Annotated in this window: 46 protein-coding genes and 1 other RNA gene (2 of these 47 cut by a window edge); 19 read left to right on the top strand and 28 right to left on the bottom strand. The window is 69.3% G+C overall.

All coding sequences use genetic code 11. From position 1 onward, the window contains the following. Nucleotides 1-78 carry the 5' end (the start) of an acetoacetate decarboxylase gene (locus LPC04_RS15640; RefSeq protein WP_275683179.1) on the bottom strand. 687 nt of this gene lie to the left of the window's left edge, so the window shows 78 of its 765 coding nt (coding positions 1-78); its start codon is at nt 76-78; its stop codon lies off the left edge, out of view. A 426-nt stretch (nt 79-504) separates the two neighbouring features. Between LPC04_RS15640 and LPC04_RS15635 the strand changes: the two genes are divergently transcribed. The 7 genes from LPC04_RS15635 to LPC04_RS15605 all read left to right on the top strand — a co-directional run bounded on the left by LPC04_RS15635 (nt 505) and on the right by LPC04_RS15605 (nt 8,222). Continuing rightward, nucleotides 505-1,158 carry a hydrolase gene (locus LPC04_RS15635; protein ID WP_275683178.1) on the top strand — a complete coding sequence of 218 codons (654 nt, stop codon included), beginning with the start codon at nt 505-507 and terminating at the stop codon, nt 1,156-1,158. Between the two features lie 21 nt (nt 1,159-1,179). Next, nucleotides 1,180-1,440 (top strand): DUF1427 family protein, encoded by a 261-nt coding sequence (locus tag LPC04_RS15630; RefSeq protein ID WP_275683177.1) that lies wholly within the window; start codon nt 1,180-1,182, stop codon nt 1,438-1,440. Continuing rightward, complete coding sequence (locus LPC04_RS15625; RefSeq protein ID WP_275683176.1) at nt 1,433-3,325, top strand: amidohydrolase; 1,893 nt, start codon at nt 1,433-1,435, stop codon at nt 3,323-3,325. Before LPC04_RS15630 ends, LPC04_RS15625 begins: the two co-directional genes overlap by 8 nt. Next, the gene (locus LPC04_RS15620; protein ID WP_275683208.1) at nt 3,310-3,705 is read left to right on the top strand and encodes a DoxX family protein; all 396 of its coding nucleotides are present in this window, start codon (nt 3,310-3,312) and stop codon (nt 3,703-3,705) included. Before LPC04_RS15625 ends, LPC04_RS15620 begins: the two co-directional genes overlap by 16 nt. 34 nt (nt 3,706-3,739) lie before the next feature. Then, nucleotides 3,740-4,651: a VOC family protein gene (locus tag LPC04_RS15615; protein ID WP_275683175.1), complete on the top strand. Its 912-nt coding sequence runs from the start codon at nt 3,740-3,742 to the stop codon at nt 4,649-4,651. Nucleotides 4,652-4,688: 37 nt separating this feature from the next. Further along, on the top strand, nt 4,689-6,095 hold the full coding sequence (locus tag LPC04_RS15610) for an alginate export family protein (RefSeq protein ID WP_275683174.1): 1,407 nt from the start codon (nt 4,689-4,691) through the stop codon (nt 6,093-6,095). 96 nt (nt 6,096-6,191) lie between these two features. After that, entirely contained in the window at nt 6,192-8,222 is a 2,031-nt protein-coding gene (locus LPC04_RS15605; protein ID WP_275683173.1) for a PAS domain-containing sensor histidine kinase, read from the top strand. A gap of 24 nt (nt 8,223-8,246) precedes the next feature. On the opposite strand, the gene LPC04_RS15600 is transcribed toward LPC04_RS15605, so the two are convergent. The 3 genes from LPC04_RS15600 to LPC04_RS15590 form a co-directional block, all read right to left on the bottom strand. Next, nucleotides 8,247-8,459, bottom strand: coding sequence for a hypothetical protein (locus LPC04_RS15600; RefSeq protein ID WP_275683172.1), 213 nt, complete (start codon nt 8,457-8,459; stop codon nt 8,247-8,249). 162 nt (nt 8,460-8,621) lie between these two features. Then, the gene (locus tag LPC04_RS15595; RefSeq protein WP_275683171.1) at nt 8,622-10,262 is read right to left on the bottom strand and encodes a LuxR C-terminal-related transcriptional regulator; all 1,641 of its coding nucleotides are present in this window, start codon (nt 10,260-10,262) and stop codon (nt 8,622-8,624) included. A 175-nt stretch (nt 10,263-10,437) separates the two neighbouring features. Beyond that, nucleotides 10,438-11,172 carry a response regulator gene (locus tag LPC04_RS15590; RefSeq protein ID WP_275683170.1) on the bottom strand — a complete coding sequence of 245 codons (735 nt, stop codon included), beginning with the start codon at nt 11,170-11,172 and terminating at the stop codon, nt 10,438-10,440. A gap of 547 nt (nt 11,173-11,719) precedes the next feature. On the opposite strand from LPC04_RS15590, the gene LPC04_RS15585 reads away from it, so the two are divergent. Continuing rightward, complete coding sequence (locus tag LPC04_RS15585) at nt 11,720-12,454, top strand: response regulator transcription factor (RefSeq protein WP_275683169.1); 735 nt, start codon at nt 11,720-11,722, stop codon at nt 12,452-12,454. 13 nt (nt 12,455-12,467) lie between these two features. Here the strand turns inward: LPC04_RS15585 and LPC04_RS15580 are convergent, their stop codons facing one another. Genes LPC04_RS15580 through cyoA form a run of 5 tightly spaced genes read right to left on the bottom strand, consistent with a single transcriptional unit; the run spans nt 12,468 to nt 17,267 of the window. Next, nucleotides 12,468-13,328, bottom strand: a complete 861-nt coding sequence (locus LPC04_RS15580) for a hypothetical protein (RefSeq protein WP_275683168.1) — start codon at nt 13,326-13,328, stop codon at nt 12,468-12,470. A gap of 26 nt (nt 13,329-13,354) precedes the next feature. Continuing rightward, nucleotides 13,355-13,744: a cytochrome o ubiquinol oxidase subunit IV gene (cyoD, locus tag LPC04_RS15575; RefSeq protein WP_275683167.1), complete on the bottom strand. Its 390-nt coding sequence runs from the start codon at nt 13,742-13,744 to the stop codon at nt 13,355-13,357. Next, complete coding sequence (gene cyoC / locus LPC04_RS15570; protein WP_275683166.1) at nt 13,741-14,355, bottom strand: cytochrome o ubiquinol oxidase subunit III; 615 nt, start codon at nt 14,353-14,355, stop codon at nt 13,741-13,743. Before cyoC ends, cyoD begins: the two co-directional genes overlap by 4 nt. A 12-nt stretch (nt 14,356-14,367) precedes the next feature. Next, nucleotides 14,368-16,338, bottom strand: a complete 1,971-nt coding sequence (cyoB, locus tag LPC04_RS15565) for a cytochrome o ubiquinol oxidase subunit I (RefSeq protein WP_275683165.1) — start codon at nt 16,336-16,338, stop codon at nt 14,368-14,370. A gap of 2 nt (nt 16,339-16,340) precedes the next feature. Beyond that, nucleotides 16,341-17,267, bottom strand: coding sequence for a ubiquinol oxidase subunit II (cyoA, locus tag LPC04_RS15560; protein ID WP_275683164.1), 927 nt, complete (start codon nt 17,265-17,267; stop codon nt 16,341-16,343). A 341-nt stretch (nt 17,268-17,608) separates the two neighbouring features. Between cyoA and LPC04_RS15555 the strand changes: the two genes are divergently transcribed. From LPC04_RS15555 to LPC04_RS15540, 4 genes are read left to right on the top strand one after another with little or no spacing between them, the layout of a single operon-like run. After that, nucleotides 17,609-19,321, top strand: a complete 1,713-nt coding sequence (locus tag LPC04_RS15555) for a thiamine pyrophosphate-dependent enzyme (RefSeq protein WP_275683163.1) — start codon at nt 17,609-17,611, stop codon at nt 19,319-19,321. Nucleotides 19,322-19,366: 45 nt separating this feature from the next. Further along, complete coding sequence (locus tag LPC04_RS15550) at nt 19,367-21,013, top strand: MFS transporter (RefSeq protein ID WP_275683162.1); 1,647 nt, start codon at nt 19,367-19,369, stop codon at nt 21,011-21,013. Continuing rightward, the gene (locus tag LPC04_RS15545; RefSeq protein ID WP_275683161.1) at nt 21,010-22,125 is read left to right on the top strand and encodes an HlyD family secretion protein; all 1,116 of its coding nucleotides are present in this window, start codon (nt 21,010-21,012) and stop codon (nt 22,123-22,125) included. The genes LPC04_RS15550 and LPC04_RS15545 overlap by 4 nt, the downstream gene beginning before the upstream one ends. After that, nucleotides 22,106-23,530, top strand: coding sequence for an efflux transporter outer membrane subunit (locus LPC04_RS15540; RefSeq protein WP_275683160.1), 1,425 nt, complete (start codon nt 22,106-22,108; stop codon nt 23,528-23,530). The genes LPC04_RS15545 and LPC04_RS15540 overlap by 20 nt, the downstream gene beginning before the upstream one ends. A 159-nt stretch (nt 23,531-23,689) precedes the next feature. Here the strand turns inward: LPC04_RS15540 and poxB are convergent, their stop codons facing one another. From poxB to LPC04_RS15525, 3 genes are read right to left on the bottom strand one after another with little or no spacing between them, the layout of a single operon-like run. Beyond that, entirely contained in the window at nt 23,690-25,414 is a 1,725-nt protein-coding gene (gene poxB, locus LPC04_RS15535; RefSeq protein WP_275683159.1) for a ubiquinone-dependent pyruvate dehydrogenase, read from the bottom strand. Nucleotides 25,415-25,429: 15 nt separating this feature from the next. Beyond that, the gene (locus tag LPC04_RS15530; RefSeq protein ID WP_275683158.1) at nt 25,430-26,215 is read right to left on the bottom strand and encodes an acetoacetate decarboxylase family protein; all 786 of its coding nucleotides are present in this window, start codon (nt 26,213-26,215) and stop codon (nt 25,430-25,432) included. 29 nt (nt 26,216-26,244) lie between these two features. Continuing rightward, entirely contained in the window at nt 26,245-27,060 is an 816-nt protein-coding gene (locus LPC04_RS15525) for an acetoacetate decarboxylase family protein (protein ID WP_275683157.1), read from the bottom strand. Between the two features lie 415 nt (nt 27,061-27,475). Between LPC04_RS15525 and LPC04_RS15520 the strand changes: the two genes are divergently transcribed. From LPC04_RS15520 to LPC04_RS15510, 3 genes are read left to right on the top strand one after another with little or no spacing between them, the layout of a single operon-like run. Then, the gene (locus LPC04_RS15520) at nt 27,476-27,931 is read left to right on the top strand and encodes a (2Fe-2S)-binding protein (protein ID WP_275683156.1); all 456 of its coding nucleotides are present in this window, start codon (nt 27,476-27,478) and stop codon (nt 27,929-27,931) included. Continuing rightward, nucleotides 27,912-30,092 (top strand): xanthine dehydrogenase family protein molybdopterin-binding subunit, encoded by a 2,181-nt coding sequence (locus LPC04_RS15515; RefSeq protein ID WP_275683155.1) that lies wholly within the window; start codon nt 27,912-27,914, stop codon nt 30,090-30,092. Before LPC04_RS15520 ends, LPC04_RS15515 begins: the two co-directional genes overlap by 20 nt. Then, entirely contained in the window at nt 30,089-31,426 is a 1,338-nt protein-coding gene (locus LPC04_RS15510) for a cytochrome c (RefSeq protein WP_275683154.1), read from the top strand. The genes LPC04_RS15515 and LPC04_RS15510 overlap by 4 nt, the downstream gene beginning before the upstream one ends. 74 nt (nt 31,427-31,500) lie before the next feature. On the opposite strand, the gene cyoE is transcribed toward LPC04_RS15510, so the two are convergent. From cyoE to LPC04_RS15490, 4 genes are all read right to left on the bottom strand, one after another. Beyond that, complete coding sequence (gene cyoE, locus LPC04_RS15505; protein ID WP_275683153.1) at nt 31,501-32,412, bottom strand: heme o synthase; 912 nt, start codon at nt 32,410-32,412, stop codon at nt 31,501-31,503. Nucleotides 32,413-32,431: 19 nt separating this feature from the next. Further along, complete coding sequence (locus tag LPC04_RS15500) at nt 32,432-33,760, bottom strand: c-type cytochrome (protein ID WP_275683152.1); 1,329 nt, start codon at nt 33,758-33,760, stop codon at nt 32,432-32,434. 61 nt (nt 33,761-33,821) lie between these two features. Continuing rightward, entirely contained in the window at nt 33,822-35,600 is a 1,779-nt protein-coding gene (locus LPC04_RS15495) for a GMC family oxidoreductase (protein WP_275683151.1), read from the bottom strand. Beyond that, nucleotides 35,600-36,301 (bottom strand): gluconate 2-dehydrogenase subunit 3 family protein, encoded by a 702-nt coding sequence (locus LPC04_RS15490; RefSeq protein WP_275683150.1) that lies wholly within the window; start codon nt 36,299-36,301, stop codon nt 35,600-35,602. Before LPC04_RS15490 ends, LPC04_RS15495 begins: the two co-directional genes overlap by 1 nt. Nucleotides 36,302-36,532: 231 nt before the next feature. On the opposite strand from LPC04_RS15490, the gene LPC04_RS15485 reads away from it, so the two are divergent. Further along, nucleotides 36,533-37,396, top strand: coding sequence for a fumarylacetoacetate hydrolase family protein (locus tag LPC04_RS15485; RefSeq protein WP_275683149.1), 864 nt, complete (start codon nt 36,533-36,535; stop codon nt 37,394-37,396). Between the two features lie 38 nt (nt 37,397-37,434). After that, a complete protein-coding gene (locus tag LPC04_RS15480) occupies nt 37,435-38,274 on the top strand; it encodes an enoyl-CoA hydratase/isomerase family protein (RefSeq protein ID WP_275683148.1) in 840 nt (279 codons plus the stop codon). A 33-nt stretch (nt 38,275-38,307) separates the two neighbouring features. Here the strand turns inward: LPC04_RS15480 and LPC04_RS15475 are convergent, their stop codons facing one another. The 7 genes from LPC04_RS15475 to LPC04_RS15445 form a co-directional block, all read right to left on the bottom strand. Next, complete coding sequence (locus tag LPC04_RS15475; RefSeq protein WP_275683147.1) at nt 38,308-40,665, bottom strand: PAS domain-containing protein; 2,358 nt, start codon at nt 40,663-40,665, stop codon at nt 38,308-38,310. 11 nt (nt 40,666-40,676) lie between these two features. Next, on the bottom strand, nt 40,677-41,150 hold the full coding sequence (locus LPC04_RS15470) for a response regulator (protein WP_275683146.1): 474 nt from the start codon (nt 41,148-41,150) through the stop codon (nt 40,677-40,679). An 11-nt stretch (nt 41,151-41,161) separates the two neighbouring features. After that, nucleotides 41,162-42,646 (bottom strand): sensor histidine kinase, encoded by a 1,485-nt coding sequence (locus LPC04_RS15465; RefSeq protein WP_275683145.1) that lies wholly within the window; start codon nt 42,644-42,646, stop codon nt 41,162-41,164. 141 nt (nt 42,647-42,787) lie between these two features. Then, nucleotides 42,788-43,342, bottom strand: coding sequence for a BPSL1445 family SYLF domain-containing lipoprotein (locus LPC04_RS15460; protein ID WP_275683144.1), 555 nt, complete (start codon nt 43,340-43,342; stop codon nt 42,788-42,790). A 116-nt stretch (nt 43,343-43,458) separates the two neighbouring features. Then, nucleotides 43,459-43,941 (bottom strand): hypothetical protein, encoded by a 483-nt coding sequence (locus LPC04_RS15455; protein ID WP_275683143.1) that lies wholly within the window; start codon nt 43,939-43,941, stop codon nt 43,459-43,461. 298 nt (nt 43,942-44,239) lie between these two features. Next, on the bottom strand, nt 44,240-45,067 hold the full coding sequence (locus LPC04_RS15450) for an alpha/beta fold hydrolase (protein WP_275683142.1): 828 nt from the start codon (nt 45,065-45,067) through the stop codon (nt 44,240-44,242). A 487-nt stretch (nt 45,068-45,554) separates the two neighbouring features. Further along, nucleotides 45,555-46,034 carry a hypothetical protein gene (locus LPC04_RS15445; RefSeq protein ID WP_275683141.1) on the bottom strand — a complete coding sequence of 160 codons (480 nt, stop codon included), beginning with the start codon at nt 46,032-46,034 and terminating at the stop codon, nt 45,555-45,557. Between the two features lie 199 nt (nt 46,035-46,233). Here LPC04_RS15445 and LPC04_RS15440 point away from each other — a divergent pair, with 199 nt between their 5' ends. Both LPC04_RS15440 and LPC04_RS15435 read left to right on the top strand, forming a co-directional pair. Continuing rightward, nucleotides 46,234-52,569 (top strand): AAA family ATPase, encoded by a 6,336-nt coding sequence (locus tag LPC04_RS15440; protein ID WP_275683140.1) that lies wholly within the window; start codon nt 46,234-46,236, stop codon nt 52,567-52,569. Between the two features lie 224 nt (nt 52,570-52,793). Further along, on the top strand, nt 52,794-53,054 hold the full coding sequence (locus LPC04_RS15435; RefSeq protein ID WP_275683139.1) for a hypothetical protein: 261 nt from the start codon (nt 52,794-52,796) through the stop codon (nt 53,052-53,054). Between the two features lie 394 nt (nt 53,055-53,448). Here LPC04_RS15435 and ssrA read toward each other — a convergent pair. From ssrA to ompA, 5 genes are all read right to left on the bottom strand, one after another. After that, nucleotides 53,449-53,821, bottom strand: a transfer-messenger RNA (tmRNA) gene (ssrA, locus tag LPC04_RS15430). Between the two features lie 168 nt (nt 53,822-53,989). Beyond that, entirely contained in the window at nt 53,990-54,622 is a 633-nt protein-coding gene (locus tag LPC04_RS15425) for a PEP-CTERM sorting domain-containing protein (protein ID WP_275683138.1), read from the bottom strand. A 181-nt stretch (nt 54,623-54,803) separates the two neighbouring features. Next, on the bottom strand, nt 54,804-55,487 hold the full coding sequence (gene gph, locus LPC04_RS15420) for a phosphoglycolate phosphatase (protein ID WP_275683137.1): 684 nt from the start codon (nt 55,485-55,487) through the stop codon (nt 54,804-54,806). Further along, entirely contained in the window at nt 55,487-56,191 is a 705-nt protein-coding gene (ubiG, locus tag LPC04_RS15415; RefSeq protein WP_275683136.1) for a bifunctional 2-polyprenyl-6-hydroxyphenol methylase/3-demethylubiquinol 3-O-methyltransferase UbiG, read from the bottom strand. The genes gph and ubiG overlap by 1 nt, the downstream gene beginning before the upstream one ends. Before the next feature lie 120 nt (nt 56,192-56,311). Continuing rightward, a protein-coding gene (gene ompA, locus LPC04_RS15410; protein ID WP_275683135.1) for an outer membrane protein OmpA crosses the window boundary here: on the bottom strand, nt 56,312-56,772 show its 3' portion. It continues 226 nt past the right edge of the window; 461 of the gene's 687 nt are visible here — the last part of the coding sequence; its start codon lies off the right edge, out of view — the gene reads right to left on this strand; its stop codon occupies nt 56,312-56,314.

The following is a 56,772-nucleotide window of genomic DNA, read 5'->3' as shown; positions in this document are numbered from 1 at the left end:
GCGGTACGGAGGCTTCGGATAGGCGGGCCTCGTCAGAGGCATGGCATACGCTGAGTCGAGGACTTCCTGTTCGGTCATGAAATGTTTCTCGATGGATGGCACGGACGTGCGCCGGCGGCGCGATGCGTTGGCACGACATCCATCGTGCTCGAGCGATCGCTCGTGCGGCATCCCCCTGCCGGGGCACTCGCGAGAGGCGAAGGGACTGGACGCCCCACCCGGCTGCGAGCAAGCGTGCGAGGCTCGTCGCGAGCGCCTTCGCCCGCAGTGGCCTGGCCAGGACGTCGTCGGCCGGGCGGTTGCCGGAACGCGACGTCGCGCCCTCCGCTGGTCTGGCTTGAACATGCAAGGCATCGGCACCGCCCCACAGCGTCGCCGGCCGATCGAAAGGTCGAATCTCGATATGCCCTCTGGACAATTTCCACGTCGTCGACGATTGCCCAGACTGCCTGGCAGCCGCTGATGCGCGGTGCATCCCGGCCTCACCTTCCGAGAGGAACTCCCATGTCCATCGTCGCCAAACCCACGCCAGGCTCGAAGCTGCTCACGCCCACCGACCACGCGCTCGTCCTGATCGACTTCCAGTCCCAGATGGCATTCGCCACCAAGTCCATCGACATGGTCGTGCTTCGCACCAACGCGGGCTTGATCGCGCAGGCGGCGGCGGGATTCAAGGTGCCGACGGTGCTGACCACGGTGGCCGAGAAGAGCTTCTCGGGCCCCATGTTCTCCGAGGTCACCGAACCCTTCCCCGGCCAGAAGCTGATCGATCGGACGTCGATGAACACGTGGGAGGACGCCAACGTCATCAAGGCCCTCAACGCGATCGGCAAGGACAGGCTCGTGTTCGCCGGCCTGTGGACCTCGGTCTGCATCGTCGGCCCGACGCTGTCGGCGCTGGACCAGGGCTACGAGGTCTACGTCGTGACCGATGCGTGCGGCGACGTCTCGACGGAGGCGCACGAACGCGCCGTGACGCGCATGGTGCAGGCCGGCGCGCGCCCGATGACGGCCCTGCAGTACCTGCTGGAGCTGCAGCGCGACTGGGCGCGCGGCGATACCTACGGGCTCACGACCGGCATCGCCAAGACGCATGGCGGCGCCTACGGGCTCGGCGTCACCTACGCCAAGACGATGTTCAGCGCGCACGAAGGATGATCGTCCCGAGGAGGCCGCTCCATGAAGCCCTACATCGTCTCGCTCGCCGTCGGCCTGCTCGTCGGCGTGATCTACGCGCTGTTCAACGTGCGCTCTCCGGCGCCGCCCGTCATCGCGCTCGTCGGCCTGCTCGGCATCCTGCTGGGCGAGCAGATCCCGCCGCTCGTCAAGCAGGCGCTGAGCATCCAGCCGACGGCCTCGTGGATGGACGACCAGGTCAAGCCGCACATGTTCGGGCAGTTACCCTCGTGCAAGTCCGACGGAGAAGACCAGCATGGCTGACACAGTCCCTCCCGATCTCATCCTCCATCACGGCGCCGTCACCACCCTCGACCGCGCGAACCCCGTGGCCACCGCGGTGGCCATCCAGGGCGGGCGCATTCGGCAGGTCGGCAGCGACGCGGAGATCGTGCCCCTGGCCGGCCGGTCGACCCGCATCATCGACCTGCAGGGCCGACGCGTCCTGCCCGGCCTGTGCGACAACCACACGCACGTCATCCGGGGCGGACTGAACTTCAACATGGAGCTCCGCTGGGACGGCGTGCGCAGCCTGGCCGACGCGATGAGCATGCTTCGCCGCCAGGTGCAGGTGACGCCGGCGCCGCAGTGGGTGCGCGTCGTCGGCGGATTCACGGAGCAGCAATTCGTCGAGAAGCGGCTGCCGACGCTGGACGAGCTCAACGCCGTCGCGCCGGACACGCCGGTCTTCATCCTCCACCTGTACGACCGCGCATTGCTGAACGCGGCCGCGTTGCGCGCGGTGGGCTACACCAGGGAGACGCCCGAGCCGCCCGGCGGCCAGATCGTGCGCGACGGCCAAGGCAATCCCACCGGCCTGCTGCTGGCCAAGCCGAATGCCGCCATCCTCTATGCGACCCTCGCCAAGGGCCCGAAGCTGCCGCTCGAATACCAGGTCAACTCCACGCGCCACTTCATGCGCGAACTCAACCGGCTCGGCGTCACGAGCGTGATCGACGCGGGCGGCGGCTTCCAGAACTATCCCGAGGACTACGAAGTCATCCAGAAGCTCTCCGATTCGTCCCAGCTGACGGTTCGCATCGCCTACAACCTCTTCACGCAGAAGCCGAAGCAGGAGAAGGACGACTTCCTGCGCTGGACCGCGGGCTCGAGCTACAAGCAGGGCAACGACTACTTCCGCCACAACGGCGCCGGCGAGATGCTCGTGTTCTCGGCCGCCGACTTCGAGGACTTCCGCCAGCCCCGGCCCGAGATGCCCGCCGGCATGGAGGACGACCTCGAGGGCGTGGTCCGCATCCTCGCGCAGAACCGCTGGCCGTGGCGCATGCACGCCACCTACGACGAGACCATCCGCCGCGCGCTCGACGTCTTCGAGCGCGTGAATCGCGAGGTTCCGTTCGCCGGCCTGCACTGGTTCTTCGACCACGCGGAGACGATCTCCGACGCCTCGATCGATCGCATCGCCGCGCTCGGCGGCGGCGTGGCCGTCCAGCATCGAATGGCCTACCAGGGCGAGTACTTCGTCGAGCGCTACGGTGCCGCGGCGGCCGAGGCGACGCCGCCGGTGGCGCGGATGCTGGACAAGGGCATCCACGTCTCGGCGGGCACGGACGCGACCCGCGTCGCCTCGTACAACCCGTGGGTCTCGCTGGCGTGGCTGGTCACGGGCAAGACGGTCAGCGGACTGACGATCACGCCGCAACGCAACTGCCTCGACCGGGAGACCGCGCTGCGCATGTGGACCGAGAAGGTCGCCTGGTTCTCCGACGAGGAGGGGCTCAAGGGCGTGATCAAGGCGGGGGCGCTCGCGGACCTGGCCGTGCCCGACCGGGACTTCTTCGCGTGCCCCGAATCCGACATCGCCGACACCACGGCCCTGCTCACCGTGGTGGGCGGCAAGGTGGTCTATGGCGCGGGCGAGTTCTCCGGCTGGGACGATGCCGGCCCGCCGCCGGCGATGCCGGACTGGTCGCCGGTGCGACGCTTCGGCGGCTACGGTGCGTGGGGCGACAAGGAGGGTGCGCCGCTGCAGGCCGCGCTGCGGCCCGGCATGGCCGCGGCCTGCGGCTGCGCGAGCGCCTGCCGCGTCCACGGGCATGACCACCTCGCCGCGGCGCGCCGCTCGATTCCCGCCGGCGATCTGCAAGGCTTCTGGGGAGCCCTGGGGTGCGCATGCTGGGCAGCGTGACCATCCGCTGGCTGGCGCTGCTGGCGCTGTGCGCGGCCTACCTGCAGGGCGGCTTCGACAAGGTCACGGACTTCGCGGGCGCCATCGCGGAGAACCGGCACTTCGGGCTGGAACCCGCCGCGCCGCTGGCGGTGGCGACCATCGTCGTCGAACTCGGCGCATCCGCCCTCGTCCTGAGCGGCATCCAGCGCTGGGCCGGCGCGCTGGTGCTCGCCGGATTCACGCTGATGGCCACGTTCGTGGCAAACCGCTTCTGGGAAATGACGCAGCCGGCGCGCTTCATGGCCGAGAACGGGTTCTTCGAGCACATCGGCCTGGTGGGCGGCTTCGTGCTCGTCGCGTGGCACGATCTGGCGCAGCGCCGGGCAGCTCGACACTGAAGTCCCCCAACGCAACCTGATTGGAGACACCGCCATGCATTCGCCGTGCGCCCGTCCGTTCGCCCGCTCTTGCGCGATCCTTGCCCTCGCTCTCGTCGTCGACGCCGCGCAGGCCAGGCCGCCCGAGGCCTTGCCGAAGGTCGCGGTGGGCGCGCAATACGACACCACGCACGTCTACGTGGCGCCGGCCGACGTGGACAGGTTCGTCCAGAGCTTCGTGGCGACCTTCGGAGGCCAGAGCACGAAGCAGGTGGTCGCCACGGTGACGCCCACGCCAAGCAGCACGACCTCGCAGCTCGTCCAGACGCCCGTGGGCACCGTCTCCGTCTTCGGCTTCCAGACGCCCGTGCCCTATCCGTTCGGCGCCGAGAGGACGGGCTACCTCGTCACGGATCTCGATGTCGCCGTGAAGGCGGCGCGCCAGGCCGGCGCCGACGTGCTGGTCGCGCCGTTCCCCGACCCGATCGGGCGCGACGCCGTCATCCAGTGGCCCGGCGGCGTCGACATGCAGCTCTACTGGCATACGGCCAAGCCCGCCTATGCGCCGTTCGCGACCATCCCGGAGAACCGGGTCTACGTCTCCGCCGACCGCGTGAAGGCGTTCGTCGCGTCGTTCGTCGCGTTCTCCCAGGGCAAGGTGGTCTCGGATGCCGCCAATGCGCCCGGCGCGGAGATCGGCCGTCCCGGCGAGTCGTATCGGCGCGTCCGCATCGAGTCGACGTTCGGAAAGATGCTGGTGCTCGTCAGCGACGGCCACCTGCCGTATCCGTTCGGACGCGAGTCGACGGGCTACGAAGTCGCCGATCTCGACGACACCCTGGCCAAGGCCCGGGCGGCCGGCGTCAAGGTGCTGCGCGAGCCCGAGGCCCAGGACGATCGCACCGCTGCGTTCGTCGAGTTCCCGGGCGGCTACGTCGCCGAGATCCACCGCGTCACGGCCCATTGACTGCGCCGCGACACGACGTGGCTGCGAGAGGCGCGCCGTGCAATCGCCGCTGGCCATCGCCCTAGTCGCTGCGGCGCTCGGCCTCGCGGATGCCCGCGCGCAGGAGGAACCGGCGGGCGCCCAGACGATCAGTCGGCCCCCGATCAAGATGAATCGCTGGCAGGAGGACTGGTCGGCCCTGCGCGACCCGTCGCTGCGCACGGAGCCGCTCGACGGCCTGAAGTACATCGCGCTGTCGGACATGAATCCCGCGCGATACCTGTCGCTCGGCCTCACCCTGCGCGAGCGATTCGAGACGAATGACGCGCCGGGACTGGGGACGGGCGGCACGAGCCGCGACTCGTACGTGCTGCAGAGGCTGCAGCTGCACGCCGACCTGCATCTCGATCACGACTGGCGGATCTTCACCCAGCTCGATGACGACCGCGCGTTCGACAAGCAGGTCCGCTCGTCCGCCGACCAGGATCGTGTCGACCTCCGGCTGGCATTCGCCGAATACGTCGGCCGGTTCTCCAGCGGCACCTTGAAGGCGCGCGTCGGACGGCAGGACTTCGCCTTCGACATCCAGCGCTTCGTCTCGTCCCGCGACGGCCCCAACGTGCGCCAGTCCTTCGATGCCGTGTGGGCCGACTGGGAGACCGCGGACTGGCGATTCATCGCGTTCGTCAGCGAGCCGGTGCAGTACAAGGACGGGCACGACTTCGACGACAGCGCCAACGGCACGTTCAGGTTCCACACGCTGCGGGTCGAACGGCACGTGCTCGGGGACAACGAGCTCTCGGCGTACTGGTCCCTCTACGAGCGCGCCAGCGCGCGCTATGGCGACGCCGTCGGATACGAGCGGCGCAATGCCTGGGACGCCAGATTCGCGGGCCGCGCGGGCGACATCGACTGGGACGCCGAGGCCATGGTGCAGGCGGGCCGCGTCGGCGCGAGCACGATCCGCGCCTGGAACGTCGGCGCGAGGACGGGCTACACGCTCTCCGACGTCGCCTGGCAACCCCGCGCCGGATTGCAGTTCGACGCCGCCTCCGGCGACAGGCGCCACGGCGACCGCATCGAGGGGACGTTCAATCCGCTCTTTCCCAACGGCTACTACTTCACGTTGGGCAGCTATACGGGCGACGCCAACCTCCTGCATCTCAAGCCGTCGGTGACGCTGCGGCCCGCCCATGACTTCAGCGTCGCCGGCGCCGTCGGCTTGCTTTGGCGCGAGGCCACGGCCGATGCGGTCTACCTGCAGCCCAACATTCCGGTCGCGGGCACCGCCGGAGGCGGCCATCGCTGGACGGGCAGCTACGCGCAGCTGCGGATGGACTACGCGGTCGATCGCAACATCGGCACGGCGCTCGAGGCCGTGGACTACAAGGTCGGCGACACGCTGCGCCATGCCGGTGGCCACGACAGCACGTACGTGGGCGTGGAGTTCAAGGTCAGCTGGTGAGGCGCGCCGCGAGACGAGGCACCGGACAGGCCGGCAGTGACGAGAGCGGCCGGTTGGACTATCGTCGCCGGAAACGCCACCTTGAGGACACTGGGCATGCCCGAGACCGAACGAAGCGCCAGCCGGCTGCTCACCGCGATCGCCGATGCCGACGCCATCGAGCAGGCCACCGGTGTCCTGCTGGGAAGCGACTCGCTCGTCCACGCGCTGCTCGACACCATCCCGGTGCTGATGTGGTCGGCGAACCCGGACGGCGAGCCCAGCTACCTCAACCAGCGCGTCGTGGACTACACCGGGCGGTCGCTGGCGGATTTCGCGAAGCTCGGGTGGACCCAGCTCATTCATCCGGACGACCTCGACGACACCATCCGGGCCTGGACGCACGCGGTGGAGACTGGCAGTTCATACCACGTGAAACATCGACTTCGTCGCGCGGACGGGGAATTCCGGTGGTTCCTGGTACGCGGCGAGCCGTTGCGAAACGCCGAGGGCCGCGTGGTGCAGTTCTTCGGCCTGGACGTCGACATCACGGAGCAGGAGCAGCTCACGCGGGAGCTGCGCAAGAGCGAGGAAGAACTGCGGCTCTCGGAGGAGCGCTATGCGCTGGCCCTGGTCGGATCGAACGAAGGCGTCTTCGACTGGGATCTCCGGGCGGGCCGCACCTACCTCCACCCCCGCACCCAGGAACTGCTCGGCATCCCCGTGGGAGAACCCTGGCGGAGCAACGAGGAATGGGACGTCCTTCTCACGTACCACGTCGACGAGCGGGAGCGCATGCAGGCGGCGCTGCAGGCGCATTTCGCAAGCGGGACGCCCTACGACCACGAGCTGCGATTCGTGATGCCCGGCGGCCAGGTGCGCTGGTTCCGAGCCCGGGGCACCGCGCTCCGAGGCGTCGACGGGACTCCCTATCGCTTCGTCGGCTCGCTGGGCGACATCACCGAGCGCAAGCGGCAGCTGGAGGAGATGGCGCGGCTCGAAGGCCGCCTGCGGCAGGCCGAACGCTTCGAAGCCATGGGGACGCTGGCCGGGGGCATCGCCCACGACTTCAACAACATCCTCGGCGCGATCCTGGGCTTCGGCGAGCGGGCGCTGCGCGCGGCGCCGCCAGACAGCCGCATGCACCACGACCTGAGCAACGTGGTGCTGGCCGGAGAGCGCGGCCGCACGCTGGTCGACCGCATCCTGTCGTTCAGCCGCGGCACGGCGGGAGAGCGGGTGCCGGTGGACGCGGAACGCGTGGTGCGCGAGGCGCTGGACTTCCTGCAGGCGAAACTGCCGAAGCACCTGAAGCTGCGGACCCGCCTCGTCGCCGGCCGGGCCGCGATCCTCGGCGACGGGGTGCAGATGCACCAGCTGGTCATGAACCTGTGCACGAACGCGGCGCATGCGATGACGCAGCCGGGTTCGCTGAGCGTGTCGCTGGAGACCGTGGAGATCCTGCAACCGCGCCAGCTCAAGGTGGGCACGGTCGAGATCGGCCAGTGGATCGTCCTGCGCGTCGCCGACCAGGGCAGCGGGATGACGCCCGACGTCCTCGAGCACATCTTCGAGCCGTTCTTCACCACCAAGGAAATGGGCGTGGGAACGGGCCTGGGCCTGCCGATGGTGCTGCGCATCGTGGCGCACTTCGCGGGCGCCATCGACGTCGAGAGCACGCCGGGCGTGGGCAGCGCGTTCACCGTGTACCTGCCGCACGCGGGCGAGGCGCCCGAGGAGTCCCCGGACGATCAGTCCCTGGCCCCGCAAGGTCGGGGGCAGCGCGTGATGATCGTGGAAGACGAACTCGCGCTGCTGGAGCTCACCGCCGACGCGCTCAGGGACCTGGGTTACGAGCCGGCGGCGTACGATTCGGCGCCGGCGGCGCTGAAGTCATTCTCCATGAGCCCGGGCTCGTTCGCCGCGCTTGTCACGGACCTGCAGATGCCCGGCATGTCGGGTGGCGAACTCGTGCAGAAGGTGCGCGCCGTGCGGCCGCTGCTGCCCGTCATCCTGATCAGCGGCTACGCCGGCGACAACACCCGCTCGGCCTTCGACAGCTTCGGCTGGGCCGACGACGTGCTCACCAAGCCGCTGCGCCTCGATGCGCTCGCGACGAGTCTCGCCCGCCTCCTCGACGTCAGATGAGCCCTGCCGGCCGCGGCAGCGTGCTCATGCACCGCCCTTCTTGTCCGGGGAGTCTTCCGGATCCACGGCGGACGCGCCGGGCTTGTGGCTCCTGATCTTCCTGGCGGGCTTGTGCTTCGCGGGCGCGGAGGCGGCACCGGCCTGGGCAGTCGCCGACTTGTCGGATGCCGCCGTCTGCGCGAAGGACGCTGCGGCGGCAGCGGACAGCAGGACTGCGATGAAGGGAATCTTCGTCATTGGACTTCCATGGTTGGATGAGCGAAATCGTCGAATGTCATGCTAGGGACGGCGCCTGCGATTCGCCACGCCACCAGGACAGAGCCCGGGCCTCGCCTTTGGTGGTAGTCCGCGCCGTCGTGCGGCATCGCCGGAACGCGCCTGTCTTGCGACCCGCACGCCTCAGATGATGCCCAGGCTGCATGCGCGCGACACCGCCTCCACGCGCGTCTGGGCCGCGAGCTTCAACAGGATGTGCTTCGCGTGCGACTTGACGGTCTCGGGCGTGATCTCGAGCATCTTGGCGATGCGCTTGTTCGACAGGCCATGGCTCATCAGCGTCAGGATGTGGCGCTCGCGTGGCGACAGCGATTCGCCCGAGCGATGGCGCGTCCGCGCGGAACCTGCCTGCGGAGCGCGCTCCGGAAAGCCTTTCAGCAGGCTCCGGACGTAGGGCCGCAATTCGTCCGGCAAGCCGGCCGCGCCGGCGCGGTGTTCGAACAGCCACTCGAGCAGGCGCCGGGTCGCCTCGCCGGCGTCGAGGAAGGTCCGGTACAAGCCCGCCGTCGCGCCATCCTCCAGCGCGCGCGCCGCCTCGGCGGCCGCCTCGCGATCCTGGCCGGATCGATGCAGGATGCATGCGAGCAGCATCCGCATCTCCGTCGCGCGCTGGAGCTCCCGGCGCGACACGTGTTCCGAGACGATGCGGTTCAAGGACGCCGCCGACTGTTCGCTCCCCTCGCCCGAGGCGAGTTCCAGGCGGGCGCGACAGATCGCCACCTCGCGCGCCAGGACGCCCTCCCCGCCTGGCCGGTCCGACTTCGCCGCCATCGTTCGCAGGCGGGCCGAACAGTCCTCGGCCTCGCCGATGCGCCCGGCCTCGACAAGCAGGCGCACGCGCTCCGCCAGGCTGAGCGCGACGAGACGAGGCCAGTTCCGTGCCTCGCCGAGCAGCTCCGCCTCGCGCAACAGCAGGATCGCGAAGGGCACTTGCTGGCGCGTCACGGCGATCCGCGCCCCCACGACATAAGCGCGGAGCGCGCCCTCGATGCCGCCTTGCGATCCGCTCAACACCAGCCGGTCGCGGATCAGGCGATCCGCCGCATCGACGTGGTTCTGCTCGTAGAGGATGGCGGCACTCAACGCGGTCGCCATCCGGCTGGCCGGGAAGTCCGGGCCGAAGAAGCGGGCCGACAGCTCCAGCGCGTCGTGCGCCAGCCGTCCGGCCGTGGCCAGCCGCAGTTGCTCGGCCTCGACGGCGGCTTCCATCGACAAGTGCAGGATGCTGCAGAACGCGTCGCGGCGGCGTGTCGGCACCGGACCGACCGGCCGCGCGAGTTCGCAGAATGCCGAGAGGCGCCGTCCCTTCCAATGCGCCAGCCGAAGAAGCAGCGGGGTCGCCGGATGATCGGCCGCGCCTTCGTGCACCATGATGGCATCGTCAACGATCTCGACGGCGGCTTCGGCGTCGTCATTGAGCAGCGCGTGCGCGGCATCGAGCAGGCGGCACTCCAGTTCGACGGCGTCGTCCGGCGACGCAACGGTGCCGGCGGCCATGCACCGGATGCGCGACTGGCCCTCGGCCAGCTTCATCGCGGCGAGCGCGGCCCACGCCTGCAGGGCCGCACGCTTCGAGCGCGCCACGCGCACCGGAGCGGGCGCCGGCTCGGCGGCGCGGCTCTCCCCCCGCGATCCCGGTTCGCCTCCCACGTCGGGGTCGGGCGTCGTTTCGAACGCGTCCAGGCCGAAGTCGGACGCACGTATCAGGAAGGCGACCCCTGCTCTCTCGCAGCACTCACCGTCCGGATCAAGATCGAGATTCATGAGGGCCATGCCTTACCGGACCCCAGGTCGAACGCAGCCTGGACGAGTCCGCTCCGCAATTGACAGGCCCCCAGACTAGGGCGCGACCGCTACCCGGCACTTACGCGAGGAGCGGCCAGATTGCAGACGGAACAGTCCAGATTTCGGACGTAACCCGCTCGCCCAGGCCAGGATCTCAGCCGAGCATCTCCACCGGCACGGCGAACATGTAGCCGACGCCGCGCTCCGTCCGTATCAGCTTCTGCGACTCCTCGTCACCGCTGATCTTGCGTCGCAGCCGGAAGATCTGGACGTCGATGGAACGATCGTAGATCTCGTCGCCATGCAGGCGCGACAGGTCCAGCAATTGATCGCGCGACAAGACGCGTTGCGGCGCCTCGCAGAAGGCCAGCAGGAGGTTGAACTCGCCGATGCTGAGTGGAACCTGAAGGCCTTGAGGATCCGTCAGGCGCCGCGACAAGGTATTGAATTCCCAGCCCGCGAAGCGGTAGGCGCGGCGGCGCGTCCCACGCGCGGGCTGATCGCCGGGGCGCCGGCCCTGGTAGCGGCGAAGCACGGCCCGCACGCGAGCCAGCAGCTCGCGGTTGCTGAAGGGCTTGGTCACGTAGTCGTCGGCGGCCATCTCGAGCCCCATCACGCGATCCGCCTCGTCGCGGCGGGCCGTCACGATGATGACGGGGATGTCCGTGTCCTCGCGCAGCTTGCGAGCCAGCTGCATGCCGTCCTCCCCGCCCAGGCGCAGGTCGAGCAGCACGAGGTCGATGGCGTGGTCGCGCAGGATCCTGTCCATGTCCGCACCGCCATCCGCGGTCGAGACGCGAAGCTCGCTCTCGAGCAGGTATCCGCTGATCAGGTCCCTCATGAGAGGGTCGTCGTCGACGACGAGGATGTGGGGCGCGTTCAAGGACATGCTGAAGGACTCGCTCGACTTTCTCATGAGCAACATGGCTGCCGACAAGAATCGAGCCCCTCGACTTGCGACATCGCAACCAGTTCGAGCGGCGGACTCGGCGTTCGTGCGAGTTCGCGCCAGGGGCCTGACAGCCGGACGCGGACTAGATTAGCACGCAGCAAATCGCATTCATATGACCAAGGAAAGGGAATCGCGCGGCAGTTCAACGGCCAGGCGCGTCGATGAAAGCCCGAGACAGCGGGCATCGCGCAAGCCCTCACGGGCTGGCCAACGTTTCAGCTGTAGCGATGGCCGTGCCCGGCGAAATCTGGCCGTAGTACGGACTGGGCATCCTGCTGGAACGACATGCCGTCCGATCGCCGGCATCCCCCGGTGAGGCGCCTGCGCCTCGCCAGGCGAAAGGCACGGCCCCGAGTCGGCCAAAAGGAGATGGTCGACGTATGCCCCATGCGGGGGATGGAGCCCGACCGCGTCGAGTCCGATAGTGAGACAAGGCCTGCGGTCACGCCGCTGACTGCCCGAACCGAGCCAGGAGAACCGTTCGATGTCCAACCGACCCATCCAAGTGTTCGTCGTCCATGACGACTATGTGTGTCGCACCGGCCTGACGGCCGCCTTCGCCGAATGCGACGACATGCGAGTCCAGGCCACTTCGCAGGACGACCCGGCACTCCTGTCCTGCGATGTGGTCGTCACCGACTTCGACAACGGCATCCGGATCCTCGCGGCCATGCATGCCTTGCAGCTCGATCGTGCCGGCACCAAGGTCGCGATCGTCGCCAACGCCGAAAGGGAATGGCAGATCCGCGATGCGCTCAAGCGCGGGGCCGCGGGCTTCCTGCCGCTCGGCTCCTCCGCCGAGGAGCTCTACGTGGCCGTGCGCACCGTCCACCGCGGCGAGTGCCACCTGAGTCCTTCGATCGCCGCGAGGCTCGCCACGAGCCTGGCCACCGAGCCCCTGACCGAACGCGAAGGACAGGTGCTGGCGTTGTTGACCGACGGTCTCTGCAACAAGCACATCGCCTCCCGGCTCGACATCTCCGTGGGCACGGTCAAGGCCCATCTCCGGTCGGCCTTCGACAAGCTCGGCGTCCACAGCCGCACCGAGGCGATCCTGATCGCCGAACGCCGGGGGATGCTGCGTCAACCGGGTCCGGCGCGGAGGCCCCCCGCGCTCGCGCAGGTGCAGGCGCCGCCGGTGCTGCCCCGGCCGCGGATCCATCACGGCAACCCATTCGTCGACGCGGACGTTGCCCGCTTCGCTCCCGCGGACGCGTGAGCGCGTTCGACGATCAGTGTTCGGGAAACAGGAACTGCAGCTGCGCCTGGACGTCGGTCGCGGCGGCGTAGCGCGGGCGCTCCACGTTCCTGAAGGCCTCGAGCCGCGCGTTGACGTGCAGGCCCGCGATCTTGAAGACCCGGCCGAAGCCGCCGCCGACGGGCACGGTCCAGCGCTGCGAGCTCGCCCGGTCCCAGTTCGAGGTGATGACGGGCGTCGACGCGAGGTACCAGCCCTGGGCCAGGTTGTAGTTCGCGAAGGGATTGAGCGTCATCTGGTTGACCCGGCCCTTGCCCGACCCGGCCCAGACGTTGTTGAGGAGCGCGCCGGCCACCCAGTGGCCGTCGATCACGAGGCCCACCACGGCCGGGCCGCCGCCCCATTTGTCGACGCCCAGCGCATCCTGGCTCGCGGTGGGCAACCAGGCCTGCGCGCCGGCGCCCCAGATGAACTTGCCGGGGTGCGCCGGCGTGAAGTAGAACTGGGGCTCGATGTTGCCCAGGCCCGTCACGTCGCCCTGCTCCGGGCTTGTCCGCGGCAGGTGGACGACCGGCACGATGGTGCGGGTGATCACGCTCCAGTTGGCGTCGATCCGGATCGGGACGACCGGCTGGATGAGCAGCGTGTCGGCCGTGCCGCGACAAGGCCCTGTTCGAGTCAGCGTGTTGTTCTGGAACGGCACGCTGATGACGTGGGCGATCGGGTTCTGCGCCTGCGCCGCGGCGCTCTGCGCGCCGGCTCCGGCTGCTTCGCTGTCCGCGCCGCCGGCCGGCGCCGATTGCGCGAACACGCATCGCAAGCCGCTCGCCAGGACCAGCGCGGCCAGACGCGACGCCGGGATGCTGCCGCCCGCATCGGAGTCGAAGTGCTTCATCGGAACGGTCTTCCCGGACGCTTCGGCTATCGCTGCATCCGCATCAGCTGGCTCGTGGGCATCATGTTGGACTGCAGGTGCGACATGATCCACAGCGACCCGCCGACGATCAGCACCACGATCAGCATCGTGATCGCGAAGGCGAGGATGTTGGTGCGCTGGTTGGGCGTCGTGCTGATGTGCAGGAAGAAGATCAGGTGCACGAGCATCTGGCCGATCGCGAGCACGGTGATCGCCGCGATCGCGCTGGCCGGCGTCAGCGCGGCGGTGCGCGCCGCGGCGAACGCGGCGATGGTGAGCACGGCGGCGGCGGCATACCCCACCAGGTAGCCCTGCAGCGAGCCGTGCTGCTGGCCGTTCTCGGTGCCCGGCGTGACGCGGGCGGTCTCGAGGGAGGCGGTGGGAACCTGGGTCATGATGCGGATCCGATCAGGTAGACGAACGAGAACACGCCGATCCACACGACGTCGATCACGTGCCAGAACAGGCTGAAGCAGAACAGGCGGCGCACCATGGCTTCGGTGAAGCCCTTCTGGCGCAACTGCAGCAGCAGGATGAGGATCCACGCCAGGCCCGCCGTGACGTGGAGGCCGTGCGTGCTCACGAGCGTGAAGAAGGCCGACAGGAACGCGCTGCGATCCGGCCCCGCGCCATCGGCGATCATTCGATGGAACTCGGTCAGCTCGAGCGCCAGGAAGACGGCGCCGAGGGCGAACGTGATCGCGAGAAAGCCCTTCGCCGATGGCGCGTCCCGGCGATCGCAGGCGAGCATCGCGAGTCCGCAGGTCAGGCTGCTGGTCAGCAGGCACGCCGTCTCGATGAACGCATTGCGCAGGCCGAACAGCTGGTGCCCGTCGGGCCCGTCCGCCACCGAGCGATGCAGCACCGCGAAGGCCGCAAACAACGTGGCGAACAGGATGCAGTCGCTCAGGAGGTAGAGGTAGAACCCGAAGCCGGTCATGCCGCGACGATTCGGATGGCTCGCCTCCTCGCCGTGGCGGCCGTTCGGGACGACATGTGCTTGCATCGAAGGTTCCTCTCAGGCCCGGGCGGTGCGCAGGTGCGCGGCGCGTTCGATGTTCTCGACCTCGTGCGCGCGCAGCGTCGTCTCGTCGTCATCGCCCCACGACAGCCAGATCCAGTACGCCAGCGCGGCGACCAGCGATCCCGCGCCCAGCCAGTAGATGTGCCAGACCATGCCGAAGCCCCCCGCGACGGCGAAGAACGCGGTGACGAAGCCGAGCGACGATGGCTTGGGCATCTCGATGTCTTCGATGGCGCCGGGTTCCGCGAGCCGGCCCTCGTGACGCGCGGCCCAGTAGGCATCGACACCACTGACGGCCGGCAGCACGGCGAAGTTGTAGACCGGCGGCGGCGACGGCGTGGCCCATTCGAGCGTGCGGCCGTGCCAGGGGTCGCCGGTGAGGTCGCGCCGCAGGTGCCGCGTGCGGATGCTGACGACCAGTTGCACGATCTGCAGGAAGATGCCCAGCATGATGAGCGCGGCGCCCGCGACGGCGACGTAGAGATACGGCGTCCACGCCGGATCGTCGTAGTGGTTGATGCGCCGCGGCATGCCGAGGAATCCCAGCACGTACAAGGGCATGAAGGCGAGGTAGAAGCCGACGAACCAGCACCAGAACACCGCCTTGCCGAGCGTCTCGTCGAGCGTGAAGCCGAAGGCCTTGGGGAACCAGTACGTCAGCCCCGCGATGCAGCCGAAGACGACGCCGCCGATGACGACGTTGTGGAAATGCGCGACCAGGAACAGGCTGTTGTGCAGCACGAAGTCGACGGGCGGCACGGCCATCAGCACGCCGGTCATGCCGCCGATCGTGAACGTGACCATGAAGCCGATCGTCCACAGCACCGGCGACGTGAAGCGCACGCGGCCGCCGTACATCGTGAACAGCCAGTTGAAGATCTTCACGCCGGTGGGAATCGAGATGACCATGGTCGTGATCCCGAAGAAGGCGTTGACGTCGGCCCCCGAGCCCATCGTGAAGAAGTGGTGCAGCCAGGTCGTGAACGCGAGGATCGTGATGCCCATCGTCGCGATGACCATCGACCGATAGCCGAACAGCGGCTTGCCGGAGAACGTCGCGATGACCTCCGAGAACACGCCGAATGCGGGGATGACGAGGATGTAGACCTCGGGGTGGCCCCAGGTCCAGATCAGGTTGATGAACATCATCGCGTTGCCGCCGCCGTCGGTCGTGAAGAAGTGCATGTCGGCGTAGCGGTCGAGCAGCAGCATCGCGAAGGTGGCCGTGAGCACGGGGAAGGCCGCGACGATCAGCATGTTGGCTGCCAGCGCGGTCCACGTGAAGATCGGCATGAACGAGAGCGTCATGCCGGGCGCGCGGCATCGCATGATGGTGGTGACGAGGTTCACGCCGGACAACAGCGTGCCGATCCCCGAGATCTGCAGCGACCACAGGTAGTAGTCGACGCCGACGCCGGGGCTGTAGGCCAGTTCGGACAGCGGCGGGTAGACGAGCCAGCCCGTGCGCGCGAATTCGCCGATGCCCAGCGAGATGTTGACGAGCAGCGCGCCGGCGGCGGTGAGCCAGAAGCTCAGCGCGTTCATCACCGGGAAGGCGACGTCGCGCGCGCCGATCTGCAGCGGGACGACGAAGTTCATCAACCCGACGACGAAGGGCATCGCCATGAAGAAGATCATGATGGTGCCGTGCGCGGAGAAGATCTGGTCGTAGTGCTCGGGCGGCAGGAAGCCGCGGCCGTCATTGGACGCCAGCGCCTGCTGCGAGCGCATCATGATCGCGTCGCTGAAGCCGCGCAGCAGCATCACGAGCGCGAGCAGGACGTACATGATGCCGACGCGCTTGTGGTCGACGGTGGTGAGCCACTCGTCCCACAGCCACTTCCAGCGGCCCAGGAACGTCAGCAGCCCGAGGATTCCCGCGATCCCGATCAGGATGACCGAGCACGTGACCATCACGATCGGCTGGTCGAACGGGATCGCCGCCAGCGTGAGTTTGCCGAACATCTTCAGTCGACTCCATTGGAAAGGGTCATGTCCTGACAGGCGCCCACGTCGGGGGCTGTCGTTCGCGCGACCACCGAGGAGGCGGGCTTCGTTCCCCGCTGCAGCGCGTAGTCGAACAGGCCGTCCTCGGCGTACGAGTAGAACGTCGTCTTCCCGGTGGCATGCGCGGCGATCAGCTGCTCGTAGGCGGCCTTGTCGAGAGAACGCCCGGACTGGCGCAGGCCCTCGATCCACTGGTCGAAGCCCGCGCGATCCGCCGCGACCACCTTGAAGTGCATGTCGGAGAAGCCTTCGCCGCTGAACTGCGTCGCCAGGCCCCGATAGGTCCCGGGCCTGGCCGCGATGACGGACATCTGCGTGCACATGCCGCTCATCGCGTAGATCTGCCCGGCCAGGCCGGGGATGAAGATCGCGTTCATCACCGTCGCGGACGTGATGTCCATGCTCACCGGCACGTCGACGGGAAGCGCCATTTCATTGACGCTCGCCACGCCCAGCTCGGGATAGATGAACAGCCACTTCCAGTCCATCGACACGACCTCGACGCGCACGCGCTTGTTCGCGCTCGCGATCGGCTTGTAGGGGTCGAGCTCGTGCGCGCCGACCCAGGCGATCGCCGCGAGGAACAGCACGACCAGCAGCGGGATGATCCAGACCGTGAACTCGATCTTGCCGCTGTATTCCCAGTCCGGCATGTAGGTGGCGCGCTTGTTGGACGCGCGGAACCACCAGGCGAACGCGAGCGTCAGCACGAGCACCGGCACGACGACCAGCAGCATCACGCCCAGCGACTCGTACAGCAGCTGCAGTTCGGATGCGCCCACGGCCCCCCAGGGGTCGAGCACGCTGGTGGCCCGCGCCGTCGTCGCGAACGCGCCGAGCATCGCTCCGACGAGGCCTGCCAGACGCGCTTGCCACTGCGTTGCCATCGGAATCCCCTCGACGTCTGAACACGGTTGCCGACAAGACGCGGTGGCCGATCGGCTCCCCGCCCATGCATCGCGCCGAGCATCGATCGGCGGCTGTTGGACGACATGCTCGGGGCCGGCCGCCGGGCCGGATATCCCCCGCGTGGGGTACGGCGGCGGCATCCCTGCGCCAAGCTTGCGTGGGCCGCAGGCGCGGCGCGCGCCGGTGCCCCGCCCGGGGGATGTGAGGCCTGCCCGCGGGTCAGCAGACTGCGGCGAGGCGCTGTCGTCGCGCGTGGACCGGGACGTCCCCGCGCAAGTCACCGTCAGGCAGCCGCCGTCCCAACTTCAGGAGAGCGTCCATGAGCCAACCGGTCGCCGAGATCATCGTCGAGACTCTGTTCGAAGCCGGCGTCCGGCGCTGCTACGGCATCGTCGGGGACACCCTCAATCGCATCGCCCTCGAGATCGACAAGAGCGAGATCGAGTGGGTGCACATGCGCCATGAAGAGGCGGGCGCGTTCGCGGCCCAGTCGGAATCCCTCGTGACCGGCAAGCTCACCGCCATCGCGGGCAGTTGCGGACCGGGCAGCCTGCACTTCATCAACGGCGTGTTCGAGGCCAACCGCAACCGGGCGCCGCTGATCCTCATCGCCAGCCAGGTCACGCGCGAGGAGATCGGGTTCGACTTCATCCAGGAAGTCGACCTGCAGGGAATCTACAAGAGCTGCAGCGTGTATTGCGAGACGATCCTGACGCCCGACCAGGCCCGGCGCAAGACGGTCGCGGCCTGCCAGGCGGCCATCAACAAGCGCGGCGTGGCGGTGCTGGTCGTGCCGGTCGACGTCTCCCACGCGCAGTCGAACGACAAGACCCCGTTCTCGCTCCACGCACCGTCGCCCGTGCTGCGCCCGAGCGACGGCGAACTGGCCGACATGGCCGCGCTGCTGAACACCGGCGGCAAGGTCACGATCTACGGCGGCTCCGGCTGCGAGGGCGCGCTGGCGCAGATCCTGCAGGTCGCCGAGAAGCTGAAGTGCCCCATCGCGCACACGTCGCGCGGCAAGGAGGCCATCGAGCCGGGCAATCCGTACAACATCGGCATGACCGGGATCATCGGCACCGAGGCGGGGTATCACGCGATCCTCGACTGCGACACCTTGCTGCTGCTGGGCGCGGACTTCGCCTGGCGCCAGTTCTATCCGGACAACGCGAAGATCATCCAGGTCGACATCGATCCCACGCACCTGGGCCGGCGCCATCCCGTGCACCTGGGGGTCGTGGGCGACATCAAGGCGACCATGGCCGCGCTGCTGCCGCTGCTGCAGGAGCGTTCCGACACGTCGTTCCGCGACCACTGGGTCCGCAAGTACGAGCACGACCTCCAGGCGATGCGCGACAAGGCCGTGCCGGGACGCGACGGCAGCATTCCCGGCACCTACGTGACCAGGCTGATCAACCAGTACGCCGACGACGACGCGCTGTTCTCGTCCGACGACGGCACGCCCACGGTGTGGGCCTACCGCATGCTGGACATGAACGGCAAGCGGCGGCTGTTCGCCAGCCTGCTGCACGGGACGATGGCCCACGCGATGCCCGCGGCGCTCGGCATGAAGAAGTGCCAGCCCGGACGCCAGGTGATCTGCATGTGCGGCGACGGCGGCATCGCGATGCTGTTCGGCGACCTGATGACGACGATCCAGGAAGACCTGCCGATCAAGATCTGCGTCTACGACAACCGCAAGCTGGGCTTCGTGGAGATCGAGCAGCGCGCCGAGGGCATGGTCGACCTTTACACCGACCTGAAGAACCCCGACTTCGGCAAGGTCGCCGCGGCGATGGGCCTGTGGGGCCGCACCGTCGACAAGGGCGAGGAGCTCGAGGAGGCCATCCAGACGTGGCTCGCACAACCCGGGCCCGCGCTGCTCAACGTCCGCGTCCAGCCGCAGCAGCTCGTGATGCCGCCCTTCATCGAGGCCAAGGCGGTGCTGGGCATGGCGCTCTATTCCACCCGAGCCGTGCTGGCGGGCCGCGGCGGCGACGTGCTCGAGATGATCAAGGAGAACTTCCTCTAAGGACCGTGCGGGACGCCATGCCCGCCGCGGACGGGGAACGCCTCGATGACCACGACAACGCCCTCCCTGGCCGACGGCGGCTACGAGTTCCGGCCCGAGGACCGACCGAGCTTTCCCGGCGGCCCGTTCTCGCCGCCGCATCCGCCGCTGCGTCGATTGGCCTACGCCGCGATCGGCCTGTGGATCGGCGCCACGACCACCTTCGTCAATGCGACGGTCACGGTCAACGTGCCCAACCTGTCCGGCGAACATGCGGCCTACGTCGCGGAGCTGAGCTGGTTGCCGGCGATCTACGTCGCCGCGAACTCGTGCGCCAACACGATGCTGGTGAAGGCCCGCGCGCAGTTCAGCATGCCCGGCGTGATGCGCGCGCTGCTGCTCGTCTACATCGCCATCGCCGCGGCGCAGTTCTTCCTGACGGGCTTCGCCGCCGAGGCCGTCGTGCGCTTCGTCAGCGGCGTCGTGGCCGGCGGCATGACCACGACGGGCATCTACTACCTGCTGCAGGTCGTGCCGCCCAAGGCGCGCGCCGTCGCCATGGTCACGGGCCTGGGCATGACCCAGCTCGGCACGCCCCTGGCCAGGCTGATACCGGTGGACCTGCTGTCGGAAGGCGGCTGGTTCGGCCAGCATTGCCTCGAGCTGGCGACGGGCATCACGACGCTCACGCTCATCACGCTCCTGCCCTTGCCGCCGACGCCGCGATCGAAGCTGTTCCAGCCGCTGGACTTCGTCACGGTCGCCCTGCTGCTGCCGGCCGTGCTGATGATCTGCGGCGTCCTCAATCGCGGCAGGCTGGCGTGGTGGACCGACACGCCCTGGCTCGGCGTCGTCCTGGCGATCGCCATCCCGCTGCTCGCGGCCGCCATCGCGATCGAGGCGTCGCGCGAACGGCCGCTGATCCAGGTCGGCTGGATCGGCACGCGCGATTTCCTGGGCTTCATCGCGATCGCGTTCCTGATGCGGCTGGCGCTCGCCGAGCAGACCTATGGCGCCGTCGGGCTGCTGACCGCCGGCAACCTCGACAACGACCAGCTTCGCACCTTGTTCTGCTGGGTCATCGTCTCGATGCTCGCGGGCATCGTCGCCTGCGTGCTGACGGTGTCGGAACGGGCGATTCCCAGGCAGGTCATCGTCGCCAGCCTCGCGATCGCCGCCGGCGCGTGGATGGACAGCCGCGCCAACGACCTCACCCGGCCCGAGCAGTTGTACCTGAGCCAGTCGCTGATCGGCTTCGGCACCTGCCTGTTCATCGGGCCGACGATGGCGCACGGCATCCTCAAGGTGATGCGCCTGGGCGCCGACTACTTCGTGACGCTCGTCGTCGTCTTCAGCATGACGCAGAACATCGGCGGCCTCGTCGGATCGGCGCTGCTGGGCAGCTACCAGACCATCGCGACCCGGGCCCATTTCCAGGAGCTGGCGGAGCGCATGCCGGCGGGAGACGTCCAGGTCGCCAATCGCGTCGCGGGCTCGACGCGAGCGCTCGCGTGCACCGTTGCCGATCCGGCGCTGCGCGCCCAGCAGGGCGGCGCGGCGCTCGTGGCATCGATGACGCGCGAGGCCACGGTGCTCGCCTTCAACGACGTCTTTCGCCTCGTCTGGCGCCTCGCGCTCGCCACGGCGCTGCTCGTCGTCGTCCTGCTGCTGCTCGCCGCCGTCCGGCCCATTCGCCGCACCGAACCCACATGACCGACGCCACCGCCACCGACGCCGCCTCGCCCGCGCCCGCGCCCGCGCCCGCTCCTCGCGGCCACTGGCCCCTGCCCGCCAAGCGTCCGCTGCTCGTCGTGCTCATCCTCGTGCTCGCGGCCATCGCGGTGCTGGCGGTGCTGCGGGCGTGGGAGCTGCCGCCGTTCCGCTCGGGCGTGCAGGTCACCGACAACGCGTACGTCCGCGGCCGCACCACCATCATCGCGCCGCAGGTCAGCGGCTATGTCGTGGCGGTCGAGGCGACGGACTTCGCCGACGTGAAGGCCGGCCAGGTGCTGGTGCGCATCGACGATCGCCAGTACCACGCGAAGGTCGACCAGGCGCGCGCCGCGCTCGAGGCGCAGAAGGCCGCGCTGGCCAACCTCGACCAGGCGCATGCGTCGCGCGTGGCGGCGCTGGCGTCGCAGGCCGCCGGCATCCTCAACGCCAGGGCGCAGCTGCTGCGGTCGCAGGCCGACCTCGGGCGCGTCGACGACCTCGTCACCGACGGCTCGGTCTCCGTCCGCGAACGCGACCAGACCCGCGCCGCGCTCGCCCAGTCGCAGGCCCAGCTCGAGCAGGCGCAGGCGGCGCACGAGATCGCCCGCCAGGACATCCGCACCGTCGAAGTCAACCGCGAGAGCATCCAGGCCCAGATCGACGCCGCGGCCGCGCAATTGCGCACGGCCGAGATCGACCTCGAGAACACCGTCGTGCGCGCGCCCGAGAGCGGGCGCCTGGGCGAGGTCGGCGTGCGGCTGGGCCAGTACGTCACGAACGGGACGCAATTGCTGCCGCTGGTGCCCGCGGATCGCTGGGTCATCGCCAACTACAAGGAGACCCAGACGGCGGGCATGCACCGGGACATGCGGGCCTGGGTCACCGTCGACGCGCTTGGCGGGCGCCGCATGGACGGCGTCGTCGAGGACATCGCGCCGGCGGCCGGCTCCGAGTTCTCCGTCGTCAAGCCGGACAACGGCACCGGCAACTTCGTCAAGATCCCGCAGCGCATCGGCGTGCGACTGCGCCTCGACGGCGCCGCCGACGCGCTGCAGGCGCTGCGACCGGGCATGTCCGTGGAGGCGCACGTCGATGTCGGCGCCGCGCACTAGGGCCGCGCTGGCCGCGCTCGCGCTGCTGGCGGGATGCGCCGGCCCGCGGCCGGCCGTGCCGCCGGACGCGAAGGTCACGCCGCCGGCGGACTGGCGCACGGTGCCGGAGCATCCCGGCCCGGGGCTTGCAGCGACGTGGTGGGACAGCTTCGGCGACCCGGACCTGACGCGCATCGTCACCGCCGCGCTCGCCGACAACGACGACGTCAGGATCGCCGCGGCGCGCGTCGAGGAGCTGATGGGCCAGGCGGCGTTCGCGCGGGCGCAGCGCCTGCCCGAGCTCGACGGCACCGTCGTGTACCAGCGCGATCGCAGCATCAATCCGGCGCGCGGCCTGCCGCAGGTCGAGAACGTCACCGAGCCCGTGCTCGCGTTCTCTTTCGACGCCGACCTGTTCGGCCGCCTGCGCGCGGCCGACGCGGCGGCGCGCGCCACCCTCCTCGGGTCGCGCGCGGCGCAGGCCGATGTGCGGCTGCTGGTCGCGGCCACCGCGGCGCGGGACTGGTTCACGCTGCGGTCGCTCGATGCGCGCCTGGCGACCCTGCGCCAGACACTGGACGCGCGCGACCAGACGCTCAGGCTCGTGCGCCGGCGCGTTTCGGTGGGCTATGCCGCCCAGCTCGATCTGGCGCAGGCCGAGGCCGAGTACCGGGCGACCGAGCAACAGATCCCCGCGACGGAGCTGGCCATCCGGCGCACCGAGGATGCCTTGAGCATCCTGCTCGGGCGCAACCCCGGCGCCATCGAACGCGGCGGGCCCGCCCTCGAGGCGACGCCGCCGCCCGCTCCCGCGGCGCTGCCGTCCTCGCTGCTGCGGCGACGCCCCGACATCGTGGAGGCCGAGGAGCGCGTCGTCGCCGCCGACCGCGCCCTCGACGCCTCGCGTGCCGCGTTCATGCCGGACCTGCGCCTGTCCGGCGACTGGGGCCACGTGACGTCCACGATCCTCGACAACCATCCGGTCGACGTGTTCACGATCGGCGCCAGCATCCTCGCTCCGATCCTCGATGCAGGGCGCCTCAAGGCGCAGCAGGACGCGGCGGCCGCGCGCCGCGACCAGGCGGCCTTCGCCTATCGCAAGGCGGCCCTGGAGGCATTCGGGCAGGTCGAGGACGCGCTCGCCGCGACGCAGCGCCTGCACGAGCAGCTGGCCTCGCTGCAGGCCCAGGAGTCGGCCCTCGAGCGCACGCTGCAGATCGCTTCGGCGCGCTACAGGTCGGGCTACGCGCCCTTCCTCGACCAGCTGGACGCCCAGCGCAACCTGCTGTCGGTGCAGCTCGCGATCGCACAGGCGCGCGCCGACGAACTCAACGCCTACGTGACGCTGTTCCAGGCGCTGGGCGGCGGCTGGGACAAGTCGCTGCTGGAAGGCGAGCCACCGAAGGCGTCGGCGAGCCGCACCTAGCGGCCGCGTCACGCCAACGCGAGCGGCCCGGGCGCGGGCGGCACCCAGGCCAGCGATCGATCGCCCCTCGCCGACGCCCCGGCGTGGAAGACGGCATGGCGCGCGCTGCCGGACTCCGGCGCGTCGCGGGAATCGAGACCTCGCAGGACGTCCAGCGCGTCAACGCAGCAGGTTCGTCTTCGCCAGGTCGACCAGCTGGGACCCGCGGCCATCGAGCACGGCCTTCATCAGGAACATGCCGAAGTGATGCGCCTCCTCCAGCGTCGTCTTCGGCGGCATCGCGAGCTCCTGGCGCGCGCTGACGACGTCGACCAGCACCGGCCCGTCGTGCGCGAAGGCCTCGGCCAGCGCCTGGTGCAGCTTCTGCGGCTGCTCGACGCGGATGCCCTTGACGCCCATCGCCTCGGCCATCGCGGCGAAGTTCGGGTTCCTGAGGTCGCAGCCCGCATCGACGAATCCGTTGGCCTTCATCTCCATCTCGACGAAGCCCAGCGTGCCGTTGTTCAGCACGATGACCTTGACCTTGAGCCCCGCCTGGATCAGCGTGACGAACTCGCCCATCATCATCGTGAAGCCGCCGTCGCCCGACATCGAGATCACCTGGCGGTCGCGGAACGCGCACTGCGCGCCGATCGCCTGCAGCATCGCGTTGGCCATCGAGCCGTGGTTGAACGAGCCGATGAGGCGGCGCCTGCCGTTCATCTGCAGGTAGCGCGCGGCCCAGATGATGGGCGTGCCGACGTCGCAGGTGAAGATCGCGTCGTCGTCCGCCAGCTCGCTCACCAGCCGCGACACGTACTGCGGATGGATCTGCTTGCTCTTGGGCCCGCTCTCGGCCAGCGCGTCGAGGTCGCTGCGCGCCGAGCCGTAGTGCTGGAGCGCGCTGTTCAGGTGCAGCGTGTCGGACTTCTCGAGGATGTCGGGCAGCAGCGCACGGATCGTGTCCTTGACGTCGCCGATGACGCCGAGGTCGATCCGGCAGCGGTTGCCCAGCGCCTCGGGCCGCAGGTCGACCTGCAGGATGCGCGCGTTCTCCGGGTAGAACGGGCGATAGGGGAAGTCGGTGCCCAGCAGCAGCAGCGTGTCGCAGCCCTTCATCGCCGCGTAGCCGGAGGCGAAGCCCACCAGGCCCGTCATGCCGACGTCGTACGGGTTGTCGTACTCGATGTGTTCCTTGCCGCGGAACGCATGCACGATCGGCGCCTTCAGCTTGGCCGCGAGCTCGACGACCTCGTCGTGCGCGCCCGCGCATCCGGCGCCGCAGAGCATCGTCACGCGCTCGCCGGCGTTCAGCAATGCCGCCAGCTGCGCCAGGTCGTCCGCGTCGGGCACCTGCACCGGCTTGTTCGGAAGCAGCCAGTTGGGGATCTCGGCGGCCAGCGGCTTGAGCGCCACGTCGCCGGGCATCACGACCACCGCGACACCGCGCCTGGCGACGGCCACCCGCATCGCGCGGTGCAGGATCTGCGGCAGCTGCTCGGGCCGCGAGACGAGCTCGACGTAGTGGCTGCACTCCTTGAACAGGCTCTCGGGGTGCGTGGCCTGGAAGTAGTCGATGCCGATCTCCGTGCTGGGGATGTGCGCGGCGATGGCCAGCACGGGCGTGCCGTTGCGCTGGCAGTCGAACAGGCCGTTGATCAGGTGCAGGTTGCCCGGCCCGCAGCTGCCGGCGCAGACCGCCAGCCGGCCCGTCACGTGTGCCTCGGCGCCGGCCGCGAAGGCCGCGCCTTCCTCGTGCCGCACGTGCACCCACTCGATCTCGCCGTCCATGCGGCGCAGCGCATCGGTGAAGCCGTTGAGCGAGTCGCCGACGACGCCATAGACGCGCTTCACGCCCGCCTGCCGCAGCGTCTCCGCCATGTAGGCGGCTGCCGTTCTTGCCATGATGAGATCCTCCGGCTACAGGATTCGCAGGTCGGTGACGGAGTACGACATCGAGCAGCGGAAGCCCAGCCCCGTGCGCACCGGCGCGAGCATGTGCATCTCCTCGCCGGCCACTTCGGGCATGCTGATCTCGCCCTTGCCCGTCCACATCTCCACGATGCGCAGGTTGTCGGTGATCGACATCGCCAGCTCGTTGACGGCGGGCTTGTCGTGCTGGCCGGCCGCCAGCCGCGGGAACCAGCGCACGTTGACCGTGGGGCGGTTGAAGATCTTCGTGACGTCGGGCTCCGGCGCCTCGAGCTCGATGCGCGCCTCGGCCAGGCGCGCGCCGTGCGCGGAGACGCTGCCCGCCAGGCGCCTGCCGCGCGCGAGCGGGCCGCCGGCCGCGCTGGCCGCGGCGAACGTGCGGGTCTGGAAGACGCTGCCGATGCGCTTCGGGAAGCCCTGCGCCCAGCCGCGCGCGAACGCCGCGTCGTTGTCCACGTAGATGAAGGGGCAGAACATGACGGGCGTGTCCTTCCAGACCGCGTCGATCAGCACGAAGGCCTCGCGGTACTGGTAGCGCGCCGGGTCCAGCAGCTCGTCGTTCTGGGCGGTGAACTGCCAGTCGAGGAACAGCAGCGCGGCGTGTCCGTTGGTCTTCGGATCGGGCGACAGGCCGGGCGGCAGCAGCGCTTCGGTGGCCTTCGGGTCGGCCTGGTACTCGACGCCGATGATGTCGCTGGAGTAGTGCCACGGCGGCGGCGGCGCCGCCGAAGCGAGGCCCAGCGGCGTGCGGGGGGTGAAGTAGCCCTTGAGCATGTCGGTTCTCCTCGTGATGCGGCGGCGGTTCAGCCCTTGCGGGCGCTCGATGCGAAGTCCTCGAGGACCTTCAGGTCGCTGATGGAGCACGACATCGAGAAGCGATACCCCGGCCCCATGCGCACCGGCGCGAGCGCGTGCAGTTCCTCGCCGCGCGCCTCGGGCAGCTTCAGCTCGGCCTCGCCCGTCCAGGTGCCCACGGCCTGCAGGTCGTCCGTGACGGCCATCACCAGTTCGTTGACCGCGGGGTCGTCATGGCGGCCCGCCGTCAGCCGCGGGAACCAGCGGCGGTTGACGGTCGGCCGCAGCAGCGCGGAAGGTGGCCTGGCGACCGCCTCCTTCAGCGTGAGCCGGCCCTCGGCGAGCCGCTGCCCGTGCACGGACAGGCTGGCGCCGAACTTCGTGCCGCTTGCGATCGGCGCGGCGGCGGCGCTCGGCGCCGCGTGGCTGCGCGTCTGGAACACGGTGCCGAGCCGCTTCGGATAGCCCTGCGCGTGCCCCCGCGCCATCGCGGAGTCGTTGTCGACGTACATGTAGGGCGTCCACGCGACCGGCTGGTCCTTGTAGACGGCATCGACCAGGAAGTAGAACTCGCGGTACTGGTAGCGCGCCGGATCGAGGTACTCGTCGTCCTGCGCCGTGAACTGCCAGTCGACGAAAAGCGCCAGGACGTGGCCGGCCGACTTCGGGTCGGGCGACAGGCCCGGCGGCAGCGTCGCATTGGCGGCGGCCGGATCGGCCCAGTACTCGAGCGCGATGACGTCGCCCGAGTAGTGCCAGGGCGGCGCCGCCACCAGGTTGGCCTTGCCCAGCGGCGACAGCGGGACGGTGTAGCCCTTCAACATGTTCGTTTCTCCGGCAGTGATGGATCGCCGCCCGGCTGGCGGGGGACGACGTGCGACGGCGCATGCCAAGGCCGCACTATCCGGCGGCGCGATGGCGCGCAGCATCCCCCGCATGGGGCACGGCGTCAGCCTGCCGACCTCCGCGCCGGCGGTGCCCCGCCCGGGGGATGCCTGGCGCGGCGCGAGGCGTCGAGACTCGTTCGCTTGCATGGCGACACCGTCGCCCGGAGACCTTCGTGCAACGCCTCGACCGGAACTCGCTGCTCGTCCTGCTGTCGTCGACGCTGCTGCTGGTCGTTGCGGGATGGCAGATCCCTGCCGACCCGGATACGCCTGGATCGATCTGCCGATCGCGCCTGCCAGGCGCGGCAGCGACGCCCGGGCCGGCGCGTCCCGCGGCAAGGAGGGCGACCCCATGATCACGCTCCACGTCAACGGCAGCGAGCGCAGCCTCGACGCGCCGGCGGAGATGCCGCTGCTGTGGGCGTTGCGCGACGTCCTGGGCCTCACCGGCACGAAGTTCGGCTGCGGGATCGCCCAGTGCGGCGCCTGCACCGTCCATCTCGACGGCGCCGCCGTGCGCTCGTGCCAGTTGCCGATCGGCGTCATCGGCGCCCGCCAGGTGACGACCATCGAGGCGGTCGGCGAGACGCCGCAGGGCCGGAGCATCCAGCAGGCCTGGCTGGACCTCGAGGTCGTGCAGTGCGGCTACTGCCAGCCGGGCCAGGTCATGTCGGCGGCGGCGCTGCTGTCGCACAGTCCTTCGCCGAGCGACGCCGACATCGACGCCGCCATGGCGGGCAACCTGTGCCGCTGCGGCACGTACGTGCGGATCCGCGAGGGCATCAAGCATGCCGCAAGAGGCGCCTGAACTGGCCACGCCGCGGATGTCGCGGCGCGCGCTGCTGCGTGCGGCCTCGGCGATCGGCGCGCAACTGGTGGTCGGCATCCCGCTGTCAGGCCTGCCGGGCGCGCGGGCCGCCACGTCCACGTTCGCCCCGAACGCGTTCGTCGCGATCTCGGCCGACGACAAGGTCACGCTGGTCATGCCCGCGGTCGAGATGGGCCAGGGGGCCTACACCTCGCTGGCCGCGATGCTGGCCGAGGAGCTCGATGTCCCGCTCGGCGCGGTGTCGCTGCAGCCTGCGCCGCCCGATCCGAAGTACGTCAATCCCGCGCTGGGCATCCAGGCCACGGGCGGCTCCACGACGACGATGGTCTGGTTCGTCCCGATCCGCCAGGCGGGCGCGACGGCGCGCGCGATGCTCGTCCAGGCCGCGGCGCAGCGGTGGCGCGTCGACGCGTCGACGTTGCAGACGGCCGACGGCGCCGTCGCGCATCCCGCCAGCGGCCGCTCGGCCCGCTACGGCGCGCTGGCCGCGGACGCCGCGCGCCAGCCGGCGCCCTCCACGGTGGCGCTGAAGGATGCCAGGGACTTCAAGCTGATCGGCCACGCCGTCAAGCGCCTGGACGCGCCCGGCAAGGTCGACGGCACGGCCCGTTTCGGCATCGACGTGATGCTGCCCGGCATGAGGGTCGCGACGCTCAGCGCCTCGCCCGTCATCGGCGGCAAGCTCCGCAAGGCCGACTCGGCGGCCGCGCTCAAGGTGCGCGGCGTGCGCCAGGTGGTGCTGCTCGACGACATCGCGGCGGTGGTCGGCGACGACATGTGGGCGGCCAGGCAGGGGCTGGCGGCGCTGCACGTCGAGTGGGACGGCGGCGGCGATGTGCACGCGAGCCAGGCGCAGCTGTGGGCCGGCCTGGAAGAGGCGTCCCGCGGCCCGGGCGTGACGGCGCAGAAGACGGGGGACGCCGCGGCCAGGCTGGCGCGCGGCGACGTCGTCGAGGCCGCCTACGAGTTGCCGTTCCTGGCCCACGCCGCGATGGAGCCGATGAACTGCACGGTGCACGCCACGCCGGGCGCCTGCGAGATCTGGGTCGGCACGCAGGCGCCGGGCTTCGCCCAGGCCGGGGCCGCCAGCGTGCTGGGGCTGCAGCCCGCGCAGGTGACGATCCACAACCACCTGATCGGCGGCGGATTCGGCCGCCGCCTCGAGGTCGACGGCGTCATCAAGGCGACGCGCATCGCGCAGCACGTCGACGGGCCGGTGAAGGTCGTGTGGACGCGCGAGGAGGACATCCGCCAGGACGTCTATCGCCCGATGTACCACGACCGGCTGCGCGCCGTCGTCGAGGGCGGGCGCGTGACGGCCTGGCACCACCGCGTGACGGGGCCGTCCATCCTCGCGCGCTGGCTGCCGCCCGGCTTCAAGGACGGCATCGATCCGGACGCGATCGAAGGCGCCGTCAAGCCGCCGTACGACTTCGCGAATGTGCTCGTGGAATACGTGCGCCACGAGACGCCTGTCGTGACCGTGGGGTTCTGGCGCGGCGTCGGACCGAACAGCAGCGTGTTCTCGGCCGAATGCTTCCTCGACCTGCTGGCGCGCCGCAACCAGGTCGATCCGCTCGCGTTCCGCCGCAACATGCTGCAAGGCAATCCGCGCGCGCTGCGCGTGCTGGATCTCGCGGCGGCCAAGGCCGGCTGGGGCACGCCCGCGAAGGCGCCCGGCAACGACCAGCGCGTCGGCCAGGGCATCGCCCTGCTCGCCGGCTTCGGCAGCTTCCTGGCGGCGGTCGTCGAAGTGGCCGTCGCGGACGACGGCGACGTGCGCGTGCGCCGCATCGTGTGCGCGGCCGACGTGGGCGTGGTCGTCAATCCCGACACGGTGGTCGCGCAGATCCAGGGCGGCACGATCTTCGGACTCGGCACCATCCTCTACGACGCGATCACCGTGGCCGACGGCCGCGTCCAGCAGAGCAACTTCCACGACTTCCGGCTGCCGCGCATCGACGACATCCCGGCCATCGAGACGCACCTGGTGCCCAGCACCGACAAGCCCGGCGGCATCGGCGAACCCGGCACGGTGGTCGTGCAGCCGGCGATCGCCAACGCCGTCTTCGCGGCGACGGGCATCCAGCCGACCCGCATGCCGATCGACCGCAGCCAGCAGGCGCGCAAGTCGTCATGAAGAGCCGCCTCGTCCGCGCCGTGCTGCTGATCCTGCTCGTGCTGTTCGTGGGCGGAGCCGGCTTGGCCGGGTGGCTCGCGCTGGCGCCCGGCGCCACCGACTTCATCGCGGGCGAGCCGCCGATTCCGCTGGCGAGCTACGGCGGCGCGCCGCCCACGGGCATGCCGCGCGAACTCGCGGGCGCAAGCCTCGTGCAGAAGGGCGAATACCTCGCGCTCGCCGCGGACTGCAAGGCCTGCCACACCGTCCCGGGCGGCACCGCGTTCGCCGGCGGCCGCGCCTTCACGCTGCCGTTCGGCACGCTCTACACGCCCAACATCACGCCGGACAAGGCGACGGGCATCGGCGCCTGGAGCGACGCCGACTTCCTGCGCGCCGTCCACCGCGGCATCGGCCGCGACGGCCAGCGGCTCTATCCGGCGTTCCCGTACGGCTCCTACGCGTTGTTGACCGACGACGACGTCCTCGCGATCAAGGCCTACCTGTTCTCGCTGGCCCCCGTGCATCGCGAGGCGCGCCCCAACACGTTCGCGTTCCCCTTCAACCAGCGCTGGACGATGGCGTTCTGGTCGGCGATGTTCGTGCCCGGCTCTCGCTTCGAGCCCGTGGCACGGCAATCCGCGCAATGGAACCGCGGCGCCTACCTCGTCGAGGCCGCGGCGCACTGCGGCGAATGCCACACGCCGCGCAACATCGCGTTCGCGATGGACACGCGCAGGAAGTTCGCGGGCGGCCAGGCCGAAGGATGGAACGCGTACAACATCACCGCCGATCCGGACACCGGCATCGGTGCCTGGACCGCCGATCAACTGGCAGGCTATCTTTCGTCTCCGCATGGATCGGCCGCGGGCATCGCGTCGGGCCCGATGGCCGAGGCCGTCGAGCTCAGCCTGAGCCGCCTGGCGCCCTCCGACATCCAGGCCATGGTCGCGTACCTGCGCACCGTGTCGGCGATCCGCGACGCGACGTTGCCGAAGGCCGCCGGTCCGGCCTCCGAATCCGCCCAGGCGGGCGCCCCGGATCATCCGATCGGCAAGCGCATCTTCGAAGGCGCCTGCGCGAGCTGCCACGCCTGGAACGGCGCCGGCGCCCTCGTGACGCAGGCCACGCTGACGGGCAAGCGTGCCGTCAATGATCCGTCGGCGATGAACGTCGTCAAGGTGGTGCTGGCCGGTTCGACGGACGCGGGCTCGGACCGCCCCGCCATGCCCGGCTTCGCCGGGTCGCTCTCCGATGCCGAGGTCGCCGAAGTCGCCAACTACGTCACCGAACGCTTCGGCGCGGCGCCGTCCCGTGTGACGGGAAGGGACGTCGAGAAGCTGCGCGCCGATTGAAGGGAAGCCGGCATGACGGGCTTGGTCGTGCGCATCGACGGCGCCATGATCGCCAAAGTCCGAGACCCTGCCGTTCAATGCCAGGCCGATGCGTAGTGATCCACCAGCAGGCCGAGGAACAGCAGCGCCAGATAGACGATGGAGAAGCGGAACGTGCGACGCGACAGCGCGTCCGTGTAGCGGCGCAGCAGCGTCCAGCTCCTGAGGATGAATGAGATTCCGAGCCCGAGGGCGACGGCCAGGTAGATCGTCCCCGACATGCCGGCGGCCGCCGGCAACAACGTCGAGACGAACAGCAGCAGCGTGTACACGAAGATGTGGCGCCGGGTACTCGCCGCCCCGTGCGTGACGGGCAGCATCGGGATGCCCGCGCGGCGATAGTCGTCGATGCGATAGAGCGCGAGCGACCAGAAGTGCGGCGGCGTCCACAGGAAGATGATCAGCCACATGAGCACGGCCGGCACGGCGATGTCGTCGCGCATCGCCGCCCATCCGAGCAGCGGAGGCATCGCGCCGGATGCGCCGCCGATCACGATGTTCTGCGGCGTCCTCGGCTTGAGAACGATCGTGTAGACGACGGCATAGCCCACGAAGGTCGCCAGCGTCAGCCACATCGTCAGCGCATTGACCTCGCCGCACAACAGCGCGCAGCCCGCCGCGCACAGCAGCGCGGAGAACGCGAGCGCCTCGCGTGGGGCGAGTTCGCCGCGCGCGGTGGGCCGCCAGGCGGTCCGCTGCATCCGGGCATCGACATGCCGTTCGACGAGGCAGTTGAACGCGGCGGCCGCGGCGGCGACGAGCCAGATGCCCGCCGAGGCCGCGGCGAATCGCCGCCAGTCCGGCAGCGAGGGCTCGGCCATCAGCATGCCGATCATGGCGCAGAAGACGATGAGCTGCACCACGCGCGGCTTGGTCAGCGCGTAGTACTGCCGCACGCGCGACGCGGGCGCGGCGGGCGCGATCGCACCGGTGGCTGACGGCGGCATGGCGCGGGTCTCCCGGCGATCAGTTCGCGGCATCGCGCCGCGCGGGCGGCCGCAGCGGCTTCACCGTCGCGGCATCGACCGGGCCGGCGCCGTTGCCCCAGCTGCCGCGCACGAAGCTCGCCACGTCGGCCACCTGCTCGTCCGACAGGCGCCATGCGAACGAGGGCATCGCGAACTGCGCGGGCGTCGAGTCGGTGCGCGGCGACTCGGCGCCCTTCAGCACGATGGAGACGACCGAGTCGGGATTGGCCGCCGTCACGACGGGGTTGCCGGCGAGCGGCGGGAACACCCGGTCATAGCCCTTGCCGTCGGGGCGATGGCAGGCGGCGCAGTTGTCCAGGTAGAGGGCAGCGCCGCGCGCCTGGTCGGCGCCGCCGTGCAGCGCGGCCTCCGTGGCCTGGTCGTAGGCGAAGCGGACCTGCGTCGCGGCGGGATCGGCGAGCGCCTTCAGGTACTTCGCCGTGTCGGCGGCGTCGTCGGGCGTCATGTGCCGGGTGCTGTGCACGATGACGTCCGTCATCGAGCCGAAGGCCGTGCCGCGCGGGTTGGTGCCGGTGCGCAGGAACCCGGCGATGTCGTCCGCGCTCCAGTCCACCAGCGTGCCCTTGCCGCCGGAGCGCAGGCTGGGCGCGAAGTAGCCCTCGATCACCGCGCCCGAGAGATAGTCGCTGCCGTCGGACGCATTGGTGGCCTTCATCTGCATGGTGAGCGCGCGCGGCGTATGGCACTCGCCGCAGTGGCCCAGGCCGTCGACGAAGTACGCGCCGCGTGCGATGGCCGGGTCGAGATCGGCCGCGACGACGACGTGGCGCGGCGGCGGCGCGAACATCCAGCGCCAGTAGGTCAACGGCCAGCGCATGGACAGCGGGAACACGATGTCGTTGCGCCGGTTCGGGACGGCCGCTGGCGCGACGGCGTACTTGAAGTAGACGTAGAGCGCCTTGACGTCCTCCGGCCGCGTGTTGGCGTACGACGTGAACGGCATCGCCGGATAGAGCGTGTGCCCTTCGGCGACGCCGAAGCGCAGCGCGCGGTCGAAGTCGGCCAGGGTGAGGCTGCCGATGCCGTATTGCCGGTCCGGCGTGATGTTGGTGGTGTAGATCGCCCCGATCGGGATGGCCATCCGCAGCCCGCCCGAGAACGCCGGCTGGCCGGGCACGCTGTGGCAGGCCGCGCAGTCGCCCATCGAGGCCAGGTAGGCGCCGCGCGCCATCATCTCGGAGCTCGCCTGCGGTTCGGGCATGGGCGGTTCGCCGACCGCGTAGTCGCCCCAGGCCGCGACGATCACGACCAGTCCCAGCGCGACCGCTAGGGCCGCGACGATGACTCCCCAGCGCGCCGCCTTCATGAGGAAACCTCCGGCCTGCGGCCTGCGGTGCGAGCTCCGTCCGGAGCGGCCGTGCGTGCGCTCATGCCCGCACCAGCGCCTGCGGCGACTTGAGATACGTCCCGCGAAGCTCCTGCGCCGAGAAGTACGCCAGCCCGGCCAGCAGCCCGGTCGGGTTGTAGCCGATGTTCTGCGGAAAGGCCGAGGCGCCGTGGATGAACAGGTTGGGCACCTGCCAGCTCTGCGAATAGCGATTGACGACGCTGTTGGACGGGTTGGACCCCATGATGGCGCCGCCGGTCGTGTGCGTGGACTGGTAGATGCGGGTGTCCCAGTGGTTGCCGGGACGCATCACCAGCAGCGAGCGGCTCTCGGGCTTCATCGCCGCGACGATCTCGTCCATCTTCTGCGCGCTGAACGCGGCCATCCGGTACTCGTTGTCGTGCCAGTCGAAGGTGATGCGCAGCAGCGGCAGGCCGTGCGAATCGCGGTAGGTCGGGTCGAGCGACAGGTAGCTGTCGCGGTAGGACATCACCGAGCCCTGCGTCGAGTACGGCGCCGAGTGGCGATAGTGCTTGCGCACTGCATCTTTCCAGCCCGGGCCCCAGTGCGGCGTCCCGGAGGGCAGCAGCATCTGCGCGATCGGCCGGCCGCCCGTCGCGGACGAGAAGATCAGCGAGCCGCCGATGAAGCCGTGCCTGGCATGGTCGAAGTGATCCGAGTTGAAGTCGTCGACCACGCGCTGGCCGGCGCCGCCCGCGCCGATGAAGGGATTGATCTGCGCGTCCTCGCCGAAGTGGGCGCTGGAGAGCGCGCACATCTGGTACGCGTAGTTCTTCCCGACCAGGCCCTCGCCCGTCGCCGGATCGTAGGGCTTGCCGATCCCGGACAGCAGCAGCAGCCGCACGTTGTGCATCTGGAAGGCGCACAGCATGACCAGATCGGCCGGCTGGTCGACCTCGCGGCCGTTGGCGTCGATGTAGCGCACGCCGGTCGCCCGCGTTCCCGACGGGTCGAGCAGGATCCGGGTGACGTATGAGTCGGTCCGCACCTCGAGGTTGGGCCGATCGCGCAGGATGGGCAGGATGCACGTCTGCGGCGAGGCCTTCGAGTACAGGTAGCAGCCGAAGCGCTCGCAGAAGCCGCACAGGTTGCACGGGCCCATGCGCACGCCGTACGGGTTCGTGTAGGCGACGGAGCTGTTCGCGGCGGGCACCGGGAACGGCGTGTAGCCCAGCTCCGACGCCGCCTTCTCGAAGCGGCGCGCGCTCTCGATCGCCGGCATCGCGGGCGTCGGGAACTCGTCGCTGCGGGCCCCTTCGAACGGATTGCCGCCGACGCGCAGCGTGCCGCGCAGGTTGCCGGCGATGCCGGACGTCCCGCAGACCTTCTCGAAATGGTCGAAGTGCGGCTCGAGTTCCTCGAAGGTGACCGGATAGTCCTGGATGGTCATCTCGGGCGGAATGAACTTCTTGCCGTAGCGCTGCTCGACGTGGCTGCGCAGCCGCAGGTCCTCCGGCGATGCCCGCCATAACTGCCCGTTCCAGTGGACACCGGCGCCACCGACGCCGTTGCCGAGCACGAAGGAGCCGTAGCGGCGATACGGCGCCGCCACGTCGTTCGGACCATGGCGGATGGTGACGGTCTCCTTGGCGAGCGGCTGCCACAGCTCGCCGCGCACGCCGTGCCTGAGTTCGTCCGCGATGCGCGGGAACTCGAAGTCGGGCGAAGTGTCGCGCGCCGGCCCGCGCTCCAGCGCGACGACCGACAGGCCCGCGTCCGTCAGCGTCTTGGCCATGACGGCGCCCGTCCAGCCGTAGCCGACGATGACCGCGTCCACCGGCTTCCTGCGTTCCGCCATCACGCCCTCTCGCCGTTGATCGAGACCGGCCCGAACGGATAGCGCTGGCCGGCCTGGTCGATCCAGTCGGTGAAGTCCGCGCGGGCGCCGGGGAAGCCGATCAGCTTCCAGCCGGCCATGCCGCGGTTGCCGCCATACATCGGGTCGGCGAAGAAGCCCTCGCGGGTGTTCTCCAGCAACTGCGCGAAGAACGCCGCAAGCGGCGGATCGTCGCCCGCGATGCGTCCGCCCTCCAGCAAGCCGAGGAACTCGTCCTGCCGCGCGCTCGCCAGCTTGTCGAAGGGCGCGCCATGCATCTTGCGGGACGCCTCGTTGGACGCGGCGATGCCCTTGCGATAGAGGTCCCTCGGCGTATGCGGCAACTGGTATCCCAGCGTCGGATCCAGGCCGGTCTGGAACGGGCCCGCCATGTAGGCATACGCGCCATGGCCGTAGGGCATCTCCATCTGGCGATCGATGAACTCCGGGACGCCGGTCGCCACGCCGCCGGGGCCCGATTGATCGGCGGGGATCAGCCTGTCGACGGCCGCACTGACGAAGGCCCACTCCGCGGCGTTGAAATAGCTCGGCGTGTAGTCGCGACGAGGCTCCGCGGCCGACGCCGCATCCGGCCGCAACACGCCGGGAACCGCGACCCCCGCCACCGGCGCGGCTGCCCTCAGCAGGAACATGCGGCGGCCGATCGACACCTTCGATTTCATGCGGACACCTCTCGCGCGCGGCGCTTCGAATTGCATGGCGATGCGAAGCAGTGTGCGTCTGCGCGAGCGTGCGGCGGCATCCCCCCGATGGGTGACGCGGAGGCCCGGCGCCTCCGCGAGGGCGGGTAACCCACCCGGGGGATGCCGCCGGCAAGGGGCGGCGAGGAGACTCGCATTGCCCAGCGGAATTTCCGGCGCGAAGCGTTCCGTTCCGCGCCCAGCAGGTACCTCATGCGAATCGTTCACTTCGAGACAGGTGGGGCCGTCGGAATCGCGGCGGATGCAGGTTCGGGCTGGCATGGCCTGACGCGACGCGACGGCGGATTTCCGGGCACGCTGCCCGAGCTGATCGCACAAGGCGCGGACCTGGTGCGCATCGGTGCCAGCCTCGCGCAGTCGCCGGCGATCGACCTGGACGCCGTCCGGCTGTTGCCGCCGGTGCCCGCGCCGCCGAAGATCCTGTGCGTCGGTCTCAACTACGACGACCACCTGGAGGAAAGCGGCCTGAACCGGCCCGTCTATCCGGAGATCTTCGCCCGCTTCGCGACGAGCCTGATCGCGCATCGGGCGCCGATCCGGCGACCGCCCGAGTCGACGGCGCTCGACTACGAGGCCGAACTCGCCATCGTGATCGGCAAGCCGGGGCGCCGCATCCCGCGCGACCAGGCGCTCGCCCATGTGGCGGGCTATTCCCTGTTCAACGATGCGACGATCCGCGACTTCCAGCTGCGCACGCCGCAGTGGACGATGGGCAAGAACTTCGACGGCAGCGGCGCGTTCGGCCCCTGGCTGGTCACGCCCGATGCCGTTCCGCCGGGCGCCCACGGGTTGCGCATCGAGGGCCGCCTGAACGGCCAGGTGATGCAGCAATCGTCCACGGACAAGCTGATCTTCGGCGTTGCGGCATTGATCGAGATGATCAGCGTCGCCATGAGCCTGGAGCGCGGCGACGTGATCATCACCGGCACGCCCGGCGGCGTCGGGGCGGCGCGCAAGCCGCCCGTGTACATGCGGGCCGGCGATGTCTTCGAGGTGGAGATCGAGGGCATCGGCGTGCTGAGCAACGTCGTCCGGGACGAGGCGGACGCGACCTAGCGGCCGCCTCGCACGGCCACCGAAACGGAGCTGCTGCCATGTCTTATGCCGACTACAAGTGCTTCCAATTGCGCTTCGATTCCGGCGTCGCCTTCGCCAGCATCGATCACCCGCCGATCAACCTGCTCGACGAGGTGCTGTCGGCGGAGCTCGACAGGCTGGGCCGGGAGCTCGAGGCCGACGACAGCATCCGTGTCGTCGTCCTGCAGAGTGCGCTGCCCGAGTTCTTCATCGCCCATTCCGGCCTCGGCCGGGTTGGCGCCGCCCCCAAGAAGGCGTCCCATACGCGCAGCTTCCGCCTGACGCAGATGATCGGCGAGCGCTTCAGGAACATGCCCAAGGTGACCATCGCCAAGGTCGAGGGACGTGCCCGGGGTGGCGGCAACGAGATCGCGCTGGCCGCGGACATGTGCTTCGCCGCCATCGGCAAGGCGATCTTCGGCCAGCCGGAGGTCGCGGTCGGCCTGGTGCCGGGCGGCGGCTCCACGCAGAGACTGCCGCGGCTCGTCGGGCGGGCCCGTGCGCTGGAAGTCCTCGTGGGTTGCGACGACTTCACGGCGGAGATGGCGGAACGCTACGGCTTCATCAATCGCGCCTTGCCGGCGGACGAACTGACGCCGTTCGTCGAGCGGCTGGCCCATCGCATCGCCTCGTTTCCCGCGCATACCGTCGCGCATCTCAAGGCGGCCGTGGATGCAGGCGCCTTCGGCTCCCTCGCGGAGGGGCTGCTGGTGGAAGCGCACGAGTCCGACCTGAGCGTCGCCAGCGACGTGACGCAGGCGCGCGTGGCCGAGGCATTGAGGGTCGGCGCCGAAACCTACGAAGGCGAGCTGGAGCTGGAGTTCATCTCGAGGCTCTCGCCGGCGGCGCGGAAGTAGGCTTCGCGATCCGGGGCGATCGATGGCCGGCGGTCAGCGTGGCGAGACCGGCGTGCCCGCGTGATCCCGGAGTGCGCGCGCAAGCGTCACCGCGAGGTCGCGTGCCGACATCGGCTTCTTGACCACCTGGTCCACGCCGACCAGCCTGGCGCGTTCGATCACGTCCGCGTTGACGTATCCGCTCACCAGCAGCGTCGCGATCGCCGGGTGGATGTCGCGCATCCTGCGCAACAGCGCCAGCCCCGCCAGGCCGGGCATCCGCTCGTCGCTGACGACGGCGTGGTACCTGCCCGGCTCCGCGGCGAACGCCTTGAGGGCCGCCTCGCTCGACGTGTAGGCCTCCGGCAGGTATCCGAGATCGAGCAGGTTCTGCTCCGCCAGCCGGGCGAGCGCCTCCTCGTCGTCCACGACCAGGATGTGCTCCCCGTTGCCGCGCGGCAGGTCAAGCTCCTCTTTCCGGAACGGGTCGATCACGTCGCCGGTGCGCGGCAGATGGATGACGAACGTGCTTCCCTTGCCGACCGCCGTCTCGACATCGATCGCGCCGCCGAGGTCCATCACGATCCCGTGGACCAGCGACAGCCCGAGGCCGGTGCCGACGCCGACTTCCTTGGTCGTGACGAAGGGGTCGAAGATGCGCTCCACCAGTTCCGGCGCGATGCCGACCCCGGTGTCGGCCACCTTCAATGAGACGTAGTCGCCGGCCTCCACGACGCCGATCATCGCGATGCGCGGCGCGTCGACGTGGATCGCGCTCAGCGAGACCCGCAACGTGCCGCCCGCGGGCATCGCGTAGATCGCGTTGGTCGCCAGGTTCATCAGCACCTGGTGCACTTGCGTCGGATCGCCCTGGATGCCCGAGAGTCCCGCCCGCAGCGCCGTCTCGACGGCAATGCCGCCGGGCAGTTGCGCGATGATGAGGTCGAGCGTCTCGCGCACCACGCTCTCCACATGCACGGCCACGCGCTCGCTGACGCCGCTGCGGCTGAAGGCGAGTATCCGGTTGACCAGCGCGCGGCCCCGTTCGCCGGCGACCACGATGTTCTCGATCGCGTGGTGAAGCCTGCTGCCCGCGACGACGTCGCGCATCGCGATCTCGCCGTAGCCGAGGATGGCGCCGAGGATGTTGTTGAAGTCATGCGCGATCCCGCCGGCCAGGCCGCCGATCGCCTCGAGGTGCCGCGCCCGGCGCAGGCGGGCTTCGAGGCGGCGCAGTTCGTCCTCGGCATAGCGGCGCTCCGTCGCGTCGAGCAGGAAGCCGACGATGCGCACGGGGGTGCCCCCGTCATCCAGGAACATGTGGCCCCGGGCCTGAAGCCAGCGCACGCCCTGTTCCGGATGCGCGGCGCGATACTCCGCGCTGAAGTCGCCGGAATCGGAGGCGGCGCGCGCGATGGCCTGTTCCAGGATCGGCCAGTCCTCGGGATGGACCTGGCTTCGCCAGGACTCGCGAGCGCCGGCCGCCGTCGAGGGCTGCCCGGGCAGGGACCCGGCGTCCGCCAGTCCGATGCTGCCGTCCTCGCCGGCGTCGAGGCGCCATTCGAACGGCACGGCCTGCGCCGCCTTCTGCGCCAGGTCGAGCATCTGCTGGCGCGCGAGCAGGGCCGCATCCGCCTGCACGCGGTCGGAGACGTCCGTGGTCGTCCCGATGAATTCGTCGACCACTCCCGCGGGGTTCTCGACCGGACGACCGACGCCGCGAAGGTGCCGGATGCTCCCGTTCGCGAGGACGATCCGGTAGTCCATCACATAGGGCTGCCTGGACCGGCGAGTCTCCTCGAATGACTGCCAGACCGAGCGGCGGTCATCCGGATGCACGATGCTCATGAAGACGTCCATCGCGGGATCGACCTGCCCCGGCTCGAAGCCGAGCACGCGGTATTGCTCCTCCGACCAGACCAGCTTTCCGGTCGAAAGCGTCCAGCCCCAGCTGCCCGTGTGGCTGATGCGCTGTCCTTCGGCCAGGAATTCCTCGCTGCGCCGCAAGCGCTCCTCGGCTTCCCGTCGTTCGGCGCGCTCGCTGCACTCGCGCGTGGCGCGATGCACGGAGCTCACGATCCTCGAGAGGCGTTCCTTCAGGATGTAGTCGGTCGCGCCGATCTTCAACGCATCGATCGCGACCTCCTCGCCCAGCGTGCCCGAGACGAAGATGAACGGCAGCTCAGGCCGCCTCTCCAGCGTGATCTGCAAGGCGGCCAGGCCGTCGAACGAGGGCAGCGTCAGGTCCGCCAGCACCAGGTCGAAGTCCTGGTCGAGCGCCGCCACGAATTCGTCGCGCGACTCCACGCGCACGACATCGCAGACGATGCCGCCCTCCTCGAGCAAGGCCTTCACGATTTCCGCGTCGTTCTTGTCATCCTCGAGATGCAGGATTCGCAGAGGTGAGTGCACGGCCGCCTCCCCTATTGCCCGCCGGCGAGCCTGTTCTTCTTCCCGACGCTGCCCGGAGGGGCCTCGTTGATGATCGCCCAGAAGACGCCGAGCTCCTTGATCGCGCTGACGAACTCGCGGAAATCGACCGGCTTGACGACGTAGGCGTTCACGCCCAGCTTGTAGCTCGCCACCATGTCGCGCTCCTCTCTCGAGGAAGTCAGCACCACGACGGGAATCATCCGCATCGCCTCGTCGTCCTTGATGCGCTTGAGCACCTCGAGGCCGTCGACCTTGGGCAGCTTGAGGTCGAGCAGCATGACCGCCGGAAGGCCCTGGGGACGTTGCTGGAAGGCCCCCGCGCAGTAGAGGTAGTCCAGCGCCTCCGCGCCGTCGCGCGCGACGTGGACCTCGTTGGCGAGGTTGAATTCGTCGAGCGCCGTCAGCGTCAGCTCGACGTCCTTCGGGTCGTCCTCGACGAGCAGGATGCGTCCGAGATTGATCATGGATCGTCCTCCTAGGGATTGGGTGCGGAGAAGTAGAACGTGGCGCCCCGGCCGTCGCTCTCGGCCCAGGCCTTGCCGCCATGCCTGGCCACGATGCGCTGCACGGTGGCGAGCCCGATGCCGGTTCCCTCGAACGCTTCGGGCCCGTGCAGGCGCTGGAAGACGCCGAACAGCTTGCCGACATACTTCATGTCGAAGCCGACGCCGTTGTCCTTGACGAAGATCACCACCTCGCCGGACGGGCCGGGCCGGGATCCGATCTCGATCTCGGCCTTCTCGCGTGTGCGCGTGAACTTGACGGCGTTCTCGAGCAGGTTGACGAGCACGATCCGCATCAGCGACCGGTCGCCATGCACGCACGGCAGCGCGCCGAGCTTCCAGGCGATGTCGCGTCCATCCGTCTCGCGCTCGAATTCGCTCAGGAGCTCCTGCGCGAGCTGCGTCATGCTGACGAGCGTGTTGTGGGTCTGGACGCGCCCGATGCGCGAAAAGGCGAGGAGGTCGTCGATCAGCGTGCCCATCCTCGAGGCCGATTCCAGGATCATCGACACGTATCTCCGGCACTTGTCGTCGAGGACCGCGGCGGCGTTCTTCTGCAGCAGTTCCGTGTAGCCCGCGACGTGGCGAAGCGGCGCGCGCAGGTCGTGGGCGGTCGAATAGGAGAAGGCCTCCAGCTCCTTGTTGCTCGCCTCCAGCTCGATCGTCCGGTGCTCGAGATCCGCGTTCAGCCGGCGGATCTCTTCCTCGCGGCGCTTGCGCTCGGTGACGTCGTTGTTGGTCTCCAGGATCGCGGTCGGCTGGCCGGCCCCGTCCCGCTGCAGGGACCAACGGCTGGCGACGACGACCTGCGTCCCGTCGGACGTCGTCTTTCCCAGTTCGCCTTCCCAGCGACCGCTGGTGTTCAATGCCGAATGGATCTCGTGCAGCGGCATCGGAAAGATGGTGCGCATCATCTCGTGGGCTTGCCGACCGATCGCCTGGCCCGCGGCCCAGCCGAAGAGTTCCTGCGCCCCGCGGTTCCAGTAGGTGATGACGTCGTGCATGTCGCGCACGAAGATGGTGTCGTGCGTGAGGTCGAGCAGGCTCGCCTGCCGCGTCCGCTCGACGACTTCGGCGGCGAGCGCATCGCGCGCCTTGCGAAGGTTCTGCTCGATGGTGCGCCGCCTCGAACTGAAGCCGGCCGTGATCACGCCGAACAGGACGAAGCCGACGATGTAGGGGCGATCGGCCTGCTCCACGCCGAAGGTGTAGAGCGGCGGCGTGAAGAAGTAGTCGTAGGCCAGCGTCGACAGCACGATGGCCAGCACGCCGGGGCCGTTGCCCGCGTACCAGACCGTCATGGCGATGGTCGCCAGGAACAGCGGGAACCCGAGCTTCTCGATGCCCAGGCCCTGCGTCGCGAGCGACAAGCCGAGCGCGACCGCGGTCGCGACGAACGAGAAGCCGTAGTTGCGGATCAAACTGCCTGTCTGCGACAAGAGAAGGTTCGATCGCATCATGGATCACCGTTTGAATGACGCCGTGGCACGCACTATCCGGCGTCGCCCAGTCGTGTTGCATCCCCCGCATGGGGCACGGCCCCACAGGCGCGCGATTCGAACCGATGACTGCATCGGACGGCGCACCGCCCGGCTCGCTCAGATGTCCACCCGGCTGACCTTCGCGCCTTCCAGGCTGACGTCCACCAGCAGCCCGCTCTTGGCGAGCACGTACGCGACCACGGGATGCTGGCCGCTCTGCGTGTCGACGCTCGCATCGGCGCCGTTGCGAAGCACGGTGATGGCGGCGTCCGCGCCGACGGTCCAGCCGTATCCCTTCTTGAACTTGTCCAGCGACTCCTGCGTCATGAAAAGCACGTAGATCGCCTTCGAGTCGGCACCCGCGATCACGCCGGCCGAGGCGCGCCCGGTGCTGTAGTACCCGATCGTGGCGCCGCCGCTGCGCAGCTCCCCTTCGCCCCAGGATCCGCCGATCACGAGGCCGGCCGTCATGACCGACGGGAACACCAGCACCCCGCGGGCCTTGGCGACCAGCTCGCTGGAGCCAGGCACCTTCGCGCCCAGCGTGGCGAGTGCCGCGTCTGTCTGGGCATCGATGCTGCGGCGCTGCGCCGCGCTGTCCGGGTCGATGGTCGCGCACGCCGAGCCGATCAGGGCCACGACCGCCAGGGAGATGAAGAGACGCTTTTTCATGGTGGAACTCCGTGCAAGAGGTCTGCACACTTTGACGGAGCGGCCCGGCCCTGGCGCACCTCGTTGGGCATGTCCTGGACTAAGCCGTTGGACAGACCCGCGGCTATGCAAGCGCGTCAATCGGACAGGCGACAGGCCATCAGCGCAAGGCGAGTCCGGCCGGCAGCGTCGACCACCGCGCCCGGGTCGTTGGCCAGCAGGTCGACCGGCATTCTCCGGCCAAGCCATTCGCAAGGGCGGACGAACCAGGCCGCGAAGGCCTCGACGCCGAGGAGATCGGCCAGCGCGATCGAGCAGTCGCCAACGGCCTCGTTCGGCGTCATCTGCGGACGAGCGAACTGGAACACGGGCAGCACGAACTGGGTGCGCGACATGAAGCTCACCACCTTGCGGCCGACGATCCACTTGGCGAGGATCGAGATCGGCTGCCGCCAGTGCGGCCGCATCAGGCCGACGAGTTCGTCCGTCGATGCGAGGCCGCCGTGCGCGCCGTAGCCGGCGATCAGTTCGGCCAGGGCGGCGTCCTCGCGGCGACGCAGCGGAACGACGGCCGACCGCGTCGTCGCCGCAGGTTCGAATACGGCAGCGTTCAATTGCATGATCGTGCTCCTGTTGACCGCCCCGGGGCTGGCAGCGTGCTGACAGCATCCGGCGCGGCCATCGAAACGCCTAGCCTCGCAAGACAGGCTCGCGCATCCCTCTGGAGAGGCAGTCGCCTGGATACCCAAGGTCAGGGCCGAGGGACGAGGGCCGCCTCCGCCATCCGGAGGTATCGCGACCGGCCTGCGACACGCACGGTCGTCTCCGGACCACCGCTCGACCTTGGAACGATCGATGAACACTTTCCAGATCCGGCTGCAGGCGGCCCGCGCGGACCGCTTCATCTCCCGCGGCTAGTCAGGCCTTGAAGAATGCCAGCAGGTCGGCGTTGATCACGTCCGGATTGGTCGCGCACATCCCGTGCGGATAGCCCTCATAGAGCTTGAGGGTGGCGTTCCTGAGCAGCTTCGCCGACAGCACGCCGGCGTCGGCGTAAGGAACGATCTGGTCGTCGGTCCCGTGCATGACCAGCGTGGGCACCTCGATCTTCTTCAGGTCCTCGGTGAAGTCGGTCTCGGAGAAGGCCTTGACACCCAGGTAATGCGCCTGGATCGAGCCCATCATGCCCTGCAGCCACCAGTGTTGGCGAATGCCTTCCGAGACCTTGGCGTTCGGCCGGTTGAAGCCGTAGAACGGGATCGTCAGGTCCAGGTAGAACTGCGGGCGGTTGGCAGCGACGCCCGCGCGGATCCCGTCGAACACGTCGATCGGCAGGCCGCCGGGATTGCCCTGCGTCTTCAGCATCAACGGCGGCACGGCGCTCACGAGGACGGCCTTGGCGACGCGCCGGGCGCCGTGGCGGGCGATGTAGCGCGTCACCTCGCCGCCGCCCGTGGAGTGCCCGACGTGGATGGCGCGATGCAGGTCCAGGTGCTCGGTCACCGCGGCCAGGTCGTCGGCGTAGTGATCGAGGTCATGGCCGGTCGCGATCTGGCTGGAGCGGCCATGCCCGCGGCGGTCGTGGGCGATCACGCGATAGCCGTGCTGGAGGAAGAACAGCATCTGGCCGTCCCAGTCGTCCGCGCTCAGCGGCCAACCGTGCGAAAACACGATCGGCTGTGCCGTCTTGTCGCCCCAGTCCTTGTAGAAGATCTCGTTGCCGTCCCTGGTCGTGATGGTGCTCATGGCGTCCCTGCCTTTGCGGGTTGAAGAAGAAGGAGAGGAGTCTTCCGCGCCTGCCGCTTTGCGCGCCCACGCCGTGCCCGCAAGGGCCATCGATGCCGTCCCGGCGGAAGCGGCAATGAGGATCTGGCGGCGGCTGATCTCGGCGAGGTCGTGGAAGCGGTCTTGCGACATGGCAGGCCTCCTTGGGTGCGGGGTCTCGGGTGGATGGATCGTGACGACAGGAAGGCTGCGGCGAACTAGCTTCGCCGCAAGTCCCGGATCGCGAGGACGGCTCGGACGACCGGCAGCCGTCGCGCCCGCTCCAGCAGTCGCTCCGCCAGCGACCTCGGCGCGCCGCGCGGCGGACCCGGCGGCGGCGCGCTCTCGCGGACGTGGGCCTCCATCGCCATCCGGATCCGGGCCCGCGAGGCCACGAGACGATGAAGTGCGGCGGCCTCCCCGGGCCCGCCCTCCGCGGCCGGCGCCTCAGGGTCCTCCCGCGCGCCGTTCATGGCTGCTCCGCCTGGTGGATCATGTCGATGTCCGCCCTCACCTGTCGCCCCAGGACATCCAGGTTCACGTCGATCGGCAGCACCCGGGCGACGATCACGCAGGCGCCCGCCGCGACCATGGTCGCGCACGGCAAGGCGACCAGCAGCCAGGCGTCGCGCAGTTCGCCGGGGACCGCCGCGTAGAGCAACACGGCGACGCCTGCAAGAACAAGCCCGAGCACGCCCAGCACGGCGGCTGCCGCGTAGAGCACGGCATGGACGACCAGCGAGGCGAGCGTGCGCCGGCCTTCCTCCAGCACCAGGTCGCCATAGGCTTTCGCATGCTCGACCAGCAGTTGCGGACGCCTGGCGGCCACGTGCACGATCGGATGGATCGTCACCTCGACCTCCGGAGCGTCGCCGCGAAGGACGCGATCGCTGATGTCATCGAGCACCTCGTTGAAGGAAATGCGACATGGCCCGAGTGTGCGAGCCATGTGCCCAGGCTACGCATCCCCTCGATGGGTTACCGCCGTGCCTCGCATCGACCGAGGGCATGCGCGGCCGCGCAAGCGGGCGCGGTTCGGATCGCCGCAGTAACATCGCTTTCGTTGCCAGCCCGCGGCATGGACATGATCGGCGCTCCGGTGCGCCCGATCCCGGTTCATCGCCAACCCGAGCACGCCGCCCTCCGCCATGTCCATGCCGAGCCCGTCGATGAAGGCACTCGATATCCTGCGAGAGGACGACGGGTTGGCCTTGTACCGCGGCGCACGAGGCGCCGACGGTGCACCGATGCTGGCGTTGGTGGCCTCGGACGCGGGCCGGAAATCGCTCCTGCAGCGACTGGAGCGGGAATTCGCGCAACGCGACCTGCTCGATGCCCGATGGGCGGCGCGGCCCCTCGCGCTCGAAGCGGAAGGCGGTGCGCCGACGCTGTGGCTGACCGATCCGCAGGGCGAGCTCCTGAGCGGCCGGATCGGTCGTCCCTGGGAGATCTCGCCGTTCCTGCGGGTCGCCGTGGGGATCGCCTCGGCGCTCGGCGGCGTGCATCGGGCGGGCCTGATGCACCGGGACCTGAAGCCGGACAACGTGCTGGCCGATCTCGAGTCCGGCTCGGCGTGGCTGACCGGCTTCAGCTTCTCATCGCGACTCCTGCGCGAGCGCCAGGCTCTGGGGCCGCCCGAGGTCATCGCGGGCACGCTGGCCTACATGGCCCCCGAACAGACCGGACGCATGAACCGCTCGATGGACTCGCGCAGCGACCTCTACGCGCTGGGCGTGATGTTCTACGAGATGCTGGCTGGGGTGTTGCCTTTCAACGCGTCCGATCCGCTCGAATGGATCCATTGCCACGTCGCGCGGCAGGCCGTGCACCTGTGCGAGCGACAGCCATCGCTTCCGCCAGCGCTGGCGGCCATCGTGATGAAGCTGCTCGCGAAGACGGGCGAGGATCGCTACCAGACGGCCGCGGGCCTCGAGGCCGACCTGCGGCGCTGCCGGCAGGAATGGGCATCGCGCGCCGCGATCGCGGATTTCCGTCTCGGCATGGACGACGTCTCGAGCAGGCTCGCGATGCCCGAGAGGCTTTACGGCCGCGACGCCGCGATCGCGACGCTGTCGGAGGCCTTCGAGCGGGTCGCCGCCCGCGGAGACTTCGAGTTCACGCTCGTTTCGGGTTACGCGGGGATCGGCAAGTCCTCCATCGTCCACGAGTTGCACCGGGCCGTCGTCCAGCCGCGCGGCCTCTTCGTCTCGGGCAAGTTCGACCAGCGCCTGCGCGACACGCCCTACTCGACGCTCGCCGAAGCGTTCCGGGGGCTGATCAGCCAGTTCCTCGGCGGCGACGCCGCCAGCGTGGCGCGCTGGCGGCAACGCATCGACGAGGCCGTGGGCAATCACTGCAGCCTGCTGTTCGAGCTTCTGCCGGAACTCGTCGCGCTGATGGGGCCGCAGCCGCCGTTGCCGGCCTTGAGCCCGGCGGAGGCGACGACGCGCTTCCAGTCCGCGTTCCAGCGCTTCATCGGTGCCTTCGCACGCGAGGACCAGCCGCTCGTGGTCTTTCTCGACGACCTGCAATGGCTGGATCCGGCAACGCTCTCGCTCGTCGAATACATCGCCGTGGCGCCGCAGACGCATCACGTGCACCTGATCGGCGCGTATCGCGACAACGACGTGCAGGCCAGCCATCCGTTGATGAAGGCCGTCGCGGCGATCCGCGCGAGCGGCCGCAGGGTCGACAACCTGGAGCTCGGCCCCCTGGACGTCGAGGACCTGGCGCTTCTCCTCGCGGACGCCTTGCGCCTGACCTGCGACCAGGCGCGCCCCCTCGCCGCGCTCGTGCGCGAGAAGACCGGCGGCAATCCGTTCTTCGCCGGGCAGTTCCTGGCAAACCTCGAGGAAGAAGGCCTCGTGCGCTTCGACGCCGGCTCCCTGCTGTGGACCTGGGACGCGCAGGCCATCGCGGCGACGAGCCAGACCGACAACCTGCTGGACCTGACGGTGCGCCGGCTGTGGCGGCTGCCGAGCCGGACGCAGGACGTGCTGCGGGTGCTGTCATGCCTCGGGAGGCACACGGATTTCGCGACGCTGGCGACCTTGTGCGCGCCCGCGCCGGACCTGCATGCGCACATCGGCCACGCCGTCGACGCCGGCATCGTCATCGCGGACGAGACCCATTGCCGCTTCCTGCACGACCGCGTCCAGGAAGGCGCCTATGCGCTCGTGCCGGAAGGCGATCGCGGCGCGCTGCACCTGAAGATCGGCCGGGTGCTGTCGAAGGCGATGTCGCGCGAGGCGCTGGCCGAGCGGATCTTCGACGTCGCCAGCCAGTTGAACCTCGGCTTGGCCCTGGTGTCGGACGACGAGGAGCGCGCACGGATCGCGGAGCTCGACCTCCAGGCCGCGCGCAGGGCGAAGGCCTCCACGGCGTACGAAGGCGCCTGCAGCTACCTGCGGGCCGGCCTCGCGGCGCTCGGCCCCGAGGGCTGGGAGCGCGCCTACGAACTGGCTTTCACGACGCGCTGCGAGTTGGCCGAATGCGAGATCAGCAGGGGACGTCTCGACGAGGCCGGCGCGCTCGTCGACGAGATGCTGCGCAGGAGCCGGTCCACGATCGCCTTCGCCCAGGCGACCGTGCTGCAGATGACGGTGCAGATGATGCGCGGCGAGGTCGGCCAGGTCGTGCGAACGGCGATCGAGTGCCTGGGCAAGTTCGGGCACGTCGTTCCCGAGCGGCCGTCGGCGGCGGACGTGGGCGCCGAGTGCGAGAGCTTGTACGAGGCGCTGGGCGACCGGACGATCGAGAGCCTGGTCGACCTGCCGCCGATGGACGACCCCGAAGCAGCGGCGGCCATGAGCGTCATGGTGCGGCTGGGGTTGGCGTCGTACTTCACCGACGGCAATCTCAACCAGACGATCGCGATCCGCCTGGTCCGGCTGACGCTGGCGCACGGCCTGTGCGAATCCTCCATCTACGGCTGCGCAGGCCTGGGCTCGTGCCTCGGCCCGGTCTTCGATCGCCCCGACGACGCCGTGCGGTTCGCGCGGGCAGGCATCGCCATTGCGGACAAGGGTGGCCACCTCGCGTTCCGGGCCGGGGCGCACGTGGCGCTGCAGCAGGCCGTCCTCTGGAGGCGCCCGGTCGCGGAAGCGGTGGCGCTGCTCGATGACTCGATCCGGCTCGCGAAGGAGACGGGCGCGCTCATCTTCGCCTGCTACGCCGTCGAGCACCGGCTGACGGACATGCTCTTCCGGGGCGATCCTCTCGACGCGATGTGGCACGAATCGCTGGCCGGACTCGCGTTCACCGAGAAGTGCAACGTCCGGCATGCCGGCGACATCATCGCGAGCATGCAGGGCTTCATCCAGGCCCTGCAGGGCCACCCCGACGATGCGTCGGCGCTCGATGGCCGGATCGACGCGCGCATCCAGGCGAGCGGCATTCCCGTCGTGGCCTGCTTTCACGGCATCCTGCAAATGCAGCGCCTGTTCCTGCTCGGGGATCCGGCCGGCGCGTTGGCGTGGGCGGAGAGGCTGTCGCCGATCCTGTGGTCGGCGCGCTGCCATATCCAGTCGGTGCACCACTGCGTGTTCCAGTCGCTTGCCATCGCGGCCCTGCATGCAGGGGCCGACCGCGACCGACAGCTCGAGTGGCGCGCCACGCTCGAGGCCAACCTCGCCGTGCTCGCGCACTGGGCCGGGAACTGCCCGTCGAGCTTCGCGCACCGGCATGCCCTCGTCGCCGCGGAACTGGCTCGCCTCGATGGCCGCGGCATGGAAGCGCTGCGGCTCTACGAGCAGGCGATCCGCGCGGCGACCGACAACGGATTCGTCCAGGATCGCGCCTTGTCCTGCGAGTTCGCGGGCGCCTTCTGCCTGTCGCAGGGACTGGCAAGCGCCGGCCGCGCCCACTTGCGCGACGCGCGCCGGAGCTACCTGCTCTGGGGCGCGCACCGCAAGGTGGCGCTGCTCGACGACAGATATCCCGGCCTCGGGGAAGCCGCGCCCCCGGCGCATCCGCCCACGATCGAGGCGCCGCTTGCGCAGGTCGACTTCGCGACCATCGTCAAGCTGTCGCAGACGCTGTCCGGCGAGATCGTGCACGACCGTCTGATCGAGAGGCTGATGACGATCTCGCTGGAACACGCCGCCGCGGAGCGAGGACTGCTGGCCCTGCGCAGGAGGGACGGGATCTTCCTCGAGGCCGTCGCGGGCTCGAAAGGCGACGGCGTCCACGTCGAGAGGGTGAACCGGCCGCTCGCGCCCACCGACATGCCCGACGCCATCCTCCAGCACGTGTTCCGCCGGCGCGGCAGCGTCATCCTGGACGACGCGCGCCAGCCCAACGCCTTCTCCGGCGACGAGTACGTTCGCCAGAAGAGGCCGCGCTCCGTGCTCTGCCTGCCGCTCGTCAAGCAGGGTCAGCTGATCGGCGCCCTGTACTTCGAGAACAACCTGGCATCGCACGTGTTCACGCCGGTGCGCCAGGCGGTGCTGGACATGCTGTCGTCGCAGGCCGTGATCTCGCTGCAGAACGCGGACCTGGTGGCGACGCTGGAACAGGAGGTCGCGGAGCGCAAGCAGTCGGAGGCCGCGCTGCGCGAGTCGGAGGCGCGCTACGCCCTGGCCATCGAGGCCGCGGCGGACGGCCACGGCTACTGGAGTGCGGAGACGGACGAGTACTACTGTTCTCCTCGCTGGATCGAGCAATGGAACATGCCTCCCGCCCCGCCCAAGGCGACGCGGCAACAGATGTTCGAGCTGTTTCCGTGGCATCCGGACGATCGCGCGACCATCGTGGCGCTGCACGAACGGCACCGCGCCAGCGGGGCGAAGCGGCTGGAGTTCGAGACGCGCGTCGTCGTCCGCGGCGAGGTGCGGTGGATGCACGCGACCACGCTGTACGTGCGCGACGCCTCAGGCAAGATCGTGCGATCGAGCACCGCGACGACCGACATCACGGCGCGTCGCCAGGCAGAAGAGGAACGAAGGCTCTCCGAAGAGCGCTATGCCCTGGCGCTGGCCGGCTCCGACGAAAGCATCTACGACTGGGACCTGAAGACCAATCGGCTCTACATCGCTCCCCGCACGCAGGAGTTGCTCGGCCTTCCCATCGGCGAGGTCTGGCGCGACCGCGCCGAGTGGGCGCTTGTCATGCGTTATCACCCGGACGATGCGCCGGGACGACGTGCGGCGATGGAGGCGCACATCGCCGGCAAGACGCCGAAGTACGACATCGAAGTGCGCATCCTCGTTCCCGGCGGCGTGCGCTGGCTGCACCAGCGCGGCCGCGCCTTGCGCGATGCCGACGGGCGCGCGTATCGCGTCGTGGGCTCGGTCGGCGACATCACCGAGCGCAAGCGCGAGCAGGAGGAAATGCAGCGTCTCGAGAGCCGGTTGCGCCAGGCGGAGCGCTTCGAGGCGATGGGCACGCTCGCAGGCGGCATCGCGCATGACTTCAACAACATCCTCGGCGCGATCCTCGGCTTCGGGGAGCGGGCGCTGCGCGCCGTGGCGGAAGGCAGCCGCCTGCATCACGACATCGCCAACGTCATCGTCGCCGGCGAACGCGGACGCACGCTGGTGGAGCGCATCCTGTCGTTCAGCCGGGGCGCCGGCGAGCGCGTGCCCGTCCACGTGGAGAAGGTCGTGCGCGAGGCGCTCGACCACCTGCAGGCGAGCCTGCCGCCGAAGGTCACGCTGCACGCCCGGCTGCACGCCGGGCACGCCGCCGTCCAGGGGGACGCGACCCAGATCCATCAGCTCCTGATGAACCTCGGGACGAACGCGGTACACGCCATGCCGGAGGGCGGCGTGCTGTCCGTGGCGCTCGATGCCATCGAGGTCGTGGACAGGCTGCATGCCACGACCGGCACGGTGGCACCCGGCCCATGGATCGTCCTGAGGGTCAGCGACGAAGGCACCGGCATCCCGCCCGAGATCCTCCCGCGGATCTTCGATCCGTTCTTCACGACCAAGGAAGCCCACGTCGGCACCGGCCTGGGCCTGGCGCTCGTCCTGCGCATCGTGGCGGAAGTCAGCGGCGTCATCGACGTGGACAGCCAGCCCGGCATCGGCACCACGTTCACCGTCCATCTTCCCCGCGCCGGCGATGCCTCGGACGAACTGCACGACAAGGAGTCCTCGTCGCCCGCGGGCCAGGGCCAGCGCATCCTCGTCGTGGACGACGAAGAGTCACTGCTCGAACTGACCGCCGACACCCTGCGCGACCTGGGCTACCGGCCCATCGGATTCAGCTCCGCGACCGCCGCGCTACGCGAATTCCGCGCGGATCCCGACGCATTCGACGCCGTGATCACGGATCAGCGCATGCCGGACATGGCGGGTGACAGGCTCATTCGCGAGATCCGGCTGGTCCGGCCGTCGATGCCGGTGATTCTCGTCAGCGGGTACGTGGGCGATGTCGCTGCGTGGGCTTCGGACGTCGGTCGAGCCAACGAGATTCTCGTGAAGCCGTTGCGGGCGAATGCGCTGGCGACGAGTCTTGCGAGGTTGCTTGGGGGTGATTGAACCTGAGGCCCTCGAAACCGCCCGACAGGCAGAGGCTCCGCCGCTTCGGAGAATGAATCAGATGGCATGAAAGTTCGCGCACAGCCAAGAGCGCACAAGAACACGAAACTGGCGGTGCGGCACTTGCACGACTAGCCATGCCGACGTGCAGACCACCGCCTGGCGCATCACGCGGGCGCACCATCGACGTATCGTTGCTAGACTCGATCATCATGGAGGTGGACATGCGCGTCGTCTGCACGTCGGCACCCGAAGGACGGATCTACCGTTTCTACCGCGCCAGCGATGACTTCACGCGTGCCCTCAAGCCGATCGTTCCCTTCCTGCTGGCGAGCCACGCCGATTTGATCGTGGGGAAGGAGGACGACGATTCCATGCAGATGCTTCGCGTCGGCCCCATACAGGGCGAGGCCGAGGCCATGCTTGTCAGCCTCATCGTCCCGAATCTGACTTGCCGCTGCGCCTCCGCTGCCGCCCGGGACTGAGCGATCGCACCTGATCTTCACGTCCGGCGGCGCAACCGGGGAAGCACGACCGGCGTTCACCAACCCGTGCATGCCGTCTCTGGCAGACGAATCCTGCGCCAAGCGTCAAGCTGCGCGCCAGTGATCGGGCTTGTCCTTGTCGTTGAGGTGACGCACGCGGGCGACCAGCGGGCGATGGCCCTGGCGCTTCGCCTCGGCGATCGCCTCTTCCCGTCATGCGTGCGGATGGGTCTTGCCATTTTTTGCAGACCGCCCATCTGGATGCCAGGCCCGTGCGAGGACAGCCAAGCGGCCGCATGCGGCCTCACGCACTTGCGTCCGCCCAAGGAAAAAGCGCCAAGTCGTCGACCGACTTGGCGCCTTGACGGCATACGGGCGTATGCACACGGGCAATTGGTGGAGCCGGGGGGAATTGAACCCCCGTCCGTCAGCCATCACCGGACAGTTCTACATGCGTAGTTCTCTGATTTGAGTCTCGCACCACCGGTCGCGCAGGAACACGCTACCGGTGACGCCAGCTACTTGATCTCATCCCCTGCCGAGTAGCCCGGCAGGAGACCAGCCAATGTGAATGACCTCTCAGTTCAGAATCTTGCGATCCCTCACCCGGCCCATCGGCCAACCGTTGAGAGGCTCACGGGTTTTAAGCCGCGAGAGCGTACGAAGAGTCGTTCGCAGTTACTTTGTTTCCAGTGGATTTACGAGCGAACTGGTGCTCGGCATGCCCTGCGCCGGATCCGTACCCACGTCGAAACCTGGTCGGCCCCAGAACTGTCATTTTAAGGCAAGTGGCCCGTCTTCAAGTCGTCGGCTCCGGATCCCTGGCGAATCGCCGCGATTGAGGCGTGAACATGCCCGAAAAAAGACAAAAGGCGTCTCGCATTGCTGCGAAACGCCTTGATCCGGGCGTCAGGCCGCGCAGCGGCCTGGCGCGATCACTGGACGCGGCGGCGGCGGGCGGTGAAGCCGAGCACGGCCATGCCGGCAGCGAACAGCCCCAGCGACGCGGGTTCCGGGACGGCGACGGCCTGGAAGTTGTCGAACGACGTGCCGTAACCGTCGGACGTGCCGGTCGCCTTGATCGAGAACACCGAGCTGGCGCTCTCGGCGGTGAAGTCCATCGTGATCAGGTGCCAGGCGGCACCGTTGTCGCCGACGGCACCAAACCCGGTGGCCGAAACGCCCGAGCCAGAAACCACGGTTGCCAGGAAGCCCAGCGAGCCGGGGGCGACGCCCGCACGATCGGCGAACCAGAACGAGATCTCGTAGTCCTTGCCGATGGTCGTGGCGAAGGACTGCGTGATCTTGTCGTTCTCGTAGCCGTCGAGCTCGACGAAGTTGTGGCCGTTTTCGGCGGTGCCAGCGATGTTGTCGCGAATCTCAAGCCCCGTCGACGTCGCCGTCCCGTTGGCCTTCGTGACGACCCAGCCCGGCACGCTGGTGTACGTGTTCCAGGTGCCCGCGGGCTGGGCGATGCTCTCGAAGCTGCCGTCGACGAGCAGGTTGCCGGCGGCCGAGGCCGTGGCGGAAACGGCCGCCAGTGCGGCCAGCGTGATGATCTTCTTCATTGACTTATCCCTCCAGATTGGCAGTTCCAATGCTATTGGGAACGGCTGTCAGCTGCCTATCGGCGGGATTTCCAGATCGGGCGGTTTCACTGTCGAGATGTGACCGAAATCACGCTCGACAGAAATACCCCCTAATCTGAACCTGCGGCCGACCGATGATGGCCGCACCGCGGGCGTCGACTTAGACCGATGGGACGCCCAGCCAGTCCAGCAGCTGGCCCGGCGCGTCCAGGAGCGCGTGCGCGCCCCAGCTGTGCGCCGGCTCGCCCAGGCCCAGGTAGCCCCAGGTGGCCACGAGCATGGCCATGCCCGCGGCCCGGGCGGCCTGCGCGTCGCGCAGGTCGTCGCCGACGTAGACCACGGCCTCGGGCGCCACCGCCATCGCGCGCGCCGCGTGCAGCAGCGGCTCGGGATGCGGCTTGGCGTGCGGCGTGGTGTCGCCGCAGACGACCACGGCCGCGCGCTCGTCGAGCTTCAGGCCCGCGACGATCTTCGAGGTGAACCGGGTCGCCTTGTTCGTGACGATGCCCCACGGGATGCCGGCGGCGTCGAGCGCGGACAGCATCTCGTCGACCCCAGCGAACGCGGAAGTGGTCTCCAGCAGCATGGCGTCGTAGTGCGCCAGGAAGGCGTCGCGCAAGGGCTCGAACTGCGCCTCGCCCGGCACGACGCCGAACGCGACGCCCACCATGCCGCGCGCGCCGGAGCCCACCATCGGCCGCAGCATTTCCAGCGGCAGCGGCTCCAGGCCGTGGTCGGCGCGCAGCCGATTGGCGGCGCCGGCGAGGTCGGGCGCGCTGTCGATGAGGGTGCCGTCGAGATCGAACAGCACGCCGCGCACGGCGGCTGCGGTGCCCGCGGACATCAGGCCTGCGGACGGCGGCACGCCACCATGTAGTTGACGGACGTGTCGCCCGACAGCCAGTAGCGTTGCGTCAGCGGGTTGTATTCCATGCCCACCAGCTCGAGCGTCTCGAGGCCCGCTTGGCGCGCGAAGCCGGACAACTCGCTCGGACGGATGAACTTCGCATATTCGTGCGTGCCTTTGGGCAGCAGCTTCAGCACGTGCTCGGCGCCGACGATCGCAAAAAGGAAGGCCTTGGCGTTGCGATTGAGCGTGCTGAAGAACACCATGCCGCCCGGCTTCACGAGCCGCGCGCAGGCGGCGACGACGGACGACGGATCGGGCACGTGCTCGAGCATTTCCATGCAGGTGACCGTGTCGAAGCTGGCGGGACGTTCGGCGGCCAGCGCCTCGACGGCGACCTCGCGGTAGTCCAGCCCGCTGACGCCGGACTCCATCGCGTGCAGCCTCGCCACCTTCAGCGGCTTGACCGACAGGTCGATGCCCAGCACGTTGGCGCCGCGCTGCGCCATGGCTTCGGCCAGGATGCCGCCGCCGCAGCCGACGTCCAGCACCGTCTTGCCGTGCAGCTGCGCGCGCTGGGCGATCCAGTCCAGCCGCAGCGGGTTGATGCGATGCAGCGGCTTGAAGTCGCCTTCGGTGTCCCACCACTTGTGGGCCAGCTCACCGAATTTCTCGAGTTCCTGGGGGTCGGCGTTTGTCATGGCTCGAATGCTAGCGCCTCGCGGGCACGGCCCCGGCGAAAAACCGCGGCCTTGAAATGAGAAGACCCGCCGGAGCGGGTCTCGCAGAAAGCGCGAAGCCGGTCGGCTTCGCAGCGTTTCTTACTTGCCAGTGGCGCGCGTGCCGACCACTTCGATTTCCACGCGACGGTTCTTCGCGCGGCCTTCGGCGGTCTTGTTGTCGGCGACCGGCTGCTTCTTGCCCTTGCCTTCCGTGTAGACACGGTTGGCTTCGAGGCCCTTGGACGTCAGGTAGGTCTTGATCGACTCGGCGCGACGGACCGACAGCTTGTCGTTGTACGCATCGGTGCCGACGCTGTCGGTGTGGCCGACGGCGATGATCACTTCCAGGTTGATTTCCTTGGTCTTGCTGACCAGGTCGTCCAGCTTCGTCTTGGCTTCCGGCTTCAGGATGGCCTTGTCGAAATCGAAGAACGCGTCGGCGGCGTAGGTGACCTTCTCGCTCGACGGAACCGGGGCGACGACGGGCGCAGGAGCCGGGGCCGGCGGCGCGACCGGCGCGGGAGCCGGCGGCGGGGGCGGCGGGGCCACTTCGGCCACGA

The sequence above is a fragment of the Scleromatobacter humisilvae genome (assembly GCF_023231945.1).
Lineage (GTDB): Bacteria > Pseudomonadota > Gammaproteobacteria > Burkholderiales > Burkholderiaceae_C > Scleromatobacter > Scleromatobacter humisilvae.
The sequence above is the reverse complement of the archived record's forward strand: the minus strand, read 5'-3'. Positions and strand labels throughout refer to the sequence as shown.

What these genes read in the sequence shown, in the direction of transcription:
- LPC04_RS15490 (WP_275683150.1), bottom strand. Translation starts at nt 36,301, where the DNA reads ATGAAATCGAAGGTGTCGATCGGCCGCCGCATGTTCCTGCTGAGGGCA.
- cyoA (WP_275683164.1), bottom strand. Translation starts at nt 17,267, where the DNA reads ATGGCAACGCAGTGGCAAGCGCGTCTGGCAGGCCTCGTCGGAGCGATG.
- LPC04_RS15530 (WP_275683158.1), bottom strand. Translation starts at nt 26,215, where the DNA reads ATGCTCAAGGGCTACTTCACCCCCCGCACGCCGCTGGGCCTCGCTTCG.
- cyoD (WP_275683167.1), bottom strand. Translation starts at nt 13,744, where the DNA reads ATGACCCAGGTTCCCACCGCCTCCCTCGAGACCGCCCGCGTCACGCCG.
- LPC04_RS15485 (WP_275683149.1), top strand. Translation starts at nt 36,533, where the DNA reads ATGCGAATCGTTCACTTCGAGACAGGTGGGGCCGTCGGAATCGCGGCG.
- LPC04_RS15620 (WP_275683208.1), top strand. Translation starts at nt 3,310, where the DNA reads ATGCTGGGCAGCGTGACCATCCGCTGGCTGGCGCTGCTGGCGCTGTGC.
- LPC04_RS15465 (WP_275683145.1), bottom strand. Translation starts at nt 42,646, where the DNA reads ATGCGATCGAACCTTCTCTTGTCGCAGACAGGCAGTTTGATCCGCAAC.
- LPC04_RS15425 (WP_275683138.1), bottom strand. Translation starts at nt 54,622, where the DNA reads ATGAAGAAGATCATCACGCTGGCCGCACTGGCGGCCGTTTCCGCCACG.
- LPC04_RS15595 (WP_275683171.1), bottom strand. Translation starts at nt 10,262, where the DNA reads ATGAATCTCGATCTTGATCCGGACGGTGAGTGCTGCGAGAGAGCAGGG.
- cyoB (WP_275683165.1), bottom strand. Translation starts at nt 16,338, where the DNA reads ATGTTCGGCAAACTCACGCTGGCGGCGATCCCGTTCGACCAGCCGATC.
- LPC04_RS15455 (WP_275683143.1), bottom strand. Translation starts at nt 43,941, where the DNA reads ATGCAATTGAACGCTGCCGTATTCGAACCTGCGGCGACGACGCGGTCG.
- LPC04_RS15460 (WP_275683144.1), bottom strand. Translation starts at nt 43,342, where the DNA reads ATGAAAAAGCGTCTCTTCATCTCCCTGGCGGTCGTGGCCCTGATCGGC.
- LPC04_RS15495 (WP_275683151.1), bottom strand. Translation starts at nt 35,600, where the DNA reads ATGGCGGAACGCAGGAAGCCGGTGGACGCGGTCATCGTCGGCTACGGC.
- ubiG (WP_275683136.1), bottom strand. Translation starts at nt 56,191, where the DNA reads ATGACAAACGCCGACCCCCAGGAACTCGAGAAATTCGGTGAGCTGGCC.
- cyoC (WP_275683166.1), bottom strand. Translation starts at nt 14,355, where the DNA reads ATGCAAGCACATGTCGTCCCGAACGGCCGCCACGGCGAGGAGGCGAGC.
- LPC04_RS15545 (WP_275683161.1), top strand. Translation starts at nt 21,010, where the DNA reads ATGACCGACGCCACCGCCACCGACGCCGCCTCGCCCGCGCCCGCGCCC.
- LPC04_RS15520 (WP_275683156.1), top strand. Translation starts at nt 27,476, where the DNA reads ATGATCACGCTCCACGTCAACGGCAGCGAGCGCAGCCTCGACGCGCCG.
- LPC04_RS15435 (WP_275683139.1), top strand. Translation starts at nt 52,794, where the DNA reads ATGCGCGTCGTCTGCACGTCGGCACCCGAAGGACGGATCTACCGTTTC.
- LPC04_RS15635 (WP_275683178.1), top strand. Translation starts at nt 505, where the DNA reads ATGTCCATCGTCGCCAAACCCACGCCAGGCTCGAAGCTGCTCACGCCC.
- LPC04_RS15600 (WP_275683172.1), bottom strand. Translation starts at nt 8,459, where the DNA reads ATGACGAAGATTCCCTTCATCGCAGTCCTGCTGTCCGCTGCCGCCGCA.
- gph (WP_275683137.1), bottom strand. Translation starts at nt 55,487, where the DNA reads ATGTCCGCGGGCACCGCAGCCGCCGTGCGCGGCGTGCTGTTCGATCTC.
- LPC04_RS15550 (WP_275683162.1), top strand. Translation starts at nt 19,367, where the DNA reads ATGACCACGACAACGCCCTCCCTGGCCGACGGCGGCTACGAGTTCCGG.
- LPC04_RS15605 (WP_275683173.1), top strand. Translation starts at nt 6,192, where the DNA reads ATGCCCGAGACCGAACGAAGCGCCAGCCGGCTGCTCACCGCGATCGCC.
- cyoE (WP_275683153.1), bottom strand. Translation starts at nt 32,412, where the DNA reads ATGCCGCCGTCAGCCACCGGTGCGATCGCGCCCGCCGCGCCCGCGTCG.
- LPC04_RS15500 (WP_275683152.1), bottom strand. Translation starts at nt 33,760, where the DNA reads ATGAAGGCGGCGCGCTGGGGAGTCATCGTCGCGGCCCTAGCGGTCGCG.
- LPC04_RS15525 (WP_275683157.1), bottom strand. Translation starts at nt 27,060, where the DNA reads ATGTTGAAGGGCTACACCGTCCCGCTGTCGCCGCTGGGCAAGGCCAAC.
- LPC04_RS15450 (WP_275683142.1), bottom strand. Translation starts at nt 45,067, where the DNA reads ATGAGCACCATCACGACCAGGGACGGCAACGAGATCTTCTACAAGGAC.
- LPC04_RS15470 (WP_275683146.1), bottom strand. Translation starts at nt 41,150, where the DNA reads ATGATCAATCTCGGACGCATCCTGCTCGTCGAGGACGACCCGAAGGAC.
- LPC04_RS15585 (WP_275683169.1), top strand. Translation starts at nt 11,720, where the DNA reads ATGTCCAACCGACCCATCCAAGTGTTCGTCGTCCATGACGACTATGTG.
- LPC04_RS15555 (WP_275683163.1), top strand. Translation starts at nt 17,609, where the DNA reads ATGAGCCAACCGGTCGCCGAGATCATCGTCGAGACTCTGTTCGAAGCC.
- LPC04_RS15630 (WP_275683177.1), top strand. Translation starts at nt 1,180, where the DNA reads ATGAAGCCCTACATCGTCTCGCTCGCCGTCGGCCTGCTCGTCGGCGTG.
- LPC04_RS15590 (WP_275683170.1), bottom strand. Translation starts at nt 11,172, where the DNA reads ATGTCCTTGAACGCGCCCCACATCCTCGTCGTCGACGACGACCCTCTC.
- LPC04_RS15615 (WP_275683175.1), top strand. Translation starts at nt 3,740, where the DNA reads ATGCATTCGCCGTGCGCCCGTCCGTTCGCCCGCTCTTGCGCGATCCTT.
- LPC04_RS15510 (WP_275683154.1), top strand. Translation starts at nt 30,089, where the DNA reads ATGAAGAGCCGCCTCGTCCGCGCCGTGCTGCTGATCCTGCTCGTGCTG.
- LPC04_RS15625 (WP_275683176.1), top strand. Translation starts at nt 1,433, where the DNA reads ATGGCTGACACAGTCCCTCCCGATCTCATCCTCCATCACGGCGCCGTC.
- LPC04_RS15480 (WP_275683148.1), top strand. Translation starts at nt 37,435, where the DNA reads ATGTCTTATGCCGACTACAAGTGCTTCCAATTGCGCTTCGATTCCGGC.
- LPC04_RS15580 (WP_275683168.1), bottom strand. Translation starts at nt 13,328, where the DNA reads ATGAAGCACTTCGACTCCGATGCGGGCGGCAGCATCCCGGCGTCGCGT.
- LPC04_RS15445 (WP_275683141.1), bottom strand. Translation starts at nt 46,034, where the DNA reads ATGGCTCGCACACTCGGGCCATGTCGCATTTCCTTCAACGAGGTGCTC.
- poxB (WP_275683159.1), bottom strand. Translation starts at nt 25,414, where the DNA reads ATGGCAAGAACGGCAGCCGCCTACATGGCGGAGACGCTGCGGCAGGCG.
- LPC04_RS15540 (WP_275683160.1), top strand. Translation starts at nt 22,106, where the DNA reads ATGTCGGCGCCGCGCACTAGGGCCGCGCTGGCCGCGCTCGCGCTGCTG.
- LPC04_RS15515 (WP_275683155.1), top strand. Translation starts at nt 27,912, where the DNA reads ATGCCGCAAGAGGCGCCTGAACTGGCCACGCCGCGGATGTCGCGGCGC.
- LPC04_RS15440 (WP_275683140.1), top strand. Translation starts at nt 46,234, where the DNA reads ATGTCCATGCCGAGCCCGTCGATGAAGGCACTCGATATCCTGCGAGAG.